We start from the raw sequence: 57,671 nt of genomic DNA, 5'->3' as shown, positions 1-57,671 counted from the left end.
AAATTGCAGAGCAACAGCAGGGATTTATCGAGCCTGTCAGCCATTGTTTAGCAGTTGCTGAAAAAGACACACGTTATGCTCCCTTAGCTTTATATGAAAATTAAGAAAAAGGTTACCTCAGCAACCTGCCTTATTGAAGTAAAGCTACCCGTTAGCACAATAACAATTAACTAATCCAAGTCATTTTGGCTTCTTTGGATTTCCAATTATCATCTTTATAATGAACTGTGACTTCTACTCCAACCGCCCCTACACCTGAACGATACTTAGAACCCTCAAAAAATATATTATTATTAAATTTAAAATCAACTTTCGCTATTCTAAGAAGTACACCATCCAAAGCCATTGTATCTGGATTGTATAATCCCATTTCTTTCAGTTGTTCAAAAGTAGCATCCATAACTTCAACCTTATATTTTTCCTTGAAGTAGTTTAAAATTTCTTTTTTACCAGTTTCATTTACTTCATCGAAATTACTCATATCAATAGCTATAAATTCCATATCACTGCTTAACGCTTCATCCTGTTCCATTATAGAGTCTAATGCAACACTATATATTTCTCCTAAATATTCCTTTGGCTCTATACCAGTATTGCAAGCAGATAGCAATAACGAAACGATAAACAGGATTGTAAATTGTTTAAACTTCAAATTTAATTCCCCCTTCACTTATAAAGACGATGTTATATTTATTTATGTTACAAATGAATTTGTTTTTGAACTATCCTACCCGTTACTTCCATAAGAAAAAAGGCTTACTCTTTATTCAAGTAAAGCTACCCGTTAGCCATCCATGAAGCGCAAAAATCAGCGCTTCACCACAGAGAATGAAAATGTTCGGAACCGTCAATACTGGTTCTTAGTCCAGTCAATCCAAGCTATAGTTCAATTATTTGTGGCTCTCTCCATTTTTTTAACGAATGAGAAGGGTCTTCTTCGGTATTGTCTTTTTTCGAAGTTACAGGAGTTCATTTTCATGGTAGTTGATGAACATACTCGCAAGATTATAAATTAAATCTATCTGAAATTATTTCAGCTACTTCTATAGCACTTAATTTAGTATTATTTATTTTTATGTAATTTTCTTTTTTATTTCACCCTCGCAAGAGTTCAATCTGTGTTTTCTCATTGTCTCCTTTAGTTCCTTTTCTGACCAATCAATGTTTCTTTTTGTTGGTTTGTGTTCAAGTCGGTGTGGACTTTATTTCGTTCCAGTCTCTCGTCAATATTAGATTCTAATTCAACAAAATAAATACTTGCACCTTTGGATTTAAAAATTTCACAGAGACTGTCTACATAGTCCCAATCCTCTTGTTGGTCAAATGCCCATCCATAGGTAAATATCAAGCCTTCCTTTTCACTCTCAGCTACTGCCTTAAATATTTCCGTCCTAAATAGATTTGATATTCTCCACATTTCTGGACTAAATCCGAAAAATGGTTCAAGTAATTCAATCGTCATATGGTTGTGAAACAGTTTCAAATCAGATATCTTTTCTAATTCCTGCCCTACTGTCATTTTACCAACTGCTTGAGGTCCAAATATAAATACAAATTTCATAAACTTCCTCCATAGATGATTTATAATACTCTGAATTTTTTCGCATTTTTCTTACATACAACTAATCTTCCCCGTTTGTTCAATAAGAAAAAGGCTGCCGTAGCACCCCCTTATCAAGCTATAGCTACCCTTTAACGAAAAAAGACGGAATATATTATAAACCCTAATATTATTACAAGAATAAGTATTCCAGTACCTTTCCATCCCAAACTACCTACTAAATCGACAAGACTGCCATTGTTGGCTCTGTTAAAAGAATCGTTCAAGTTGCCTGTTGGATTGTTTTTAAATTCTTGTTGTCTTAATCTTTCTCTTTGTTGCTCTGGGGTTTCCTTGTCGCTCATCAAATCCCTCCTTTAATACAAGTTACCACATATCCCTAATTGATACTTAAACTATTCTGCTTCGTTAGTACAATAAAAAACGATGCCTTATTTAAACATCGCACCAGTTAGTTGAACAAGGAGACATCCTTTATTTGAATATCTCGTCTATTTCATTTCTGTCGTAATCTAATATCCAATCGTTGTATTTGTCATAAACATTTCTAATTGTTTCGGGCGAGGTCGCCAATAAATCACACCCCTTGTCATTATAAACGTGAAATATAGTTTTCCTGTTGATGTTTATAAAATAGACTCTATTAAAAATACTTGGTCTTATACCCATATCCTGATTGCAGATTGCTTTTAACATAGGAACGTATTTGAAGTCAGACGTTTACATCGTTAGCTTGATGGGCATGTGACGCTACCCCTAATAGTCCCATTTTTATGATTATGTTATAAAAATAGGACTACTTTAAAATTTATGTCTATCGTTATAATATATAAATATGCACGATAACCCAACTGAATAAATGAATGAATGAGGTGTAGTATGTTAAACACAATGATTAAAAAACAAGAAATTTTGGATGCATTCCAATTCAGATTTGCCACAAAAGAATACGATGAATGTAAAAAGATTTCAGAGGAAAATTTCAATTTCATTTTAGAAACAGGAAGATTGTCTCCCAGTTCATATGGTTTTGAACCTTGGAAATTTTAAATTGTGCAAAGCCCTAGGTTAAGAGAACGATTAATGAAAATAGCTTCAGGAGCAGAACGTCAACTGCGAGGAGCAAGTCATTTTGTCATAATACTCGCTCGCACAGATATTCGATATGATTCGGAATATATTATCAATCATATGAAATCTGTTCAAAAAATGCCTGATGAGCTTGTCGAAATGTTAGTTGGATCATTCAAAAATTTCCAAGAAAACAAATTGAAACTCTTAGAAAATGAGCGTACTTTATTTGATTGGTCATCTAAACAAACATATATTGCATTAGCAAATATGATGGCGGCGGCTGCACAAATTGGCATTGACTCTACACCAATAGAAGGTTTCAACTTTGATGATGTGCATTCCCTTCTTGAAAGTGAAGGTTTACTAGAAAACAAGAAATTTAAACCTTCAGTAATGGCTGCTTTTGGGTATCGTAAGGAAGGCCCTAGAAGACCCAAAACAAGAAAAAATCTCAGTGAAATTGTTCAATGGGTGTAAATCAAACCCTTTAGATACAAAACCAATACCTATTCAATAAGTAATTTTGACGCTTTTAAATAAAGTCACGACGTTTATAAAACAGTGTAATTTTAAATAAAGATGGATTATATGTAATAAAATTTGATAAAAAATGGGGTTGTCTTCAAAAGCCAGTAGATACTGACTTTTGAAGACAACCCCTTCATTGATGCAATAGTTTTTTTGCAATTTGCCTAAATGATAATTTAGGTTTCCTATTATTAAACAATAATTTTTTAATTTAAGTATTTTGAATCGCTAATTGAGATGATACATTTTCTTTAAATAATAACACTAAATTGGCTCATCTCATTTCTGTGGCATTTAAATCATATAATTACATAACAGTTATACAATAAAACAACTTAATCCCCCCTGTTAGACTGAGAATCATAACATTAAGCATTAATATTTCTTTCAAACGAACGTGATTTCATTAAAGTATTTACTTTTTCTGAACCAAGAAGCATAGCGACTATATAAGCCGTAATAAAAAAGGGGTAAATACCCATTGTAGAATAAGATACAATCATTCCAAGAATCGGTGGCAAAAATGTACTCCCTGTATAGGCAAATGCCATTTGATAGCCCATAATGGACTGAGAATGTTCTTTTCCAAATCGGGCCGGTGTTTCATGTAACATACATGGAAAAATCGGTGCCAATCCTAAGCCAACCAAAATAAATCCTACAAGAGAAAAATTAGTCGACAAGGGCAGCAAAAGAAAAGCAGCTCCAATCAATGCTGTAATCTGTCCTGCACGAATGAGAATGCGATTACTCACTTTCAAGGTTATAAATCCTGTAATCAATCTACCTACTGTAATTCCTGCGTAATACAAGGAAACCCATTGAGCTGCCATTGCTACGGATAAGCCCTTAACATTTACAAGATAGCTACTTCCCCATAAACCCATTGTCGATTCCACGCCACAATAAAATAAGAAAGATATGAGTGCTAGTTTTACACCTTTAATTTGTAAAGGTCTCACATGATGAACTGTTGTTTCATCATGCAAAATACTTTTTGAGTCATTATGCTCTCTGTTTAAATCAACCTGTCTGTTTTTTGCCACTCGATTCCATAACGGAAGAGTAAAAAAGAGGAGCAAGACCAACATAAACTGAATAACGGCAATGGCTACATATCCATGTCGCCAAGAATTTTGACCTGTGATAAACTGGGACATAATAATAGGTCCAAGAGAAGCCCCAACTCCCCAGAAACAATGTAACCAGCTCATGTGATGTGCTTTATAGTGTGTAGCAACATAGTTGTTTAATCCTGCATCGACAGCTCCTGCACCTAAGCCTAGTGGTACGGCACATATAATAAGCCAAATGAGGGATGGCGAAAACGAAAACCCTAAAAGTGCAACAGCTGTCATAAAAACACTAATTAATGTGACATGTCCAGTTCCCATCCGCTTAATAACTGTTCCGCTAGCTAGACTTGAGATGATTGTACCACCTGCAATTACCATGAAAAGAAAGCCAGCAGTTTCAATCGGCTTACCATAATCTGATTGCATCACCGGCCATGCCACGCCTAACATTGAATCAGGTAATCCTAAGCTAATGAACGCCATATATATGATTACTAAAAATAAAGTAGCCATTAAAAGTAACTCCCCCTGTATTTTTCATTTGTTCACTGTATAGTTTAGGCTTTATGTTTTTTGCTCACTCTAATACATCAACTAACCGGATACCAGTTACCATACGGTCAAGTGCAAGTCGCTGCAATCCATGAAGATAGTCTCGTTTCCAGTCACTCACAATAAGCTCTGGAAGATGTTCTTTGGGAACATACTTAGTACTTTCTATCGCAATTCGATTTAGTGCGATCTGATCCATTTCCTCTTTAGAAAAAATAACTGTATGAGGATTAATAATGGCTACTAGGGAAGCCATTAAGCGACTAATAGCATGAATCTCATGCTTCTCACCAATAGTGCGGGTTTTCGTATTCTTACGCCCTTGGTACATAGCTTGATGAAAATTTTGGTTATCATATAGTGGCATGAAGGAAATTTCTCCAGTAAAGAACGTACTTCCACGTACAACGTCACCATTAATAAGAATTCCAGCTCCGGGACCATTCTTTCCAGAGTACAAATATACAAGCGACTGTTTATCCTCTCTCCCACTCCTCTTTTGAAATCCTAGAACCGCAGCATTCATATCATTCTCTACAACAATAGGTATGGAAAACAGATTCTCGAAGTATGTTTTCAATTCAAAATCATGGAAACTCTTATAATTAGGGATATGAAATATTCGTCCGTTATCGACAGCTCCGGGTACACCAATCGCCATCGAACTGATTTTCGGAAATTCTAATAGGATATCCTGAACTAGCTCTATCAACAAATGTAAGCCATCTTGGAATACGCTTGGCCGAGTTCCTTGTTCCTTCACTTCTCCCACACAATTAAAAACAGCGTAAACGGTCTCATTTTCCTCTAAAAAAACGGCTAGACCTAGCATATGCTCCGGATTAAATGCATATCGTTTTGCTCTTCTCCCACCACTGGAATCATCCAATCCGACTACATATACCTCTCCATCCCGTTCCATTTGAGCAACTACCTTACTGACAGTGGGAAAGCTAATTCCTAACCGCTTGCTAAGTTCAACTTTTGTAGCACTACCAAACTGTAACAGTGTTGTCCGTATTACACGAAGAATGACCTTTTTCATTGATTTTGGAGTAGCAAATCGTTTATCCATAATATTCACCAGCTTATTAAATTTGTTTTAAAAGTTTGTGTAGAATTCTTTAGTAAAATTGCTAAACATTGTCACGTATTAAAAGAGATAGTTAGATTATTATCCTTCGATTTGTTTAATAATTTTCGCAGGATTTCCACCTACCACAACATTATCAGGTACATCTTTTGTTACGACTGCACCTGATGCAATAACCACATTATTTCCAACACGAATACCTGGATTAATAACGGCTCTGCCACCAATCCAAACATTATTACCAATCGTAACGGGTTTCCCGAATTCTGGTCCTGCAATTCGTTCATCTGGATTTAATGGGTGAGCAGCGGTATAAATATGTACTCCCGGAGCAATAAAACAATTATCACCTATCCGAACTTCACAAACATCTAAGATCACACAATCAAAATTCGCATAAAAGTTTTCGCCAACATGTATATTGTACCCATAGTCGCATTTGAAACTTGGTTCAATGTATACATGATCCCCAGTTGAGCCAAAAAGACCTTTTAAAAGTTCAGTACGTTTGCTATCTTCTGTTTCCAGAGTTTGATTGTATAATCTGGTTAGCCTTCGAGCATTTATTCGTTCTCTGTGTAACTCATTGTCAGCAGCATTATACAATTCGCCGATCAACATTTTTTCTTTTTCTGTTTTTATGATAATCATCTCCATCTAAAATTTTTTATATAAAGTGTAGATGAATGAACAAACTTGTTCTTTCATAAAGTTGATCACCTATACAGACAAACTTATTAAACTTATTTAATAAGTGTCTATAGAATACCATATTTAGGTACTAAAAAAAGGAGAAATTGATATTTAAAGCGCTTACCCAAAATCAGTTGGCATTTCCAAGAATTGTTCATTCGACATATTTTTTTCACCTGTATAAATATCTATTATTCAACGATAAGAACATTCCAGCCCAGTTTTATATTTCAGCTATTGCATCTTAGCAAATAGGATCATTTTTTTTAATCTATATGATTAATATCAATCTTTAATACAAATCTATGTTAAAAATATTATCAAAATAAAATTTGCCTTGTGATTGAGGAATTTATATGGTTACCATTCAAAAATGTCTATTTATTCCGCATTAACCGGCAGTAAAATCCCTACCTCAAGGCTTAGTGGAAACAATCGGGTTCGTACTGTCGATTGATTGAAGCGATAGCGAGAACGGGACTAACAATCAGTGGGGGATGAGGCCCCCCACTGATTGAAGTTCACTTTATTATGTTTTACACTTTCTTTATTCTTTGGATAATTCATTATAAAAAACACAAACTAAAATCTAATGAAAATATGCGAATTGGAGGAGTTATTCATGCAAGGAAATCAAGTTGCATTGTTAATTGTTGATGTACAAATCGGCTCATTTCGGGAAATCGAACCTTTATATAAAGCCGAAGAATTATTAAAAAATATCCGTTTGCTCATTTCCAACGCTCGGAAAAAACATATTCCCATTGTTTACATGAAATTTAACGATAAACCCGGAAAACCTCTTGAACGCGGAACCTCAGGATGGGATATCCATCCTTTTATTGCTCCAACTGAAGAAGATACCATTCTTGAAAAGAATCATCCAGATTCATTCCATGAAACAAATCTTCAACAAGAATTAGCTATTAGGGGAGTAAAGCGAATCGTTATTACCGGAATTCAAACAGAGGTGTGTGTGGATGCGACATGCCGCCACGCATTCAGCCTTGGTTATGACGTAGTTCTTGTAAAAGATGGACACACTACTTACGATTCAGAAATCCTTATGGCATCCCAAATTATTAACCACCATAACAAAGTCCTTCATCAATGGTTTGCCAATGTAAAAGAGCTACATGAAATAGAATTTTAAAGAAATTTCACTTTGTCAGATCAACTTTTTATCGATTGTTAAAATAAAGTCTATCATTCGTTTCTACATACTTTTACACACAATAATTGTTTGTTTCCTTGTTTGGCATTTGGGTGCTTCTTTCTCTCGAGGAAACCTGCCAACGATAAATGGAGCTTACTTAAGAAAGAAGATATACTGTAGGGTAAGCAAAGAGGAGTCATGTAAAAGGAATTAAAATCTATTGTTTATTCTGTGAAATATTTGGTTCTACTAGTTGCTAATAGTTAAGTGGAAACATAAAAATAAGATTTATAGAATATTATAATATTCTATCGAGGTTGATATTGAAATACAGTTTTAGTGAAGTCCCAAATACCTATTATGGCCGCCAATATCAGAAATTAAAGCTGATTACATCGTTTTTTTCAAAAAGAAAGAGTTGAATGCTCCATTGATAAGCATTAACTCTTTCTTTTTACTATCCAGTTTTGAAAATCGGTTCATTGTGAATAAACGTTCAATTCATTGAGGAAGTAACTTCTTTAAATCTTTTCACTACATTTTCAACAGTAAATCCGTATTCCTCGAGCAATTTACTTGCTGGTGCCGATGCTCCAAATTGATTGATCGCAATTACTGCTCCATTATCTCCAACGTATTCTCTCCAACCAATAGATGAACCCATTTCAATCCCAATACGAGCTTTTGTATTTTTTGGTAAAATACTTTCTTTATATTCAATCGGCTGTTTTTCAAAACGGTCCCAACTTGGCATGCTGACAACCGATACAAAAATCCCTTCACTTTCAAGTTCTTTTTGAGCAGCAATTGCTAAAGTTACTTCTGATCCAGTAGCAATCAATAAACCGCTGACTTCGCCTTTTGCCTTTGATACTATATAAGCGCCTTTTTTCACACCTTCATAAACGGTTGGTTCATCAACGTTTAATGTTGGTAGGCCTTGACGTGTTAAAACGAGTGCTGTAGGTGTATCCGTACTTTCTAATGCTAATCGCCATGCCGCAACCGTTTCTTTTGCGTCTGCTGGACGAATAATAGAAAGTCCTGGCATTGCACGTAATGCTGCAAGTTGTTCGATTGGTTCATGTGTTGGTCCATCTTCCCCTACTGCAATACTATCATGTGTAAATACGTACGTAACAGGAAGTTTCATGAGTGCAGCTAGGCGAATGGCTGGACGTAAATAATCTGAGAAAACGAAAAATGTAGAACCAAATACTTTCACGCCACCATGAAGAGTCATTCCATTAAGGGCGGCTCCCATCGCAAATTCCCGAACACCGAACCAAATATTGCGACCTGCATACCCATCTATCATGTAATTTTTTTCAGATGATAGGAATGTCTTATTGGATCCTGCTAAATCTGCAGAACCACCAAGCAATTGTGGAATCATATTAGCAGCAGCATTCAGTGCTTTCCCTGATGAATCTCTTGTCGCGATTACATCCCCTTCTGTAAAGGTTGGTAAGGCTTCTTGCCAATTTTCAGGAAGCTCTCCTGCTAAAGCAGCCTCAAATTGCTTAGCTAGCTCTGGATAGTTGTTCTTATAACTTTCAAATAATTCATTCCAAATGTTTTCCTTTTCTTGACCTGTAGCAGTATACTGTTTAAAGTGCTCTTTAGCTTCTTCAGGGATAAAAAATGGCTCTTCCACATTCCAATTATAAGAAGCTTTCGTTAACTGAATTTCTTCCTTACCAAGCGGTGAACCATGAGAAGATGACTTACCTGACTTATTTGGAGAACCGTATCCAATTACCGTTTTAACCTCTATTAAAGTTGGGCGATTCAAATCAGACTTGGCTAATTGTAACGCTTCTTGAATGGCATCGACATCATTTCCATTTTCAACGCGAATCACTTGCCAGCCATAAGCTTTAAATCGATCTTCTACACTCTCTGAAAATGATAAATTCAAATCGCCATCTAGAGAGATATCATTAGAATCATACATTACGACAAGGCGTCCTAGGTTTAAATGACCTGCAAGTGATGCAGCTTCAGCAGAAACGCCTTCCATTAAATCTCCATCGCCACAAATACTATAAGTAAAGTGGTCAACGATATTATGCCCTTCTTGATTGTATGTTTCTGCGAGATGTCTTTCTGCCATCGCCATTCCCACTGCCATAGCAACCCCTTGTCCTAAAGGACCAGTCGTTGCTTCAACTCCAGGTGTATGATCAAATTCAGGATGTCCTGGCGTTCTACTTCCCCATTGACGGAAATTCTTTAAATCTTCCATTGTCACATCGTAACCAAATACATGCAATAGGCTATATAAAAGCATAGAGCCATGCCCAGCAGATAATACAAATCGGTCCCTATTAAACCATTTAGGATTTACAGGATTATGATTCATTTCTTTTGCCCAAAGTGTATAGGCCATTGGAGCTGCCCCCATCGGCATACCCGGGTGGCCAGAGTTTGCTTTTTCGACACCATCAATGGATAATGTTCGAATTGTATTAATGGCTAATTGATCAACTTGTGTTTCATTTAGCAATGTCTTCATCTCTTACACTCCTAATCTAGTAAAATATTTAGTATTAATTCGCTTTCATGCTTTACACTTTTATTGATATTACAATTCTATCTCTGATGTGTAGCGAATGCGGCTTACTCCTTATTTTCAGAAACAATTAAACGAAATGGTCTGGCTCACTTTTTATCCTCAAATGACTTCCATACTTGTTCATACACTTTTTTTAAAGGAACATCATGAAGTTGGGCGATGTTTTTACATTCATCATACTCTGGTGCTCTTTGTACAACTTGTCCATCGTATATTCCCTCTTTGATCGTCACTATTCCCCATTCAGTTGTTACTTCACTAAACATTCTTTCTAACCGGTGAACCGTTAATGGATAATAGCGTACACCAAGTGTTGTCGTTTCTTTAAATAGGATTTCTTTCATTTTGTTTATCTTGCTAGATGAACAGAGTAATTGAAGTAATATACCCGGTCGATTTTTTTTCATAAAAATTGGGGTATAGAATACATCATTTGCACCAGATTCGAAAAGTAAATCCATCACATATCCAAGCCATTCTCCTGGAATATCATCAAGATTCACTTCCATTTTGATCATTTGATCATCAAGATGTTCATGATTTGGAGGATGTTTGGCAACCATCATTCATACTCCTCTCGCTTAAATATTAGTTGGGTTTATTCCCCAATAATTACACGAAGCACATTAGGATGATTTGGGAAGCTCTTCGTCCCAGCTCCATACCCTATTGATTTAACCCTCATAGAAGGTATTGTACAAAATTCCTCTGCGAGTACCGATACAATAGCTGCCCCTGTTGGAGTCGTAAGCTCAGCTCTAATATTCGATTGTTCAATTGGTACTTCTTTTAAAATTTCTAATGTAGCAGGTGCTGGGACTGGATAAATACCATGATCGATATGAATTCTCCCTGCACCAACAGGAACGGACGATGACTTGATGATGGATATGTCTAGCTGATGAAGTAAAATAGCTGCACCAACAATGTCAATTATCGAATCAACGGCCCCAACTTCATGAAAATGGACACGATCTAAAGGAATTCCATGGATACGTCCTTCTGCCACGCCAATTTTCTTAAAAATTTTCAAAGCTGTTTCCTTTACTTGGTCAGTAAATCCAGCAGCTTCAATTAACTGCACAATATCTTGATAACCACGATGATGAGAATGCGCATGATCGTGGTCGTGGTCATGTTCGTGACTATGCTCATGATTATGGTCGTGACTGTGCTCATGATCGTGGTCGTGTTTATGATCGTGACTATGCTCATGATTATGGCCGTGGTCATGTGCATGTTTAGGAGCCTGATCGTGTTGGTGGCTATGAGTGTGCTTGTCCGTTAATAAAACATCAAACTTCGTACTAGTAATTCCGTTTTTTATTACCTTTTCCCACTTCAATTGGTATTCTTCTTCAATCTGAAGCTTTCTTAGCTCTTCTTCTAGAATCATTGGATCTGCTCCGGCATCGATAAGTGCTCCGATAACCATATCTCCACTAATACCAGATATACAATCAAAATAAAGTGTCTTCATTTTTCTCTGCCTCTCTTTGTGCAAGTTGATGTATTAAAACAGCGTTGTATCCTCCACCAAACCCGTTATCGATATTGACGACACTTATCCCTGAAGCGCATGAATTTAACATGGTAAGTAAAGCCGATAAGCCATTAAAATTCGCACCATACCCCACGCTCGTTGGGACAGCAATAACCGGATGGGAAACAAGTCCACCTACTACACTTGGGAGAGCCCCTTCCATTCCAGCAACTACAACTGAGACTGTAGCATGTTGAATTTCATCTAGATTATTCAATAACCGATGAATTCCAGCAACACCTACATCATAAATTCGATGTACCTTGCTTCCTAGTACTTCTGCTGTTACGGCTGCTTCTTCAGCTACACGTAAGTCAGATGTTCCTGCGCAAATAACAGCAATGTACCCTTGTAAGTTTCTATCCGCCACTTTTTGATCTTTCCAATAAAGAATTTGTGCCGTTTCATTATAAATAAAGTCAGGACATGCTTTCAGCACAATTTCAGCCTTTTCTTTTGAAATTCGAGTAATTAAGACTTGATTGTTTTTGTTTCTTAGTGCCTCGGAAATAGAAATAATCTGTTCAGCCGTTTTACCTTCTCCGAAGATAATTTCCGCGAAACCTTGTCTTTTCTTCCGATGATGATCAACTTTTGCAAAACCTAAATTCTCATATGTAGCTAACTGTTCTTTTGCTTCTGCTACACTTAAAGTTCCGTTTTGGACTTGTTCCAAAATATTCTCTAGCATATCTTCACTCCCCAATATTTCTTGCTCTTTTTCGTGGTAGGAAAAATTAAAAATACTTCGACAAGTCTTTTACCATCATTTCATATTTCTCATACATATGTTTATAAAACTCATTCGTTTGTTTATTCGGCTTAATCACTTCACCCATTGGTATATTCTTTTTAATATCCGCAAAAGATTCAACCTTTTCAATGGCAACCAACGCTGTCCAAGCAGCTCCCCACGCGGCACTATGATGACTCTCTGGCACTAAAACTTCTTTTCCAAAAACATCAGCCATCATTTGAAGCCATAAAGGAGACCTTGCTAAGCCACCATTCACATAAATTTTTTCAGGTTCACCAGCTATCTTCTCTAAAGCTTTCCCAATTTGATAAAGATTTAAAGTAATTCCTTCAAGAACTGCACGAATAAAGTGTTCTCTTTTGTGTGAAAGGGTCATTCCATAAAAATTCCCTTTTGCATTCTGATTCCATAATGGTGCTCTTTCACCATTAACATAAGGAAGAAAGATCATTCCTTCTGCTCCTGGAGCTACCTGTTCCGCTTCTGCAAGAAATTTCTCAAAGCTGTCTTCGTAATTCATTAAGTCCTTTAACCACTGTAAAGCAATCCCACCGTTATTCGTCGGACCTCCGACAATGGAATAATCCTCCGTAAAAGAATAACAAAATGTTTCACGATTTTCACTTATTTTAAATCCATTTGTTATTTGTCTGATTGCTCCACTTGTACCAACAGAAACGGCTACTTCTCCTGGAAGTATTGCCCCAATTCCCAAGTTGGCTAATTGGCCATCAGCAGCCCCTACAACAAAAGGCATTTCAGGCATTATTCCCATTTCTTCAGCTATACTGTTTTTGATTCCCGTTAATCGTTCTGTCGGGGCGACAATTTCAGATAACTGCTCCTGATCGATTCCCGTTAGCTCTAATAATTCATAATCCCATTTAAGTGTAGTTGGGTTAAATAACCCTGTTGCCGATGCCATCGAGTAATCAATAACCCTTTGATTAAACCACCTATGTATCAGATACTCTTTAATCGACATAAAATATTTTGCTTCATTATAAGGTTTATATTCCGTTTCTTTCATCCATAATAATTTTATGAACGGTGTCATAGGATGAATCGGTGTCCCTGTTTTTGAGTAAATTTCGTCCCCTTGAGTTTCCATCACTTTTTCGCTTAGAGCTGCACCTCTTCCATCCGCCCAAATAAGCGCTGGTGAAAGTGGTTTACCATTAATATCTACACAAATAAGTGAATGCATGGCAGCAGAAAACCCGAGCGTAATCAGCTCGTTTTTCTTGATATTCGCTTTTTCAATAGCTTCTCTAATTGCACATACCGCTGATCGTTCTATTTCAACAGCATCCTGCTCTACCCAGCCTTGTTGTGGGTAATAAAATGTGTTCATTCTTTCTGCTTCTGCAACTAAATTCCCGTTTAAGTTAAAAACACATGCTTTAACACTTGTAGTTCCAATATCAAGGCCAATAACAAATTCTCTTGACATGATTCATCTTCCTTTATATAAGCATTAGTCATAGTGAAAAAACTATAGTGGTTCTTACTCTTAAACGAAAAGGCTTTGGATCTCTCCAAAGCCTTTTCGTTTGTATCCGATACATAATCATAGCAAGCTAAGTAATAAATTTACGTCGTAAGAACTTTGTTCATACTACCACTCTGATAGCCAATTAAATCTAACGTGATATATTTATAACCGTAATCTTGAAGCTCTTTGACAATAGCATCATGATTTTCTAAAACAGTCTTCATATCATTAGGTTCTACCTCAATCCTAGCAATTTCTTCGTGCGTGCGGACCCGAACTTGGCGTATATGAAGGCTTTTTAAGAATGCTTCTGCTTTTTCAACCTTTGTTAACTTTTCTTTTGTAATATATTCACCATAGGCAATCCTTGATGAAAGGCAGGCAAAAGAAGGTTTATCCCATGTTGGTAAATCATACTTACGTGAAAGTTCCCTAATTTCTTCTTTAAACAAATTAGCTTCTAGCAATGGACCACGTATTCCCTTTTCTTTAGCTGCACGCATACCAGGTCGATGTTCATTCATGTCATCAGCAATGACTCCATAAATCACATTGTGAAACCCCTTTTCTTCTAACACAGGAAGTAAGTGGTCAAATAAACTGCTTTTACAGAAGTAGCATCGATTCTTGTTATTCTCTGAATAACCAGGAATCGCCAATTCAGATGTCTCAATTACTTGATGCTTAACACCAATTTTCTCTGCTAGGACGATTGCTTCTTTCAGCTCACTAGATGGATACGTTTCAGAGTCAGCTGTTACGGCAAGTACATGATCTTTACCTAATGTATCTACTGCTGCCTTTAATAAAAACGTACTATCTACTCCCCCTGAGAAAGCTACCACAACTGATTCCATTTCTCGGAGAATCGACGTTAATTTATTGTATTTCTCTGTTAGCACAGTCTCATCTCCCTCCATCATTATGTCTCTTTAATTAGATATGAGCCAACCACAGTTTACCATATTTATCTGGCGATTACTTTATGTGCACAAAATTAGATGGTCATGCTTCCAAAACCACCGTCAACTCGAATAAGAGTCCCTGTAACAAAGCTTGAAGCCTTGTCAGAAGCAAGCCAAACTGTAGCGCCTTGTAGTTCTTCTGGTGTACCAAAACGGTTCATTGGTGTATGGTTCATGATTGATTCAACTCTTTCCGGGCTCAAAATCTTCCGGTTTTGTTCTGCCGGGAAGAAACCAGGAATAATCGCGTTTACACGGATACCATTTGGAGCGAATTCACGTGCTAAATATTGAGTTACACTATTAATTCCTGCTTTTGACACTGAATATGTAAATACTTTGGATAATGGAGTAGTAGATGAAACAGATGAAATATTAATGATACTACCTTTTCTTTCTTGCTCAATCATTTTCTTCGCAAAAATTTGGCACGATAGTACAATCCCTTTTAGGTTAATGTCCATAATTTGATCCCATTCGTCCATACCAAGTTCAAAAAACGGTGTCGCACTATTTGTACCCGGTGCATTAAGAAGAATGTCCCATCCACCAGACCATTTTTCAATTTCATTTGCTACTTGAACTAAAGAATCACGTGAACTTACATCTGCTTGAAAAGCTTTTGCAGTCCCTCCATCGCTTTCTATTTCTTGAACGACTTCGTTTGCTTTTTCCAAATTACGGCCGACAATCGCAACTTTTGCTCCTTGAGCAGCTAATCCCTTTGCCATTGAAGATCCCAATACACCATTTCCACCAATGGCAACTGCTGTTTTTCCTGTTAAATCGAATAATTGTGTCATGTTAATACTCCCCCAATTTTTAAAATAAGTTTCCTTTTTCATCAAATCCTAATTCATAAAGATCTGAAATTTGTTCCATATTTGGATGTTGCGCGATATATTCTAGTAAGGATTCAGATACTTCAATTTCACTTAGTTTTAATGTGTTTTTAATGCGGACCATTTTTACTGTTGTAAAATCCAATACATTACTTGTTTTAACGGCCGCTTGAATGGTTTCCCGATCGTTAGGTAATGTTGTTGCTATTTTAGTCGGAGACACAACAGTTGAAGTTAATCCATTTGCATATGTTCCTTCTTTATCCATCTTGTCTACTAAGCGTTGTGTTGTAAAATCTGCCGTTCCGACTCCATTGGCATTTCCCTCTGATTGAGGCGTTACATCAAGTACGACCATTTTGTTAACTTCTGGTCCTCCTGATGCATACGGGGTTGGATATCGACCTGTAATATTAGGGTCCATTCCATCACCACTAATGTTTTTTCCAATTTCATCTATAACAAGAACCTCCAATTGTTCAAAGAAAAGCTTCGGCAATAATTCTTTTGCTTTCTTTTGAAGTGCTGGTTCTTTTTCAATAATTTCTTCAGGTGTATGTACCTCGATTACAGCCACTCTATCAAAGGCATTTTCAACCGTAGCAACGCCGAAAAGTACTGGTGTTTTCTCCATAATGACCTTCGCCATTGCTGGTACATTTTCAGCCATATATTTAAAGCCCATTTGATGGCACGCTTCGGCTCCTTTTTGCTTACCTAAACCAATACTAAGCATTTTCATTATTCCGCTTTCAACTGGTCCTCGGAATGCAGTATGTGGTTTCACGCGATTGATAACGACAATTCCATCTGCTTGTGAAGCAAATTTGTCGATATAAACGGGTAAACCATTTGGTAATTCGTCTAGCTTCACTACTTCCATCGTAGATCGAATCTCACAACCTGCACTTTCTTCAGTAACTCCAAGATGTTCTAATACTGCGCGCTGCCCTTCTGCTGTAGCACCACCATGACTTCCCATACTCGGTACAATAAAAGGCTTAGCTCCTAAATCTTTTAAAAATTTCACTGTTGTTGCAGTCGTTTCCACGAGGCGATCCAATCCTCTGCTTCCTACTGCAATCGCAATCTCCATTCCAGGCTGAATCAGTTTTTCAATAGATTCTTGTTGCAATTCCTTCATCAACGCTTGTTCAAGATCATCTATCTGGGTGTCGTCAAACTTCACTTTTACCTTCGCCATTTTTGGCACTGGAATATCTTTCAATAATTCTTGTAGAATACCCATAAATAACTACACTCCTTTTTCTTTATGATTCTTCAAATTTCCGCCAAATATGAATATAGATGACGTGAAAATGGTACTTGATTGAGATTATTTGTAACCCCTTTCAAATTCAGAAGTATATTGATTATATCATTGTTATATAACTAAAATAAATTAAAATTTTATATTAATTTGTTTACCAAACAAATTAATTAACTGTATAATATCATTAAGGGTTTCTTTCGTCAATATTTATTGAGTAAAGATTCATGAATAATTAATTATTTTTTTAATAATAGGGATTTAAGTAAAAACGATACTCTTTGCTTATTAATCCATAAAAAACGAGGAGGTAAATATATGCTTACTGGAGATGCCGCATATATCAAAAATATAAACAGATGTATAATTATTAGCAAAATTATTGAGCACAGAATGATATCTAGGGCCGACTTAGCAAAGATTACAGGATTAAACAAAGCAACAATTTCAGTACAAGTATCTGATCTATTAGATGAAGGACTCATTATCGAAACGCTTCAAGAACACAAAAATCTAGGTAGACGGCCGATTATGCTTTCAATTAATCAGCAGGCAGGATTTGCTTTAGGTATTGATCTTGACAAGAATACGATTACGTTTACCCTTTCAGATTTATTGGGTTTTCCAGTTCATACCGATACATTTGAATTGCAATCATCTGATTACGATGTAATTCTTGGGCTGTTAATAAAGCATATCAAAGATTATAAAAATAGATGCACGAAAACCCTTTATGGACTTGTCGGAGTAGTCATCGGAATTCACGGTATTGTTAATAATGATGAGATGATTTATTTTGTGCCTCAGCATCAATGGCATAACAAAAATTTAAAAAACGACATAAAGAATGAATTAGGAATCGATGTATATATTGAAAATAATGCGAATTTGTGCTCATTTGCCGAAAGAGTATATAAGCATCATCAAAGTGAGAATCTGTTAAGTGTAAGTTTGTATTCGGGAATTGGTCTTGGAATCATGATCAATGGTGAATCTCTCAAAGGATATCATGGTTATGCTGGTGAGATTGGTCATATGATTGTTGTACCTGATGGAAGACCATGCAGTTGCGGAAATTCAGGATGCTGGGAACAATACGCTTCAGAATATAGCTTTTTTAAACAAATATCTGAAAGCCACCAGAAAACGAATGTTAAATATGAAGATATACAAAATTGGATTACAAAACAAGAACCAATTACTTGCCAACAAATGGATCAATTTATTAAGTATATCTCAATTGGCCTAAATAATATTATTAACCTGTATAACCCAGAAATATTAGTTATTAATTGTGAATTACTTCGTTTATATCCAAATGCAATCTCTGAAATTGAGTCCCAACTAAAGTCAACCGTTGGTCATTACCGTGAACTGTTAATATCAGAATTCGGAAAACAGGCATGCATCATGGGTGCATGTGCTTTAGTTATTAAGAATTTTTTCGACGTTTCAGATATTAGCCTAAATATAGGCGATGAAGAAAGTTCTTAACTGGAGCCCTAAATTGATACGCCGATATGAAATATAAAAAAGAACGTACCTCACTAACATTAGTAGCACAAACCGTGGCCTTGGTTTGTGCTACTAATGTTAGTGTGTTTTGAACACGCACCATAAGGGGCTAAGCGCTATCTTTTAAGACTGCCCCTTTCTTACATTATTTATCTAAATCGTTGTTAGAACGAAAAATTCTAAAATGGGACATAGATTTGATTCAAATCGGAATAATTAGTTCTCTTTTCTTACTTTGTATGATTCCCTTTCTATACTCAATAGGGGCAATACCTGTAAATGCTTTAAAAGTTTTATTAAAATAACTCTGATTTTCATAACCTAACTGTTCGCTGATTTCGATTATTGAATAATTTGTTTGGTCTAACAATTCTTTTGCACGTTTCATTTTCATATTTACAACATACTTAACGAAATTTTCCCCTACTTCTTTTTTAAACAAACGGCTAAAATAACTAGAATTAAGATGCAGGTAACTCGCTACTTCATCCAGGGTTATTTTCCGGTGAATATTTTCGGAAATATACTTGCATGCATTTGCAATTTCTATATTTGACATTGATTCATAACTAGCCATTTCACTCGTTTTATAGAAATATTCGATTAGCCAATTTTCCAATTCATAAATTCCATTAATTTGCGAGATTGTTTCATAAAGATTTTCATGTAATCCATACAATTTGAAATTTGTTAAAACTTGAATTTTCACTTTTATATCAAGTAATATCTTCAATATCCAATCTTTAACGGAATCTGGGGGAAATTGATGATCTATAATAAAACGAATCCATTTTTTTATGATTGCCAATTTCTGTTCCATTTCCATGCTATTGAGTAAAATAAGATCTTTAAATTCACTAGATGCTTCATTATACCAACTAAAAATATTTTCTTTTGAAATAGTTAATGCTTGAAAATTCTCTATGCTTTTTTGTTTCAGATAAAATTTTTGAACAGTTGACTCACTTAGTTCAATCATCTGTTCCTTCATGTCTAGAGGAGTAGCAGAAGCTTTACCTAGAACAAATGATATGGATATGCCAAACGTTTTCTGAAATATGAATTGTATTTTTTGAATGACTTTTTTAATCTTTTGATTCTCTTCTTCACATACACGGTTAATTGGAACCAATAAAAAAGACTCCTCTTTCTCGAAGTGACCGTACACACCCTTCAACGCTTCATTTCCCATGATTTCAGTTATGACATTATAAATAAGAAAGTTCACTAAAACCGTCGAACGAAACTGATTAAGTAATGATTGGTAACCATCTACTACACACAATATGATCATGTACTGTTGGTTTGCTTGAATGCCAAGTAATTCAGCTTCATTAGACCAATCTTTTTCACAATGTAATGGCTGGTAGATGGTTTTATTCATGAACTTTTCTAACATGATAGCTCTATTTCTTTCTATTGTATGAGCCATTTGTAATTGATTTCTCTGATGATTCAGTTCAATATCCAATGTATTCTTAAATTGACTTAATAATTGAATAACTTGATCAAGATCCAACCTATCCTTTAAAATATATTCCTGAACCTTTAATTTTAAAGCTGATTGCACAAACTCAAATTCATTATGACATGAAAGAATAGCTACTAATAAAGAAGAGTTTTTTTCCTTTAATCTTTTTGTGAGTTCAATGCCATCCAATTTAGGCATTCCAATATCTGTTATTAGAATATCTGGCATACTCGTCTCAGCTTCCTTTAACGCACTCATGCCATTAACATGAATACTTTGTAAAGCTAAACCAAGGCCCCTCCAATCAATCATTTCTGAAAGAAACTCTAAAACTGGATAATCGTCATCTACTAACATCACTTTATACATACTATTCGCTCCTCCTGAATAGGAATTACCATAGATACTTTGGTACCCTTATTCAGCTCACTTTGTACTTGCATGATAAAGTTTTCACCAAATGTTAATTTCATTCTTTCATAAACATTTGATAGACCAATACTTGAAAAACCATTTAATTCACTCTCTTTGTGCGAACTCAAATCTGTTTTATTTAGATTTTCTTTAAGCTTCGTAAGTTGTTCATTCTCCATTCCTATCCCATTATCTTCAATTACAATCATCAATGTACGATTGTGATATTTTGCTTTAATCTCAATGAGGCCTTCTTGTTCGTTCAACCCATGAATAATGGCATTTTCAATGATTGGCTGTAATACTAGGCGAGGTAATTTGATGTGATACGCATCACTTGAAACACTCATTTTCAAGCCAATCTCATGTCTTTGGCGCATATTCATTAATCGAACATAATCATGATTAATCTCAAGCTCTTCCAGAAAAGTGATCATCCCTTTGTGTTTATCAATCGTTATTCGTAATAGCTTTGACAAAGAACTGATCATTTCCGCACTTTCATGATCGCGCTTCATCATTACTTTCATCCGGATAGAATTTAAGACATTGAATAAGAAGTGGGGATTTATTTGTGCTTGTAACATCTCTAGCTCTGCTTGCCTTTTTCTTGATTGAATAAGTGTATTTTCTTCTATCATTTCCCTTACTTTATCTAACATAAGGTTGAAAGACGTTGAAAGAGTGGCTATCTCATCATTTCCTTTTAAAGATGAGCGTACAGTCAAATCACCACTTTGTACCTTTTTAGCGATATTCCTTAAATCTATTAACCGATTTAATATCTTCCTTAAAATAAGAGTAAGTAAAAACAAAAATAAAATAAATGCAGTTGTCTGAACGATAAATATTTCATTGAAAATTGCATTAATTCTAAACGTGGCTTTTTCATAGGGAATAAGGGATATTAATTTCCAATTAGTAATGGAAAGTTCACGTGTATTTATCAAATAATCTTTACCTTTAATACGAATGATATTTTCTGTTTGGAAGTACTCTTTTGTGTTCACCTTGTCCGATAACACTCTATCAAAATCGGTATTATTCCCAATTAGTAGATTTTCTTCATTCATTAGTAAAATGCTGTTATCCTTGTTTTCACTTTGCAATATATCGCTTATTCTATCTACAGTAGTCGTAACGATCGCATATCCATAGACCCCAGAGATACTATCTTGCAATACTCTTGCAACAGATAATGAGTGGGGACTTTTTATTTTTTCAGATGCAAACATAGTTGTCTGTGGAGCTATCCAAATAGAGCGATACCCTTTTAGAGTACGTAAATTTTCAAACCATGGTTCTCCACTTACATTTTTCGGGTTATATTCATTGGATGAGTAATTCGTATAAATTTTTCCGTTATTAAGTATAATCGTGATATAGACGCGTTGATCCCTCAATGTAAGAGTTTCCAATGTTTTATTCACTTTCTTATCATTTAAGAAGACTAGATACTGACTATCATGATCCGAATCTGCTGAATTCATCACAGTTTTTTTAAAAATGACGTTCAGTTCTGTGTCTAGTTGAATAAAGTTGAGCGTGTATAACATATCCTCGAAGATTTTCTTTAAATATTCGTCTGTTAGTTTCAATTCGTTCTTTGCGCTAATAATGGCTTGTTCTTCCACCGCATCTTTCGTTAAATAATTGTAAATAGAAAATGTGCCTATTACAGGCAATATTAAGCAAGTTATTGATAGTAACAGTACTTTATCACGAAATGAAAGAAATGATACAATTTGTAGAATTCGCGTCTTCATTTCCAACCTCCAGTAAAAAACCGTCCCCGGTCCTTGGCTACCAAAAAACTAGATGATCTAAACTAATTAGTCAAAGAGACAAATGGGAAAACGTAAATGTTTTGATCAGCTGCCAAAGAAAATAGGGAGTGAACTATGAAGACGCTTTCTCCTTCTTGAGGTAATCATCTTTTTCACAGGTAGCTAGGCGGTGGATCCAGACTCCGAAACTCATTGAAAATCCTTATACTTTATTATTCTAATAGAAAAGTGCAAATGCCCTTATCGTTTTTATTCCTTTGTTTTTCTGTTTCTATTTTACCATTTTTATAACTTCTAAGAAACTCTTTTCCGATAAAGTGAAGCTTCCACAAGTGGTTTTTTCCTTCGTCCCCACTTATGATTAGTTGAATCACTCGAGGTTATATTACAGTTGGTCTCCCTCATATCCTTGTGTTGAAGCAGGGACATCTTCCTGCTCATTAATTCCGTTCTAAAATAAAACCGCCTTAACTGCCTATTAAAATAGGTAGTTAAGGCGGTAGACTTCTCAACTATTATAGAATGAATCTAACACAATAGCTCTTTATCATTACAATATTGAGTATTTATTTTTTATTTTTGTCTAAAATATCTTGTACAATTTTTTTGGAATTTGCTACTGTTTCATCAAGATTTTGTTTATCCAGAATTAATTTTTCAAATTCTGCAGAAAGTGCTTGATCTATTTCATTTTGATATGGTACTGGCTTTCCTGCTTTAGCCGTAATAACCGTTTGAATTGAGTGAATTAATGATTCTTTATCTACTTTTTCTGGATTGTTTGCTTCTGCAAGGGTATCAGTAATTAGATCAACAATTTGCTCATTTGTCACTTTAGTCCAAGATGGGATATTAATGCCTTGCGCCACTTGACCTTCAGTTGTATACCATCTAATAAATTTGTATGCAGCTTCTTTATGTTTTGAGTTAGCCGATATCCCCAGAATGTCTCCATCTCCCACCGAATACGAACCTGTTTCCTCTAATTTATTTTGTGGAAATGGTGCTACCGCAATATTGAATTCAGCTGGAAAGCGTTCTGAACCGCCAAGTTCCGCTGTCATATAAGTACCTGTTATGATCATATCTACTGCTTGTGTAAAGAATTGATCACGATAATTCATTTTTTGAGAAATCATTGAAGAGTATGGCACAGCCGTTTTATCTTCCTTCTCCATTTTTAGGCGCATTGCTAATGATTCTTTATACAATGGGTTATCCATATTTGAAGTCCCATCCGTTTTCAAGAAACCAGCATCTTTTTCTTGAGACTGTAATCTTAAACTCATATAGTTTACCCAAGCCCCATCCCATGGACCATGAAAATAGGTAGCATAGTGACCTTTAGAAGACAACTTTTTAGCATATTCCATAAACTCATCCCAAGTCCAATTCTTCGGCACTTCAAGTCCAGCAGCAGCTAAACGATCTTTATTTAATAAGACATACCACGCAACAAATTTTCCAGGAAGTCCGTAATATTTCCCGCCAACGCTCGTATCAACTTTATATTCTTCTTCCATTTTATAGCCGTCTTTTTCAATATAACTGTCAATCGGTTCTAGCATGCCTAAATTGACGCGCTGTGCATAGTTAGGTGTATTCGTGAACATTATAACGTCCATTTCTTCTCCAGAAGCAGCAGCTAAATCAATTTTCTTCAGTGATTCTGCCCCATCCTGTTTTTCACTTAATTGAACAACATCCACTTTGATATCAGGATATTTTTCTTCAAAAGCACTGATTGTTCTCTTCCATGCGTACCCATCTTCAGTTCCATGCGTATAAAATTTAATTGTTTCAGGTTCTCCTTCTTTCCCACTTGGACTTGTGGATTCTTTTTGGCTGCATGCAGCCATTATCCCAATAACTAAAGTGAGGCTTAAAAAAAGTAATAAAAATCTTTTCATTGTTACTTCCCCCCTGAATTCGTTTCATTTCTATTTTTTTCTTTCTGTGAAACCAATTATCCCTTTACTCCACCCATTGCAATTCCTTCAATAACTTGTTTTTGCCCAATGATAAAGACAATTACAAGTGGAAGTATCGCTGAAACAGCAGCTGCCATAATCAAGGAATAGAATTCACCATTTAATGAAGTGAATTTCTGCATAGCTAACTGAATCGTATATAATCCATCCGTTCGTAAGAAAATGAGTGGATTTTGGTAATCATTCCATGTCCAAATAAAACGCAAAATCGCGTATGTCGCAATAGCTGGTCTTACAATTGGCAAGGCAATCGACCAAAAAATTCTAAAGTGGCCAGCACCGTCTATTTTCGCTGCATCAATATAGTCCGAATGGATCCCCATAAAGAACTGCCTTAACATAAATGTACCTAACACACTAAAGCTTCCTAAAAGAATCAAACCGAAATGACTATCGAATAAACCTAAATAACGATATAGAATGAATTGTGGAACTAAGATGGACTGTTGAGGCACCATAAAGGTGGTCAAAACAATTAAGAATAGGAACTTACCCGCAGGGAAATTCACTTTTGAAAATCCATAAGCTGCCATAGCCGATACGGTTACGGAAATCACTGTTGTAATCACAGTAACTTTTATTGAGTTCCAATAATATAGCGCGAAAGGATATTGCCCTAACCAAACTTCTTTAAAGTTTTCGAGACCATTCCATCTAGTAGGAATCCACTCAACTGGAAATTTAAAAACATCTGCTTCAATCTTAAAGGACGTGGATAGCATCCAAATGAAAGGTAATAAAAAGGCAATACTGACTACAAAAGTGATAATAGTAATGATTAACTTTCGTAGAGTGAATTTTTTCTCCATGTGTCTTCCCCCCTCAGCAACATTTCAATGATTTGTTCTTAAATTAAAGTGACCATATGCTTATGGATTACTACTTAGTAGTTCACCCATTTTTTCTGCCCAACCCACTGCAATAAAGTGATGATTAGGACAAAAATGAATAGGATAACAGCGATTGCAGAAGCATACCCAATTTTCAAATTCACGAATGCACTTTCATATAAATGCCATACAAGCATGGTTGTTGAATTAATAGGACCACCCTTGGTTAATACAGCAATTAAGTCAAACACTTTAAATGTACCAATAATTCCTGTAATCAAAAGGAAGAATGTTGTTGGCGATAGAGCAGGCAGCATGATGTTCTTAAATTTATCCCAGGCTGTCGCCCCATCCATATCAGCTGCTTCATAAAGTTCTTTAGAAATCGACTGTAAACCAGCTAAAAAGAGGATCATATTAAACCCAATAGCTGCCCAAATTTGAATCAACATCACGGAAATTAGTGCGAAATTGGGATCTGCTATCCATGTAGGTGGGTTCTCGATACCAATTGAGAATAAAAATTGATTAATCGGTCCATCTGTTGGATTAAATAACACTTGCCAAACTACTGCAATGGCAACAATACTCGAAATATACGGCATAAAAAAGGCTACTTTGAAATAACTTTTCATATACACATGTTTATCAATGACAATTGCTATAAGTAAAGAGAAAATCATTGTTAAAGGAACCGTTAATAAGAAAAGCAAATTATTGGCCACCGATTTAAGAAACCCTTCATTTTCAAACAGTGCTTTGAAATTATCGAGACCTACCCACTTTATTTGCGTAATCCCCATAATAAAGTTCCAATCTGCAAAGCTTAATATAAAAGTTGCAATAATTGGTAGGAGAGTTAATATCCCAACCCCTAGTAACATCGGAGATACAAACAATAGTCCTGCTAGATTTTCTTTCTTTTCAATTCCACTTTTCTTTTTAATTTTTACATCTTTAACATTCTCTACAACATTTCCAATCACACTTTTCGCTTCAACACTCATATTACCCGCCCTCCCGAGAGAATTATTTGCTAACACTTAGTTATGGATGGCCATTTGAGATTTTCCTTGATTTTGTATTTTTTTTGTTCGGTCTTCTATTTTCCTAATTAAATGCATAGAGAAAAACGTAAGCACGCACCCTAAACCGCTTGCAAAAAAGAGAAAACCTGCCATTGGTAGTAAGAAGCTTAGCAACATTAAAGAGGCAACCGATATCATCATGATAAAAGTATAATGAGGGTAGGTGATTCCTATTAGAAAAGCTAATTTAATAGTAGTAAACACCTTTCCATCTATCTGAAGATATACCGGAATCACGTACAACAATGTAATCCCGAATACGAAACCACTTCCTAGAAGAGCTCCTTTTGTAATCATTCCCAAAGTACCTGATAATTGGTTTGTAAATAGCCAGTCTGTGAAAAAAATGATTGATATGATGAATAATATGATACCCAATCGATTCGCTTTAAGAAATTCCTTTTTATATATGTTCAAAAAAAGATTGAAAACCCTTACATTTTTTCCTTCATGAATCCATTCTTTGAGTATGGAAAACATGGCGACTGTAGCAGGGAATATACCAGCTACTACTAGTCCTAAGATCGTGAAAACAACCCATAGTAGATTAAGATAAAGTAATCTAATTATCCAATCACATACAACATATACATTGTTCATTAATCTAGAAGATCCTATCGTTTACACCCCCTTATGTTTGTTGGCTATACTAATTATTGTATGAGAATTTTTAATAGAATCATATAGATTTTTTTTACCTAATTGAAATTATTTTGACATTTCTAAACTTTTATATCTTAGTAATGGTAATTCTAAAAAAAGAATCAGGAGCCGAAAAAGACATTTGTCTAAATGCGGTTCCTGATTCCTCGACTTTATACGGTTATTTTATTTCTGTTTTTTTTACCTTTCATTTAAAACCAATCCGCATAACCAATTTTCCTCAAGTGTTCAGCAGACGTTTGCAGGCAATCAAATGGATCACGGCCATAAGTATTGTCTTGTTCTACTAAGAAATACTGTGCACCACTTTCAAGACCAGCTTCAATAATAGCATTCATATCAAGATTACCTTCACCGAGTTCTGCAAATTCAATTGTATTCGTGAAAATATCCATGAATTTAGACATGTCTTTAAAGTCAACTTCAGCTAAATTCATCTGACCAATCCGATAATCTTTCAAGTGTAATAGCGAAATACGTCCTGCGTATTGTTTAATAAAATCAACAGGGTTGACGCCAGCTCTTTGAATCCAATGAACGTCTAACTCAAAGCCAAGCTTAGTCGTGTTATTCTTTATCAAATCTAATAGATATTCGCCATCATATTTTTGGAATTCCAGATGGTGAGTATGATAATATAATTCAATTCCATGATCAGCTAATCTCTCTGCCATGACTTCTGCTTTATTAATAAAATCCATGATTTTATCTTTATCGCCCATTACAGTTAACGGCAACATACCAATACGTAAGAAATTACAATCTAATGTTTTGCAATCACTCACAATTTTTTCGAAATCATCTGTCAATGTTTCACCTGGAGCGCCAGGTAACATTGGTTCTAGGGCAGCAGACATCGCAGCGATTTTGATATCAAAGTCTAAACTCGCTCTCTTTAACTCAGAAACATTTTCTGCAGTCATTGGAATTTGTGATACTTCAACAGCATGATAGCCAAGTTCATTTATTTTTCTCATCGTTTCATAAGCACCAAACTCTTCCACTTTACCTTTAAGCATCATCATTTGAACGCCAATTTTACCTTTTTTCATTTTGTTATGCCTCCATTTTTATTTCTTTTTTTAATTCTGATGATTGTCGAATCGCATCAATCATTTTAATGGATGTTAGTGCATCCTTAGCGTGAACATAATCCTGAGAGTTGTTTTCAATGCATGTGTAGAACTGATTCATTAATTTTGTATGGCTTGCCCCGTAATAAAATTTTGTACCTGGCAATTTTTTGTCTTCTATGATTTCTTCTTTTCTACCATTTTCATTTAATCTTGTTAGAATACTATCTTTAATTGTGAATTTTTCTTCCTCAAAGACTACTTGAAGTTCAACACTAGAATTCCCTGAATTAGCAACCGTTGCAAAAAATAAACCTGAAGCTCCATTTTTGAACTTTATATTGGCAGTAGCTGTGTCTTCCACTTCAATGTCATAATCCAATAAATTGTCGACAGAGCCCCTGATGGATTCAATTTCACCGCCGATCAGTTGCATTAAATCTAAAGTATGAAGTGCCTGGTTAATCATGACTCCTCCACCGGCATACTCCATTTTCCCCCGCCACGGTTTAGAATCATAATAATCTTTCGGTCTAAACCAAGATACGATTCCTTTAATACCGATAATTTTGCCATATTGTCCGCTAGTAACAAGTTCTTGGAGTTTTTCAAAAGATTCATTAAATCGATTTTGAAGACAGACACCAAGTTTAACTTCCTCGTGTTCCTGTTCAAGTTTTACTAGTTCATATCCCTCTTCTGTGTTCAATGATAAAGGTTTTTCTTGAAATACATGAACTCCCTTTTCAACACAAGCTTTCGTTGCAGGGTAGTGAAGATGATGTGGCAAACAATTATGCACACAATCCAGCGTTTCTTTTTCGAGCAATTCATGATAATCAGTATAAAAGTTCACACCAGTTACGGTATCCTTTAATGTTTCATCAATATCACATACCGCCACTAATTCAACATTGGGATTAGATTTAATAGCTGGGATATGGATTTTGGAGATATCTCCAAGTCCAATAACTGCTACTTTGAGCATACGCCCAACTCCTTTTAAAACAAACTCACGACCAATCTAGCCATGAGTTCATTTGATTTTATTTAATTACTGTTTAACAGGACTCTTTTCTTCTTCTGCAATCTTTTTGTTTAATTCAGCAAAGTATAAGTCTTCATCAACTGGAAGCTCAACTTCTTTACCTAACCAGCTTGATAGATGAATAGCATTAGCAAGTGCAACACCATGGATTCCATCGCTACCAGGTGCGATTAAAGGTGTACCCTCTACGATATTTGCAGCGAAGTTTTCCAAAACAGAGATATGTTGAGCGCCCCATACACTTTCAAATTCAAGTACTTCTTCAGTGTAAATATCTGATAGACCTTTACCTGTGAAAATGGCCATTACATCTGCCCAGCTCATAGTAGCACTCATTTCAGATTCAGGTGTGTTAAGTCGTTTGATTGTAATTTTCTTACTATCATCCACAACGATTTTTCCTTTATCCCCCAAAATTTCAAAACGGTCAGTACCCAAAATATCATGTGTGCAAGTAATAAACACTCCAGTTGCACCATTCCCATAGTCAAGTATTGTCGTTACTTCATCTTCAACTGCAATATTTCTTTGGAAGCCGTATTTTACGTTGGAATAGACTTTTTTAGGCATACCGCAAATCCATTGAAGCAAGTCAAGTTGATGTGGTGCTTGGTTTACAAGAACACCGCCGCCTTCTCCGCCCCATGTTGCTCTCCATGCGCTTTGTTCATAATAACCTTGTGGTCTCCACCATGTTGTAATCATCCAGTTTGTGCGACGGATAGTACCAATTTCTCCATTATCAATAAGCTCTTTCAATTTTTGATAAAGTGGATTTGTTCTTTGGTTGAAGAAAATACCAAATGTTAACTCTGGTTTTGATGCTGCAAATTCATTTAATTCTTTTACTTGTTTCGTGTAAACACCAGCTGGTTTTTCTACTAATGCATGAATATCTCTTTGTAATGCTGCGATTCCGATTTCTGGGTGCAAGTAATGTGGAACAGTTGTAACGACTGCGTCAACATTACCGCTCTCAAGCATGTCAATATAGTTATCATAGAAAGGTACGTCTGGATACTTCTCTGCACACATTTCCTTTTTAGCTGGATCAATGTCACAAATAGCTCCAATCACCATATTTTTTACTTTTCCTTCTGAAATAAATCCAGCATACGTTCCACCTTGCGCACCAATTCCGATAATTCCTAATCTAACCGTTTTCATAATGATTTCTCCTCGCTCTTTATATTTTTAAGAATTTCTAGTAATGAATCATATTGAAGTTTGTATCCACCTGCACCATCAAGTCCTTTGTTATCCTTAATCACATCTGTAGCTTCCTCAAGCTCTAGATCCTTTAATGAATCAAAGAGAACGAGATGAGGCTCAAGTGTTAAAAAGCCTTTATAACCACTTTGGATAAACTGTGCAAGTAGCTCAGGAATTTTCCCTTCGCCAGTACCACACACAACGTTTTCACTATCTGTTGTTATAGCATCCTTAATGTGAATATAAACAATCTCATCTTTTAGCATATCGTAGCAAGCCTGCGTGTCTTCACCACATTGTACAAAGTTAGCAAAGTCGAAAATCCCTTTAAAATATGGAGAATCAACCGCTTTCAATATCTCGTGACAACGTCTTCCAATGTCACCGTAGATATCTTTTTCGTTTTCATGTACTAAAATAACATTATATTTTTCTGCAATAGCAGCAAACTCCGTTAATTTCGCGATTACTTCATTACTATATTGATCTGCATTTTCACCTTTTGGGATATAAAAGCTGAATATGCGGATATATTTACAATCTAATAAGTTACTAATTTGGCAAAGCTCGTCCAACATCACCTTTTGTTTAGCAAAACCATCTTCATCATTGATAAATACCTTGCCAATGGGTGATCCTATTGAAGAAACATGGATGTCTGCTTTTTGAAGACGTGGTAGTACAGTTTCTTTTATCTCTTCTACCTTGAAATCTCCAATATTTTTACCATCAATCCCACGTAATGATATATAATGCATGCCTAGATTTGCGACAACTTCAAGCTGAGTATCAAAATCAGACGAAATTTCATCTGAAAAGCCCGAAATCATTAAGTCTTTCACCATGTTCATTTATACGTGTCCTCCTTCATGCTGAAATGCTACCACTCTTTTTAAAAATTAATTTTGGGAATAGTTTGCTTGAATTTGCTTATTTTTACGATAATGTGATGGCGTAATGCCCACTTTATCTTTAAAAAACCGACTAAAATGTGATACACTCTCAAAACCTGAAGCACGAGACACCTCTGTTAGAGTTTGGTTTGGTTCCATTTCTAACAAATACTTCACTTGATTTAGACGACATCCCATCACATATTCCATCACCGTAAAACCTGTGACTTCCTTAAAAACATGCGAAGCATAATACTTACTTAAATTCAACTCCGACGCCATTCTATCTAAACTAATTTTTTCGGCATAATGAGCATCAATCCATGACGCAATGGCCTCGGCATGATGTTCCTTTTCCGTTTTTTTGCTTGTCACCTGAGCTAAATCTTTTTGGCTCATTTTATAAATTTTTAACAATAATTGAACTAACTCAATCTTGACTTCCGCTTCAACTAACTCGCTTTTTTGACCTGTTTGTTGTCTCAGTTTATCACTGTACGAAAGTAGGCTTACTATCCGTTCGATCTTGCCATCAACAAATTCCCCCGATTCATCATACCCAGTACGAAGCAAGAAATTGTTCAGTTTTTGAAACGGATCCAATAAATTTGGCAGCCCAAGAACAGATAATAACTCCTGCAACCAAGTCGGAGAAAAATGAATAACACTCCTCGTATACGTACTTACTAAACGAGGGTTCGGTTTATGCAAAGTTAAACCATCCAAGAGAATAATGTCACCCGGCTGCAATTCATAAATCCGATTGTTAATTAAATACTTACATTCCCCTGCATGAAAAAAATATATTTCATATTCGTGGTGAGAATGAAAAGTAAATGAAGGAGTTAGCATTCCTTGCATTCTATAGTGAGCGTGTATCCATTCATCCATCTTTCTCACACCTTTACGAAAACGCTATCAATTAAGTTTGTCTAACTGAAGCTACTTTTATTTTAATGCAATCAATCAGAAAAAACATTCTCCAAAACTGCTTAGATTTTATTTATTTTTGACTGATATTGCTTTTTGAAATGAAACCACAGTAAAATACTAGAAAAAAAACAGCGACAAACCTTGCATGAATTGCGCTAGGTTTGTCGCTGTTAGTATTTCACAAAACTTTTTTCTGATGTGGATATTCTAAAAGTGACACTTCACACAAAATACAGCGTAGTTAATGGGTATTTCATATTGTGGAAGTTATTAACTTCTCAATTTATTCCAACACCATAATATTTGAATTCGATCTATTTTGAATCAATGATATAAGTATAATCTTTTACAAGAATAATAATAACCCTTTATTACTAACGTTTTCAAGTGAAATTACGTTTTCTATTTCAACTTACATTTAGCATTGCTGGCAAAATGACTTCCTATTAATGTAGTATGATTGATTTCCTTCAATATCATGCATAAATAAATTTCATTTCATGCCCTTGTACCTAGAATAATTGTTGAAAATCGAGGTGTTTTATACAATTCGCGTTCGATTATTCAGTTTATTTTTCTTCCTTTACCGTCTGGGAAACAGATCGGTGTGCCAAATTGACTGTCCACACCGATGCGACATTTTAGTCCATAAATATGTTCAATGTTTTCCCTCGTTATCATTTTTTCTGGAGCTCCTTGACAATAAACTTTTTGATTTTTTATCGCTACGAGATGATCCGCATAACGACAAGCTAAATTAATATCGTGCAAAACCATAACGATAGTTCTATTCTCTTCTCTATTTAAATCATACAACAAGTCTAAAATTTCAATTTGGTGTGTTAAGTCTAAATATGTAGTAGGCTCATCTAATAATATGGTATCAGTATTTTGAGCAAGATTAAGGGCAATCCAAGCCCTTTGACGTTGACCACCTGATAATTCATAAACGTTTCTATCTTTCAATTCAGTCATGTTTGTTACTGTTAAAGCATGATTAAGAGCTGTTTCATATTCCATTGTCCATTGTTTAAAAGTGCTTTGATAAGGGTATCTACCTTGTTTTACTAACTGCTCCACTGTTACGCCTTCTGGTGCGATTGGTGATTGTGGTAAAATGGCTAATTTTTTAGCCACTTCTTTTGATTTCATTTTAAGAATGTTTCGGTCATCAAGAAATACGCTACCCGTTTGTGGTTTTAATAAACGGGCAATTGCGTGTAACAAAGTCGATTTCCCACACCCATTTCGACCTATGAATACAGTAATTTTCCCCTTAGGGATAGCTAAATTTAATGAATCAATTACTGTCGAATCTCCGTATGATAATGTAATATCTTTGACATTAATTTTTATTTCGCACATTGTATAAGATCCTCGCTTTTGTCTGCTTTTTTTTAATCGGACAATTACCACAATAACCGATGCCTTCAACATCTTCTTCTAATCTATAGTACAAACAACATGTTTTCCGACATGGATTTAATCTAAGTTCTTCTCCAATTTTCAAATAATGTTTAATCGGGTTTTCTGTTAAATTAAACAAATCTCCACTTGCATTTTTCAAGAAATTAAAGTCACTGTATAATCGTTCTATTTTCCCCGGAACTACTTCTTTCGCAAGGGTTTTTCGGTACAATGAGTTAATTCGAATGGCTACATTTTCCCACAAAATTGCTGCTGATACGCGGGATGTCTTTTTCAGCATCTTTAAACTGGCGTAATATGAGACGAAAAAAGAGTGCTAAGCACAGTTTCACGCCATTGTTCCCTCTCTGCGCTCTTAAGTTCCTGCCATTTACACATACTTGCTTGAATACATAATTTACGTTCTTTATTTAAAGAGCATGCATTTATAGGGAATTTAAGGGCACAGTCGAATTCTACCATGCTATATAAAGTAGATGACACGACAAGATAAGCATATCTTTTTGATAGCATTGAAGCTGTAACTGATAAATTCGGTGCCTTTATCTCTATCATTTGTTTTTGTAAATACGATAAACATTTTTCTTCAATTAGCAAATCTGTTATTGGAAACTCTTTAGACTTATCATGTTCTAGATGAATATCGAAAGATTTCAGTTCATTCATAACAATACTTCTCATTCATATCATCCTTACAATGAATTTCTTTTTTTTATTAGTAGATAAATAAAGAATGGTGCACCGATACCAGACGTAAAAACACCTGCAGGAATATCTAATGGTTGAAAGGCTATGCGTGCGATCCAGTCAGCTAGTAAGACTAGTATTGCACCAATACCAGCTGTCGTAATGAATAAAAGTGATGTATGATTCCGAACAATTCTTCTTGATATATGCGGTGTCAACAAACCTATAAAACCAATTCCTACAGCTACAGCTACAGACAATCCACAAAGCAATGAACTGAAGAACAAAAACAAAATTCTAAATCGCTTTAAATTCAACCCTAACTGCATAGCAACTGCATCACCGTAACTGTACAACTCAAATTTCCGCTTCGACCACATAATAATGATAAATAAGACAATAAATGACACAAAACTTGATATTGTCTCCAACCAACTGACGCCATATAAACTTCCTATCAGCCATAAGTACGCGCGTTCAGATGAAAACGAAGCAGACATTACGAGAATATACATAATGAGTGCATTCGCTAGTGATGCTAACCCGATGCCGATTAACACAATTCGATTTGCAGTAATCGATGGATGTAATGAAAAAAGATAAATAATGAAAAACGTAATAATCGCACCAATAACAGCAAAGACTGGTGTCCACTGAACCCCCATTGAATCACTTAAGTAAGTTAAAAATAAAACTGCAGCTACAGAAGCACCACTTGTTACACCAATAACATCCGGTGAAGCAAGTGGGTTTCGAATGATCCCTTGCACTATTAAACCAGCGACAGCAAGTGATGCGCCAACAACCATTCCCGACAAAACACGCGGCAGTCTCAATTCCCCAAGTGCAAAATCATTCTCAATTGGAGCTAGATTAAATAAATAATTAATCACATCATGAATCGGTATCATGTCGATACCAACAATTAATCCTAACAAAACAACTAACAATAAACTAACCAATACCGCTATCGTTTTATAAACCTCTTTCTTTATCATAAAAAAAGATAATTTCTCATTTTCCGACCGAATGATCCATCGATTAGCCACGTGCACGCCCTCCTTTAAAAGCAATATAAATGAAGAACGGCGCTCCGATAAATGCGGTTATAACACCTAAAGGAATTTCCGCAGGCGGATTAATCAGTCTTGTACTAATATCAGCGACCAGCATGAAGATACTTCCTAGTAAAATAGAATAAGACGTCATCCAAGCATAACTATTCCCGACAAGTGTTTTGGCTAAATGCGGAATGATTAAACCAACAAAGGCAACGTTACCAATTACCGCTAATGATCCACCAGCAAGTACAACCATTAATACAAGTAACGACACTTTCATTACAATCACGTTTTGCCCTAATCCTTTCGCAACTTTTTCTCCAGACGCGTAAATGTTCATAGACCGTCCTAAAAAACACATCACAATGAGGGAAATTAGTAAAAAAGGCAAAACAGCTAAAATCATGTCTAAAGTCCGGCCACTAATCGTACCTGCCATCCAAAACAGAACATCATTCATCCCTTTTTGATTCATTAATAAAATAATTTGTGTAAATGAAACAAATATTGCATTAACGGCTATTCCAGCTAAAATAATCTTCACAGAAGTTGTCCCTGAATAACTCAATGAGCCAAGAATATAAACGAATATAGCTGCTATTAGCGCTCCCAAAAATGCGAAATAAACAATAATATTTAAATCAGATACTTTAAAAATAACAACAAAAACGACAATAAAGAAAATTGTACCTGAATTAATCCCTAGTACACTAGGTGAACCCAATGAATTACGCGTTAGCAATTGACTTATCAGACCAGAAACCGAAAGCGAAGCTCCAGTTACGACAGCAATTACCATCCGCGGAAACCTTTCTTTCCAAATAATAATATGTGTTAAATCTTGTGCATGAAACGACGTTATCATGCTATAAAGATCAGCCAGCGTATAATGTGTCTTACCGAACATCAAACTGGATAACATCGAAACGAATAATAAAACCATTAACAAAAATAAGCCAAACATTTTCCCTTTATTTTGCTTTACGTGTTGTAGCATTTAATCACCATTCATCTTTATGACTTCATCCATCATTAAAGAAAACCCGCTTCAATGATGAACAAATATTGTTCATTTCTCAGCAGGTTCCCTATTATCTTGGTCCTTCACTTACTTTTTCAGTTTATAAATATCATATAAGCTATCGAGCATTAAATTCGCAGATTTATAACCAGCACCTGCACTCCAATACACTTCATCAACTTGATAAACTTTATCGTTTTTCACAGCATCAAGCTCTTTCCAAAGCGGATGATTTGTCCACTCTTCATAGTTTTTCTCAACTAGTTCTGAATCTTTAGATGCATTGAAATTGAAGATCGTATCAGCGTTCAAATCAGGAATACGTTCTTTTGAAGTAATCTTCTCTCCCCAGTCTTCACCTTCAGAGCCGGCAGGGCGTTCAAGTCTATCAAACCCTAATTCTTTCAAAATGGATCCTGCATAACTATTATAGTAAACACGCATATGATCAGAGCGGAAGTTTGTAATAGTTGCTTTAATTGGTAACTCCTCACCCATTTGTGATTTAAAATCTTCTACTCGAGTATCCCACTCTGCTAATAATTCAACCGCTTTATCTTGTTTATTTAATGCATCAGCCATTATATTCAACGTATCTTTCCATTCATAAACTGTATCGTCCATAATGGTTGGAGCAATTTTAGATAATTGCGGATAAATTTTCTCATGACGATACTTAGATGCGATAATTAAATCTGGCTTCAATTTAGAAATCTCTTCTAAATTAGGCTGCAACTCTTGTCCAAGAATAGTTGTACCTTCTAAATCAGATCTTAAATATTCATAAATTGGTTGTTGATCCCAAGACTCAACGACACCAACAGGTTTTACTCCTAGCGCGACAGCTGTATCATTAGCTCCTTGATATAGCGTTACGATTTTTTTAGGCGTACCTATTATCGTTGTCTCTCCTGCTGCGTGTTTAACAATACGCTCCTCTTTTGATGGTGTTTCTCTTTCTTTACTTGCCGTTGTTGTTGCCTTATTGCCACAGCCTACTATAAATAACAGTAGTGCCATAGCACAAAAAATAATCGGAATTATCTTATTACTGCGAAACATGTGAACACCCCTTTTGTTTTTATAAACGATAATGATAATCATTATCAATAATATATAATAACATTGATTCAGAAATTGTGAAGAGTCATTTTAAAATCTTCTTAATTTTTCAACTCTTTCTTTCTCTCTCGCTGCTTTTATTAACTTTTTGTAATTTAAATAATTGAATTTATATATTCCATCTTGATCTGCAATGACATAATCACCTGATTCAAAAACGACGTTACCTACACTTACTACCGTGTTCACTTCTCCCTCCAACTTTAAAACTCTTGTTGTTCTTGAGGAGACCAACTCATAAAATACAGGTACATGGCTCGTTCTCAAATATTCAATATCTGTTACTGCACCACCAACAATAATGGCAGTTAAGCCGATTTCTTCTGCTTTTCTAGTTCTAAATTCCCCCCAACAAGCATGTGTTTTATTCCCTGAAGTATCAATAACTAAAATATCTCCTTCGGTAGCATGTTGAAGAGCGATATTTAACGGGTAACCATCTCCATTTGATAATTTTACCGTTATCACTTTCCCAAACACTTTAGTTACAGGAATTGTACATTTATAATTTTCTAGAAAACCAAAATCGGTAAAATGGCCCAACGTAGAGGTGCTAAGCGTTTTAAATATCTCCATCTCATCAATGGAATACTTTTCCAAACAGTCGTTAACAGTTAACATACAATCCTCCATTAATAATTTACGTGAAATGGATTATGTCCTACACCCTTACCAGATGGCATCGCCCCTGGTACACCATCCGCTTCAAGTAATGGACGAATAATTAACTTCACTGGCCACTCTTTATTTCCAAATAGCTGATAATGTAGTATTTCTCTATCTCTTTCAGGAATATCGATTACTTGTAAGGATTCTCTTAATTTCATTTCTGTAATCTGCCAAAATATTTTTTCTGGAATATCATACATTTCCGATAACGATTCCATTATTACAGCCAAATTCACTTGTGTTCCAAGAGATTGGATGTAGTAAACTAATTTTTCAATCGATTCATTGTATAAACTATTAGAATAACCGGGTCTTATATGGTAGCCAGGATCATTAATTTGATGTTTATCTAAATACTTTTTAAGGAACCGGCTATTGTATGGTGACATGGATACCATAGTAGATTACACAGGAGTATATGAAGAAAGAAGTGAAATACAATTTAGTCAGCGTAGAACGAAAAACTTCAAGCTGTGTTTAGAAAGAGGGACTGATTTGGATTAATATAGAAAAACGGAGAATTACAGATTATTTGAATAGTTGTAAAGTGGGAAAACTATAGATCTAACATGAAAGAACTAAAAAATGGTTAAATGGTCAGTCAAATTCTATTACACGATCTAAAACATACATCAGCTACTTTATTAACCAACCAAGGAGTTCATGCGAAGATAATATCTGAAAAATTGGGACATTCTAGTATAAGTATTACCATGGATACTTACGGACATGCCTTGCAATCCGTAGATCAATAAGCTGCTGACAAATTGGATAATCTATTCAAATTTAATCAATCATAATTTGTTGACAAACTGTTGACGGAATTGGTCAACAAGTATCCAATAGGGGCAGGTTCAAACAATAAACAAACGGACGAAACCCTTGATACATAAGGTTTCGTCCGTTTTTCTTATTTCTGTTCCTAATTACTCGCCCATCCAGTTTGTATGGAACACGCCTTCTTTGTCCACACGTTGATACGTATGCGCACCAAAGTAATCACGTTGAGCTTGCAATAGATTAGCTGGTAAAGTTTCTGTACGATAGCTATCATAATAAGCAATTGCGCTCGCGAATGATGGAACTGGGATTCCACTCTCAATAGCCAATGTAAGAACTTCACGCAATGCAGATTGGTAACCTTCAGCAATCTCTTTAAAGTATGGATCTAATAACAAGTTTGCCAATTTAGGATCTTGGTCATATGCTTCTTTAATTTTTTGTAGGAATTGTGCACGGATGATACAACCACCACGGAAGATCATTGCGATATCACCGTAGCTTAGATTCCAATCGTATTCTTCAGATGCTGCGCGCATTTGTGCAAAGCCTTGAGCATATGAAACAATTTTGCTTAAATAAAGAGCTTTACGTACTGCTTCTATTAACTCTTCTTTTTTACCTTTAAATGCTTCAACTTTAGGTCCTGTTAACAATTGACTTGCTTTTACACGCTCATCTTTCATTGCGGAGATAAAGCGAGCGAATACTGATTCTGTAATAATCGGAAGTGGAACACCTAAATCTAAAGCGTTTTGACTTGTCCATTTACCTGTTCCTTTTTGTCCAGCCGTATCAAGGATCATATCAACAAGTGGTTTACCTGTTTCTTCGTCAACTTTTGTAAAGATGTCAGCAGTAATTTCGATTAAATAGCTGTCTAACTCACCTTTATTCCATTCTGCAAATACATCATGAAGTTCTGTCGCACTTAAACCAAGTACGTTTTTAAGAATAAAGTATGCTTCACAAATTAATTGCATATCTCCATATTCAATTCCATTATGAACCATTTTTACATAATGGCCAGCACCGTTCGGTCCGATATATGTAACACAAGCATCGCCTTCAACTTTTGCTGAAATGGCAGTTAAAATTGGTTCCACAAGCTCATATGCTTCTTTTTGTCCACCAGGCATAATTGAAGGCCCTTTTAATGCTCCTTCTTCTCCACCAGAAACGCCTGTACCGATGAAGTGAATACCTGTAGGTGCAAGTTCTTTATTACGTCTAATTGTATCTTGGAAGAAAGTATTTCCACCATCCATAAGGATGTCCCCTTTTTCAAGATATGGTTTTAACGAATCAATCGTTGCGTCTGTCGCTGCACCAGCTTTAACCATTAAAAGAATTTTACGTGGTTTTTCTAATGAGTTAACAAATTCTTCAACAGTTTTTGCGCCAACGAAATTTTTCCCTTCTGCTTCGTTCTTTAAAAACTCTTCCGTTTTATCATATGAACGATTGAAAACAGAAACAGAATATCCACGACTTTCAATATTTAATGCAAGGTTTTTCCCCATTACTGCTAAACCGATTACTCCAATTTGTTGTTTTGACATATCCAATTCCTTTCTTGACACATTAGTTTTTTTGTTAAAGCATAATATGAGTTCTCTTATACCATTTTACATAAAAATGGTCGAATAAGACAGAATTATCTAATATAAAGTTTAGATAAAGTTTAACATTCCTACATTTTAAATAGAGATAGAATAGATTATTTCATGATTATACCTTGTAGTTAAAATCTGAAATCACATTCCAACGTTTGCGTAGTTCATGCGCAATAGCTTTTGGTTTTTGATCTCTAGTAAAAATCCTTTTTTTGTTTCCTTATACACGAATAATCCCTTGGCTAGTAGCAAAATTCCGGACTTATTTGCCGACAAAATTATTAAATTCGTCAAATACTTCATAATGCGTTTTATAAAATTCCACTTGGTATTCTTCAGTAAACATGAATGGCTCTACATCATGTAGTCCAAACACTCCTTTACATTCATATCATCGAAGTTAGTGTTTACTCAATTGATTATAATTAATTTGGTTAAACCCAAAAAAATACTAAAATTGCTTTTCAATTTATTTAAGGGTACGTCAGTAAAAACAAATAAAATCTTCTTTTCAACATTCATTTATTACTTAGAAATAAGTGTATACGTAACTTTTTTCTAAAATTCACCCATTTCTATCGTACTAATCGCTTAAATTTGAATAAAGTATTATTAATTTGTTTATTAAACAAATTAACTATAATGTATAGATAATTTAACATTTTTCTGATTGTTCGTCAATTAACTCATTGAGAATTTTTGTGAAAAATCATTTTATTTTTTTACTGCGTTATTCTAAGTTGATTATTCTTTACAAAATAGTCGATTATATCCGTTGATTGATCATTAAAGGGAATTCTATTTTTTGCAAAGACCCTTTTGGATCGTCTATAAAATTGCTCGCATACTAAGATTGCCCGAGCGTAATGGAGACACTAAAATCCCTTGAAAAAACCGGGCAAATGCCCGGTTTTTTCAAGGTGTTAACTTTAACCTCATTTTATCTCTCCAAAAAATATTTCTCAGCGTTGTTATATCCGATATTCTTAACCATTTGCTCAAGGTACGCCATATCGTTCGGAGCTTTACCTTCTTCTACCCAATTGCCTAGGATATTACATAAAATCCGGCGGAAATAATCATGTCGCTCATAAGAAAGGAAGCTACGTGAGTCTGTCAGCATGCCGACAAAATGGCTAAGTACGCCAACATTAGCTAAATCTTTCATTTGTCTTTCCATGCCATCGATGTGGTCGTTAAACCACCATCCAGACCCAAATTGAATTTTCCCTGGAACACCTTCTTCGTAGAAGTTCCCCATCATTCCAGCGAGCACAGCATTATCTTTTGGATTTAAATTATAAAGAATGGTTCTAGGCAACGCATCTTGCTGTTCTAGTGCGTCAAGGAAATGTGATAACCCTTCTGCTACATTTGCCTCACCTACTGAGTCAAAGCCTGTATCTGGGCCAATCAGTTCCTTCATTTTTGTGTTGTTATTACGAATTGCTCCCATGTGCAGCTGCATCACCCATTGTTTTTCAGCATACATTTTTCCTAGTTCTTTTAAAAGGAATGAACGATATGCGACGATTTCATCCTCTGAAAGTTGTTCGCCACTAAGTCGTTTATTGAAAATCATTTCTGCTTCTGATTTCGTTGTTTCCTTATAAAACATCTTTGGAATATCATGATCAGATGCGCGGCCACCGTTCTCATGGAAGAATGCAACTCGTTGTTTAAGTCCATTCAATAAACCATCCAGAGAACTAGATTCAAAACTTGAAACTTGTGCCAATTTTTCAAGCCAACTTTCAAATGTTGGACGTTCTATAAAAAGTGCTCCATCTGGACGGAATGTTGGAGCGATGATAGCTGTAAATGTTGAATCATCTTTTAGTAATTGATGATATTCAAGATTTGACACTGGATCATCTGTAGTTCCGATAAATTTAACATTTGATTTTTCAATAAATCCTCTTGCTCTGTATTCTGGCTGTTGCAATTTCTCATTACATTCTTCCCAAATCTCACTTGCTGTTTCTGGACTAAGGCTTTTTTCAATACCGAAATATGATTTTAATTCCATATGTGTCCAATGATAAAGTGGATTGCCAATTAAATGAGGTACGGTTTGTGCCCATGCTGCAAATTTTTCATAATCCGATGCGTCACCAGTAATGAATCTTTCACCTATCCCGTTCATACGCATGGTTCGCCATTTATAATGGTCTCCAGCAAGCCATAATTGTGTAATATTTTCAAAAGGCTTATTTTCCCACACTTCTTGTGGATTTAAATGGCAGTGAAAGTCAAAAATCGGTAGTTGATAGGCTGCATTTTCATATAAACTTACTGCAGTAGCTGAATCTAGTAAAAAGTCTTTGTCTAAAAAATTCTTCAAAGTTTTCTCCTCCAAATTTTGTGATAAAACTTATATTACACTTTCCTGTAAACCTTTTCAAAAACAGTGATAATACTACTCAAAATCCCCACTCAATTAATTTGTTTGTTAAACAAATTAATTACAAATCTAATTTATCACTTTTATTTTATTTCGTCAATTCCCTTTATTGAAGATATTCTTAAAATAGATAGGAATAATGTTGGCAAAACTGTTATAATGAAAACGCATACATGAAAACAGCTCGCGAACGGGGGAATAAATGCATGGTTACGGGTGATGCATCATATATAAAAAAAATTAATCGATCATTAATTATTAAAAAAATCATAGAGGAAGGTATGATTTCCAGAGCAGATCTTTCGAAAGCAACAGACTTAACAAGAGCAACCATTTCAGCTCAAGCTGTTTCTTTATTAGAAGAAGGTCTCATTGTTGAAAAACAACTGGAGCATTACGCTGTCGGACGAAAGCCAATTATGCTTTCTATTAACGGGGAAGCAGGCTACGCGTTAGGTATTGACCTTGATTATGGCCACATTTCTTTTACTCTATCAAACTTGCATGGCCATCCTATTTCTACAAAAGTTATCGAATTAAATACTACTGAATACACGTCGATTTTTCGCCTTTTAATCAACGAGATCAAATCATTCATTACAAGTTTTTCAAACAGCCTCTATGGGATTGTGGGAATTGTTATCGGCATCCATGGACTCGTTACGAAAGATGAAGTCATTCAATATGTTCCATCCTTACAGTGGCGTGACATCCCTTTAAAAAAGGATCTACAAAAGGAAATAGACATTAATATTTACCTTGAAAACAATGCAAACCTATGCTCGTTTGCCGAACGGGTCTATGTCCATCATGAAACAGACAACTTGTTATGTGCAAGCCTCTCTTCAGGAATTGGTCTTGGTATGATGATGAACAGTGAGTTTTTCCGTGGTCATGATGGATTCGCAGGTGAGATTGGCCATATGATTGTCGTACCTGGAGGTAAACCTTGTAAATGTGGAAATCTAGGTTGTTGGGAGCAATACGCGTCTGAAACGAGTTTCTTCAAACAATTGTCTGAAGAACGACAAATCAAGAATCTGAGTTATAATCATATTCAAAGATGGATTGATGAAGGCGATAAGATTGTGCTTGAGAGAATCGAAGAATTTATTTACTATTTATCAATTGGTTTAAACAATATGATTAATCTGTATAATCCTGATGTATTAGTGTTATATAGTGAACTGCTTCGTATGTTACCAGAGTCCGTCAATAAACTTAAAGAAAATCTTACGTCTTCTATCAGTCATTACCGTGAATTGTCGATATCCTCAATTGGAAAAAAAGCTTGCGCTATGGGAGCATGTGCACTAGCTATCAAGCATTTCCTTGATGTCCCAATGCTTAATTTAACCTATGATGAAAAAGAAATACAAAAATCAAAAGTAATTATATAGACATGAATCCCCACTTTCCTGATTACATCGAAAGAGGGTCCACAAAAATATGACCACGTACTCTATACAAGTTTTTAGAGATCCTACATTTCATATAAACGATATGTAGTAGTTGCGTGGTCTATCCTTTACATATAAGCGCATCCTCATTTTTCATAAGCTGACATGAATTGAGATGTGCGATTCTGCAATCATTATGTTCCCTATCTCCTCTTTAGCTTGTTATATTCTCTAACTTTTATCCAGATTCTTCTGGAATCCCCATTCTTTTTCACACTTTAAACTCCTTTACTTAAAAGCTATGTTATATAATGTTGTTGATTTTTATATACTCACTTAAATACAATAAACTCCCCTTTTAGTAAGTATTACTAAAAGGGGAGTTTATTATGAACAAGCAGTATACTTTTAATTCGAATCATACTCTTTTCATTCAATTAGTATACCTAAGCTAAATCTGGTTTGTTGTTACTATTTCTTTCTTTTAATTCATCGACGATTTTTCTATACATAGCATCTGTCAATTTGTAAAACAACACCAGAATAATAAGTGCAATGATGTTGAGACTAGCAGGTACGATGAACATCAGTCCTTTAAGGCCTAACAGTGTTTCTGAAGTCTGCTGTACGTTAGGTACATAAGCAATTAATCCTAATGCAACCCCTGGAATGAAACCAGCAAGTGCTTGTGCCAATTTTCTGAAGAAACTGTATGATGAATAGACCACACCTTCTGTCCGTTCACCTGAATTCCATTCGTGATAATCAACGGCATCAGCAACCATCACCCATGGAAGACCCATTGCAAAAGCAAGCCCAAAGCTTCCGATTGAAAATGCAATTAAGAATGTTGTCGTATCAGTTGGCAACACAAAGTTTACAATATCAGCTGAGATACCAATTATTAGGCCCAGAGCAAACGTTTTCTTTTTACCAATTCTTTTTACAAGTGCAGGAATAAACATCGAACCAAGGATAGCAAGTCCAATACTTAAAAAGGTAAGGATGGCCATTAGACCTTGATTGTTTAAGTTATATTGCAAGTAGTATAGCTGAACGGCTGTACGAAGGTTACTACCCGCAATCATGAACAGTGACACAAAACAAAGTACAATTAATGGTTTATTGGATAACAAAGATTTAAACAAAACAGAAAGTGGAATTTTTTCTTTTTTCGGCTGTCTTACAATGTTTTCGTTTGTATTATGGTAACAAATATAATGGAAAACAACCCCAAACAAAGCCATGATTGAAACGGCAACAATATAACCTGTCTTATGATCAGAAAAGTGAAGAACAATCGGAATAACAGAAACTCCTGCAATCAGCAAAGCCGTTTGACTTCCAATCGCTCTAAATGATCCAAGTGACGCGCGTTCTACTGGATTTTGAGTCATCGCGGCAGATAAAGATCCATAAGGAATGTTTACAATAGAGTACGCAAGTCCAAATGCCATATATGTCCCAAATGCCCATACGATTTTTCCATTATCAGAAAAATTCGGTGCTAAAAATGAAACGACTGTTAAAATGGCAAGAGGAATGGAGCCCCAAAGAATAAACGGCCGAAACTTTCCGCGTTTTGAAATATTCGTTCGTGAATCAACAAAAGCCCCTACACTCGCATCAGCGAAAGCATCGAAAATTTTTGAAATTAAAAATACTAAACCTGCCCAATAGGATGAAATTCCTAAGACATCCGTATAAAACTTCAACAGATAAATTTGTCCCATATCAAACATGAGACCGTTTCCAACATCCCCCAAACCGTAGGACATTTTCTCTTTTAAACTCAGTTTTTTGGAACTAGTAGCTGTTGTTTTTGATGCTAATACTGGTGCTCCCATAAAAAACCACCCCTTTTTCAATTAAAAGTACTCTCGTTTGTAATCCTTTTCAAAAGGAAGTAAATAAAAAAGTGTTACCCAATTTCGAATTAAACTGTAATCAATTAGTTAGTTTAGTAAACTAACTAATTATTTATAAATGTAGAATATCACCTTCGACATTATTCGTCAATAATATATTGTAAGCGCTAATGTGAAGTAATATTCTTTTTTGGGTTTATATTTGGAATCTTTAGATCGAATTTCACAGCTAATTGCTATTTTATGCCTAGATAACAAAAGGAGGTAATTTATGAGAAGTAAATTTTTTGAGTAGCGATAGCTCTTGCTTCTTAAAAACTAAGGACTTTTAATATTGCCACATTCTTATGTCTTCTTCGTCCTTCCCCCTCATCTAATGGACAATATAAAAAGCAAAAATAAAATGATGACGTCCCACAAGTAAAATGGATGGCCCCATTGTTACTGTGTTGAAGTAATTCAGTCCAAATGGATTATGGGACATCTTCATTTATTTAAAATTACAACTTTTTATTTTTCCCCCACTTTTTAGCTTGTTATCTAATACAGTTCATCTTTTATTTACTTGTAAAAGAAACCATTCCTGTATTGTATCTTCAGCATTTCTAGCAAATATTTTAGAAATAACACATATAGTGTAAAAAAGCCTAAATGAGGTGAAGCCCCATGAATTCATTAAAGTTCATTTCAAATGAGATCAAATCTACTCAACATGCTTTTCTTAGACTATCTAAAACCAAACGGCTTGTGTTAGGCTCTCTTTTCGCCAGTCTAGCCGCACTCTTTCAATCAGCTGGAGGTCTTTTCCCTGGAATTGGCTATTTCATTAGCCCATTAGCTACTGCTCCGATTCTTTTTTGCTCCATGCTTTCTATTCCACTTGGTTGTATTTCCTATATGCTGACTACTGTATTACTACTCACTCTTCAGCCAAGCGAACTCATTATTTTCCCCTTTACAACAGGTTTGTTAGGGATTGGCACTGGGGCTGCTTTTTTCATTTTTAATAATAGGATAAGTATCATGGTTAGTGGTGCCACGCTATTAACGGTTGGAATTAGCATTTTATTATACGGTTTCAAATTCCCGGTACTAGGTCCTACTGTTACCCATAATTTCTCTTTCCTTACGCTTGGTTTTATCTTTTTATTTTCAAACTTCTATAATTGGACTTGGGTTGAAATTAGCCTAGCCATTTTTAAAAGAGTAAAAGCAATTATATCTTCGTAACTTTCCAAATTACACCTGTGTTAGGAATAAGAAGTTTAGTACTTCCAGGTGGTTTAAAGATTCCAAAGTCGGTAATAAACATTTCATTGTGTTTTCCAAACGTAACATCTATTGGCCTTTCCAAGCCACCACCTCCTGTTGCAATTGCACTAAGCCCAGTCTTATTGATAGCAAACGGCGAGATTTCTCCTGTTTCAGGGTGAATTCGAGAAACACGGTGACCGACTCTTGGTGCAGGTTTTCCGCCTGTCGTATCTGGCGCCTCACTTCCAAACTCAGCAATAAATGCCTCTCCAATGGGACCGTAAGAAGGATCATAGTTAAAATCAAACCCCATAATAGCCGAATGCGGAGCAAATGTAGCGACAGGTTTGGGTGGCTGCATAGGGTGCTGTCCAAGCAAAAAGGTTGGTTGCGGCTGTCCTTCTGGTTTAAAAATGGGATTTGTCACAGGTTGCCCCCCTGTATAATCGGGCCATCCATACCACATTCCTTGTCTGATCCATTGAAACTCATCCGGTGATTGATCGACAGGGCGACTTCCTCGGACATCAATTCCATGATTTCCGCAAAATAGGCGGTTTTGTCGATCAAACTTTATTCGAAATGGATTCCTTAGTCCCCAGGCAACTAATTCAAGTTGGGTACCATCTGGATTGGCTCTCATAATACTGCCACTCGCCTTCACTATCCCTTTTACATATTCCCCTCGATAAGATGGGACACCAAAAGGAGAATATGCCCCTGTCCACGCTTGTTCACTTGAAAAATCAGATAACACATTTTTTGTTTCAAAGTTTTGTCCGACTAATGGAATGTAAGCACCTGGATAATCATGAAAGTACGGATATTGTTTCACCCACCTGCTATTATCTTCTCCAACAACACCGGAGTTAGTCGCTGTTCCTTGCCCGTAATACATCTTGCCATCAGGGCCGAATACCACACGGTTGTTATGATGATCCCCTAGGCTAGGTAATCCTGCAATAATATCCTTCTTCGTTCCATCTGACTGTATGATTGTAATAAACCCTCGGTGAGCGACATAGATGTTTCCCTTGTAATACGTAATCCCTGTAAGTGGAGGTTTAAATCCCTCAGCAATTACCCTGATTCCGGTTGAGGTGAGCATTAACACTTTACCATTCCCTGAACCTATTCCAGCATCTGCGATGAGCATTTCCCCTTGATCTGTAAATGTTAAATTAATGGGTGTCATAAGTTTTTCAGCAAATACTTCAATCTTATAGCCTGATGGTACCAGTATATCTTCCGGTTTTGTAATTCGAACTATTTTATCAGGACGTTCCACGGTATCCCCCCTAAAAAAATCTCTATTTCTATATATTCAAAGGAGAGTAGTCCTCATTCAATCGTATCGAAAAGAAATCACGTATTAGATTTGTAAAGCAAAGTCAATTATTACAAGCTCATTTGAAGATCTTAATACCTCTTTCAACATGTTTTCAAATTCAATTACCATGATTCACTCGTCTTCCATTGACTCCAAAGCTAGTTGCCAACTGGACAAAATCCGGGTTTTGAAATGTTACTCCATAACTTTTTCCAAACATTTTATTCATCGTCTCCTGTTCCAATTTCAAAATCGAATCATTTAAAACAATAATAATGAAAGAAAGTCCTAGGCGCTTGGCTGTCTCTATTTCCGAAAAATTCATTAATGCTCCTCCATCCCCAGTTAAACAAATAACGATGGCATCTGGACAAGCTAATTTTGCACCTATCGAACCTGGTATGGCAATTCCCATCGAAGCTAACCCATTTGATATAATAAGCCTATTCGGATGTTTAGGCTGGAAAGTGCGAGCAACCGATACTTTATGGGCGCCCACATCAGAAATCACAATAGTATTCTCTGAAGAGAGCTTTTCGATTATATGAAGGATATTTTCTATACTTAAAGGTAAGGAATTAAGATCTTTCGGTATCTCTTCAATTTGATAAGATTGCTTGCTTTTTTCTTGAAGATTTCCGAAAGGTACCCATGATTTAGATGGGATATCGAGTTGATTCAAGGTCCTGATGGTTTGCTTGATGTTACCGACTAATTCTACTTGCACCGGATAATACTCATCCATTTCGGCGGGTGTTGCATTCAGATGTAATATCGGCAGTTTCTTTTCATTCCATTCTTTAGGTAACTTTTCCACGAAATCAAATCCAATGACAATAAGTAGGTCCGCTTCCTTGATGCCAGCTAAAACTTCAGCTTTTTCATTAAACCCAAACGTGAAGTAATTAAGTGGGTGATGTTGAGGTAAAACCCCTTTTGCCATAAAGCTATGAATCAACGGTGCTTGAAGAGCTTCAATAAAGGTATGAAGTTCAGCTACGGCTTCTTGTCTAATCACCCCGTTACCTATAATAACGAGAGGTTTCTTATATTATTGAATAAGTGATATTGCAGCATGTATCGAATCTATTGCAGGGATACATGCTGGAAGGGGAGTAGCCGGTAAGGGTCTACTTGAAATCATTTGTCCTGCTAAGTTCTCCGGTAATTCTATTGCTACTGGTCCTGGTTTCTCCATCCTTTCGACTCTAAAGGCTTTTCAGATCATTTCAGGAATTCTTTGTGAATCTTTTATTTGAATACTCCATTTTGTTACAGGTTCAAATACTTTTGCCATATCCAAATACTGATGGGATTCTTTATGTTGTCTTTCAAAAGCAGTCTGTCCCGTTATAACCACTACTGGTGAATGATCTAGTTTCGCACTTGCTATACCTGTCAACAAATTAGTAGCACCGGGTCCAAGCGTTGATAAACATACTCCCACCTTACTCGATAACCTTCCATTTCTAAACATTGGACAAGTACATCCGTTACTTTCATATTATCCTCCTTAAGCACTATCTTCTTAAAATAAATTTGCTTAATAAAATTTCTTATAAATTACTTTTAGGTTTAACCAAATCATTAAGAGAAGTAAATATTTTTCTAGTCTCAATGTAATACTTTTTTTACTTAAAGAAACAGATTGTAGTCTTATTCTCGGTGGTATGTATTTAAAAACCCGATTCCACATTCATTGGAATCGGGTTTTTATCATGAAAAAACTTAAGGTAATACCGAACTTCCCATCAAATAACAGTCTACTTCACGTGCAACTTCACGGCCTTCGTTAATCGCCCATACAATGAGACTTTGCCCCCTTCTAGCATCACCAGCCGCGAAGATTCCTTCGATATTTGTTTTGTAATCGCCATAGGCAGCGGCGATTTTTTGATTCGTTGTTGCTACATCAAACTGAGCTAATAACGGCTGTTCTGTTCCTTCAAACCCGATTGCGATAAAGACCAATTGTGAGGGCCAGATTTTTTCGGATCCTGGAATTTCTTTATAGTAGTATTTTCCATATTCATCCTTTATTTTTTTCATTTGAATGGTATGCAGCTCTTTTACATGTTCTTTTTCATCCGTGACAATTTTCTTCGTCTGGATAGAATATTCACGGGGATCATCACCAAATTTTGCTTCAGCTTCTTCATACGCATATTCGAGTGTAAAGACGTTCGGATAGGCTGGCCACATATTTTCGGACGTACGAGATGTTGGTAATTTTGGGTGCTTGCCAAATTGCACGACACTACGACAATTTTGGCGGATTGCAGTAGCGACACAGTCAGCTCCTGTATCTCCACCTCCGATTACGATTACATCCTTGCCTTTTGTATCAATGAACTGGCCGTCCTCAAAATTGGAATCTAGTAAACTTTTCGTAGTGGTTGTTAAGTAATCCATTGCGAAATGAATTCCTTTCACTTCCCTGCCCTCAAGCATTAGATCACGCTGTTTTTGAGCCCCCGTACAAAGGATAACGGCATCAAATTGGTTTTGAAGTTCTTCGGTTGAGATATCTTTGCCAACTTCCGTATTTGTGACAAAGTCGATGCCTTCTTTAGTTAGTAATTGGATGCGGCGCACGACAATGTCTTTTTCAAGCTTCATGTTTGGAATACCGTATATTAATAATCCTCCTGCACGGTCTGACCGTTCATAGACGGTTACATTGTGGCCTGCTTGATTCAGTTGATCCGCACTTGCTAAACCAGCAGGGCCTGAGCCGATAATAGCGATTTTCTTCCCTGTCCGTTTTTCTGGAATACGCGGTGTTATCCAGCCATTTGCAAATCCCTTTTCAACAATGGTTCGCTCAATACTTTTAATTGTGACCGCTGGATCAGAAATGGCTACTGTACAAGACCCTTCACAAGGAGCTGGACAAACACGACCTGTGAATTCTGGGAAATTATTCGTTTTAAGCAACCGATCTAACGCTTCCTTCCATCGCTCACGATAAACTAAATCATTCCACTCTGGGATTAAATTGTGAATTGGACACCCGGTTGTCATCCCTTGTATTTCTGAACCCATATGGCAGAAAGGAGTGGCACAGTCCATGCACCGCGCCCTTTGCTGACTTAACAGCTTATCAGAGAAAGGGGATGAATACTCTTTCCAGTCGCTTACACGCGCAAGTGGATCTCTATCCTGTGGATTTTGACGAGTATATTCCATAAATCCTGTTGCTTTTCCCATGTTCCTCTCTCCTTTCTTATTTCATCATTGTTTCAAATGTTTGAATAGATTTTCTTTTTTCTCGTCCAGTGTTTGCCTGAAATGCAGCCATTACCGCTTGTTCGTCTGTTAAACCAGTTTGCTTTTGTTCTTGAATACTTACCAACATCCGCTTATAGTCTTTTGGAATGACTTTTACGAATTTCTCGGCGACCTCATCCCAATTCTCAAGAATATTACATGCTTTCATACTACCTGTGTAAATATAATGACTAAGAATCATTTCCCACAATATAGCAACATCGTGTCGATCATCTATTGCACAAAGTTCAACCATCTCTTGATTGCATAGTGCCGTAAACTCATCACGATCATCAGCAAGAACGTAAGCGATTCCTCCTGACATACCTGCCGCAAAGTTTTTCCCAACATTCCCTAAAATAACAGCACATCCACCAGTCATATATTCACAGCCGTGGTCGCCAATTCCCTCCACTACGACATTTACACCACTATTACGAACCGCAAAACGTTCTCCAACGCGACCGTTGATATAGGCTTCACCGCTAGTTGCACCAATTAAGGCAACATTTCCGGCAATTACATTCTCTGACGCTACAAGCTGAGCTTCATAAGGTGCCTTCACAATCAGTTTTCCACCAGATAGTCCTTTTCCGAGATAGTCATTCGCATCACCAGTTAAATGAAGACTCAATCCATTCGGAATAAAGGCACCGAAACTTTGCCCGGCTGATCCTGTAAAACGAAGCGTGATTGTATCTTCATGTAATCCTTCTTCTCCATATCGTTTTGAAACTTCACTACCAACGATGGTTCCAACAACACGGTTGACATTTGTAATCGGAAGCGTGATATCCACCGGTATCTGATCTTCTAAAGCTGGGAGAACGCTTGGCAAAATGACTTGAATATCTAGTGATTCATTAATCTTATGGTTTTGGGGTGTTTGAAACGTACGAATTCCTTCAGGCTGATATAACAGCGTGGATAAGTCCAATTGTTTTGCTTTCCAATGATTTTTTGCTCGCTCACTTACTTGTAAGACATCTGTACGACCAACCATTTCCTCAACCGTTTCAAATCCAAGTTCTGCCATAAGTTCACGAACCTCCTCGGCAATAAAACGCATAAAGTTTACAATATGATTTGGATTCCCGGTAAATCTTGCACGAAGCTCTGGGTTTTGTGTCGCGACCCCGACAGGACAAGTATCCAAATGACAAGCACGCATCATGACACAACCTAGAACAACAAGTGGAGCTGTCGCAAAACCAAATTCTTCTGCCCCTAATATCGCGGCCATGACGACATCTTTTCCGGTCATGAGCTTTCCGTCTGTTTCTAAAATGACTCTCTCGCGTAAGCCATTCAGCATTAATGTTTGATGTGCTTCTGCAAGTCCAAGTTCCCAGGGTAATCCGGTATGTTTAATGCTAGTTTTAGGTGATGCTCCAGTTCCGCCTTCGTACCCACTGATAACGATAACATCTGCAGCGCCCTTGGCTACACCAGCTGCAATGGTTCCAACGCCTGCTTTTGATACTAGCTTCACGCTGATTCTTGCGTCACGATTGGCGTTTTTCAAATCGTGGATCAACTGTGCTAAATCTTCAATGGAGTAAATATCATGATGTGGCGGCGGAGAAATGAGTCCAACACCTGGTGTAGAACCCCGGACTTCCGCAACCCATGGATACACTTTATTACCAGGAAGCTGTCCTCCTTCACCTGGTTTCGCTCCTTGTGCCATTTTAATTTGCAATTCATCTGCATTGACCAAATAATGGCTTTTCACACCAAAGCGACCTGAGGCAATTTGCTTAATGCTACTTCGACGATTGTCGCCATTTTCGTCTATGATATAACGATTTGGATGTTCTCCGCCTTCACCACTGTTGCTTTTCCCACCTAACCGATTCATCGCAATTGCTAATGTTTCGTGCGCTTCTTTACTTAAAGAACCAAAGGACATCGCACCGGTTTTAAATCGACGGACGATCGAGTCAACAGATTCCACATCCTCAATTGCTACGGCTTGGCGAGACGGATCAAATGAAAATAAATTGCGTAAGAATCCAATCCTTTCCTCATTTGCCATATATGAATATTGTTTATACAATTCATAATCACCTTTGCGGGTAGCCCATTGCAGGGTATGAATTGTCTTTGGATTAAAGGCATGATGTTCACCGTTTTTTCTCCATTGAAAATCGCTTCCTGACTCTAACGTATCATCCTTCGAATCAACGAATGCCTTCTTGTGACGAATCCTAGCCTCTTCCGCTATCGTTGCTAAGTCAATCCCGCCAATTTGTGAAGCCGTTCCACTAAAGTAACGGTCGATAACGCTTGAACCAATGCCTACCGCTTCGAAAATTTGTGCACCACGATAGCTCTGTACCGTCGAAATACCCATTTTTGACATAACTTTAACGACACCATCGGTAATACATTTGCCGTACCTTTTAACTGCTTCTTGATAGCAGACAGATAAGCTTCCATCTAAGATTGCTTCTTTATAAGTGGCATAAGTAAGATATGGGTTGATCCCATCCGCACCATATCCAATAAGTGCAGCAAAATGGTGAACTTCTCTTACATCTCCGGCTTCAACGATTATGCTTACTTTCGTGCGATTTCCTTTTTGGACAAGATACTGATGCAGGGCGCTTACTGCTAATAAAGAAGGAATAGCTGTTTTTTCTTTGCTCATATGTCGGTCTGATAAAATCAGGAAACTTGCTCCTTGATCAATCGCTTGTTCTGCTTCTAGGAACATTCGCTCGAGTTCATTTTCCAAATATTCTGTAAATAAAATATGAATTTGGGTACTCTTAAAGTGATGATTCGCTTTTAATTGCTTCAGTTGACTATTCGTTATAATAGGCGTTTCAAGCTGAATCCTACGGCAATTTCCTTCATTTGGATGAAGTAAATCCCCTTCTCCTCCCAACAATGTCATCGTTGAAGTAACAAATTGCTCACGAATCGAATCAATCGGCGGATTGGTCACTTGGGCAAACGATTGCTTAAAATAATTAAAAAGGGATTGCGGAAAATCCGATAAAACGGCTAGTGGACTATCATTCCCCATGGAACTCAGCGGATCTTTTCCCTCTCTGACCATTGGCAGTAAATATTTTTTGACTTCCTCATACGTATAACCAAACGCTTTTTGACGCGAAAGCAAATCCGCGACTTCATCTTCTTCTCTTTCCATATTATCTAATTGAACAAGATGTTCATCCAACCATTCTTGATACGGATAAGCCCCTGCCATTTCCGATTTTACTTCCTCATCGGAAACTATGCGTCCTTGTTCTAGGTCAAGTAAAAGCATTTTCCCTGGGCTCAAACGTTCCTTATACAATACATTTTCTGGTTCAACGTTGATGACACCAACTTCCGATGAGAAAATAATATAATCATCTTTTGTCACATAATAACGTGCCGGGCGTAAACCATTTCTATCTAAAACAGCCCCAATTTGTTTCCCATCCGTAAAAGAAATGGCTGTCGGTCCATCCCATGGTTCCATCAAACAGCTATGATATTCATAAAATGCTCTCTTTTCTTTCGACAAATGCGGGTTATTTGTCCAAGGTTCGGGAATTAGCATCATCGCTGCATGAGCAGGTTTCCTACCTGCTAGCACAAAGAATTCCAAAGCATTATCTAATATTGATGAATCACTACCATTTATATCAATAATCGGGAGCACTTTCGATAAATCTTCTCCAAATGCTTCAGAAACAAGCTTTTGTTCACGAGCTTTCATCCAGTTAATATTCCCCCGTAGCGTGTTAATTTCTCCATTATGGATAAGGTATCTATTCGGATGCGCCCTTTCCCAGCTCGGAAAAGTATTCGTACTAAATCGGGAATGTACGAGAGCGAAAGCAGAAACAAAAGAGTCGTTCTGTAAGTCTAGGTAAAAAGCATCCACTTGTTTGGGTGTTAGCAATCCTTTGTAAACAATCGTTCTACTTGAAAGGCTAGCAAAGTAAATACGATACTCATGTTCTTTCGCCCATTGTTCGGCTTGTTTTCTAATTATAAATAATTTGCGTTCAAATGCTAAATCATCTTGGATATCTCTATTTGCTCCGATAAAAACCTGGCGAATCGTTGGGCATGTTTCCATACCAACTTTCCCGATTATTCCGACATCAACAGGCACAGTTCTCCAACCAAGAACCGTTTGTCCCTCTCGTTTTATTAATTCGTTTATTTGCGCCTCAATCTTTATTTGCTCCGTCTGATCATTTGAAAAAAAGATCATTCCTACCCCATAACGCCCTTTTTCAGGCAAATGAAAGTTTAAGCAAACTTGCCGGAAAAATTCATCTGGAATTTGCACCATTAATCCAGCGCCATCCCCTGTCTGCGGATCACTTCCCTGTCCACCACGATGATCTAATTGACAAAGCATCTGCAGTCCCTTTTTCACGATATCATGGGTTGCATTTCCTTTTATATGAGCGTATAAGCCAATTCCGCATGCGTCATGTTCAAATTCAGGACGGTAGAGACCTTGCGCTTTTGGTAGTTGATTATAAGTCATAATTATCTTCCTCGTTTCTTTTATACCGGCACCTTTGTTTTTTATTGTAATTTCCCTAATCAATATAAACAATATATCATTTAGATGTAAACTATATCGATTTTATATAATTAATAAAAATGCAGTGTTCCATGCATCCTAATATCTACTTTCATCTATTTTTACATAATTAAAATTAGTAAAAAATTTATTCTTAATTTTAAACAAATTTACTGTTTAAGAAGAACATTAGATGCCTTCTAATTTCTAAAAAATTTTAAATTCACGCAATATTCTATGTATCCAAATCGATTTAAATAATATATCATTTAGATATAAACAATCTCGAAAAGGAATAAAGGAGGGAAAGCAATGGAACTGCGTCAATTAATCTATTTCATCGAAGTTGCTGAACGGGAGCATGTAACAGCCGCTGCAGATCATCTACATGTAGCGCAATCTGCAATTAGTTTACAAATTTCTAAACTTGAAGCAGAACTTGGTGTGAGTTTATTTGAGCGCGTCGGTAGAAATGTTAAACTCACTCAAATCGGAAAAATTTTTTTAATTCATGCTAAAACAGCCATTAAGGCCGTTGATTACGCGAAAGAGAAGGTTGACGAGTACTTAGATCCGGAAAACGGGACGATAAAAATCGGCTATCCAACAAGCTTAGCAAATCATACGCTACCAACGGTTATTTCCGCTTTTAAAGCAAAATATCAGAATGTTTCCTATCACCTTCGTCAAGGATCTTATGCATTGTTAATAGATTCTGTAAAAAATGGAGATATCGGGTTAGCTTTACTTGGGCCTGTCCCTACAAATGAGCCAGATATTAAAGCTGATATTTTATTTTCTGAAAGTTTTTCCGCTTTAGTACCTGACAGTCATCCTTTAGCAGAGAAAAAGAGCTTATCCCTTAGCGAATTGCGAAATGATGACTTCGTATTATTCCCCAAAGGGTATGTTCTTCAAAAAATAGCGGTAGAAGCTTGCCTACAAGCAGGTTTTGCGCCAAACATTATTGCGGAGGGAGAAGATATGGATGCGATAAAAGGCCTCGTTTCCGCAGGTATAGGCATGAGCATTTTACCAGATGGGACACTTTATGAAACAACACCTCGCTTCACTGTGAAAATACCGATTGATACACCTCAAGTGCAAAGAACCGTAG

At 36.2% G+C, this 57,671-nt stretch carries 47 protein-coding genes and 4 pseudogenes (2 of these 51 cut by a window edge); 8 read left to right on the top strand and 43 right to left on the bottom strand.

Annotation, left to right across the window (positions count from 1 at the left end):
* Positions 1-104 carry the 3' portion of a hypothetical protein gene (locus AC625_RS26685; protein ID WP_049683682.1) on the top strand. 58 nt of this gene lie to the left of the window's left edge, so the window shows 104 of its 162 coding nt (coding positions 59-162); the start codon falls outside the window, past its left edge; its stop codon occupies positions 102-104.
* Between the two features lie 62 nt (positions 105-166).
* Here the strand turns inward: AC625_RS26685 and AC625_RS10720 are convergent, their stop codons facing one another.
* The 4 genes and pseudogenes from AC625_RS10720 to AC625_RS25740 form a co-directional block, all read right to left on the bottom strand.
* Entirely contained in the window at positions 167-652 is a 486-nt protein-coding gene (locus AC625_RS10720; protein ID WP_049681288.1) for a hypothetical protein, read from the bottom strand.
* Between the two features lie 353 nt (positions 653-1,005).
* Positions 1,006-1,561 (bottom strand): annotated as a pseudogene (locus AC625_RS10715) (DEAD/DEAH box helicase family protein).
* Between the two features lie 131 nt (positions 1,562-1,692).
* Positions 1,693-1,905, bottom strand: coding sequence for a DUF6366 family protein (locus tag AC625_RS10710; RefSeq protein WP_049681287.1), 213 nt, complete (start codon positions 1,903-1,905; stop codon positions 1,693-1,695).
* Positions 1,906-2,035: 130 nt separating this feature from the next.
* Positions 2,036-2,278 (bottom strand): annotated as a pseudogene (locus tag AC625_RS25740) (DUF3885 domain-containing protein); the annotation flags it as partial.
* Positions 2,279-2,440: 162 nt separating this feature from the next.
* Here AC625_RS25740 and AC625_RS10705 point away from each other — a divergent pair.
* A pseudogene (locus tag AC625_RS10705) lies at positions 2,441-3,112 on the top strand (NAD(P)H-dependent oxidoreductase).
* 419 nt (positions 3,113-3,531) lie between these two features.
* On the opposite strand, the gene AC625_RS10700 reads toward AC625_RS10705, so the two are convergent.
* The 3 genes from AC625_RS10700 to AC625_RS10690 form a co-directional block, all read right to left on the bottom strand.
* Positions 3,532-4,752, bottom strand: a complete 1,221-nt coding sequence (locus tag AC625_RS10700) for an MFS transporter (RefSeq protein WP_049681286.1) — start codon at positions 4,750-4,752, stop codon at positions 3,532-3,534.
* Positions 4,753-4,816: 64 nt separating this feature from the next.
* Positions 4,817-5,866 carry an ROK family transcriptional regulator gene (locus AC625_RS10695; RefSeq protein WP_049681285.1) on the bottom strand — a complete coding sequence of 350 codons (1,050 nt, stop codon included), beginning with the start codon at positions 5,864-5,866 and terminating at the stop codon, positions 4,817-4,819.
* Between the two features lie 99 nt (positions 5,867-5,965).
* Positions 5,966-6,526, bottom strand: a complete 561-nt coding sequence (locus AC625_RS10690) for a maltose acetyltransferase domain-containing protein (RefSeq protein WP_049683681.1) — start codon at positions 6,524-6,526, stop codon at positions 5,966-5,968.
* 673 nt (positions 6,527-7,199) lie between these two features.
* On the opposite strand from AC625_RS10690, the gene AC625_RS10685 reads away from it, so the two are divergent.
* Complete coding sequence (locus tag AC625_RS10685; protein WP_049681284.1) at positions 7,200-7,730, top strand: cysteine hydrolase family protein; 531 nt, start codon at positions 7,200-7,202, stop codon at positions 7,728-7,730.
* A gap of 499 nt (positions 7,731-8,229) precedes the next feature.
* Here the strand turns inward: AC625_RS10685 and tkt are convergent, their stop codons facing one another.
* The 8 genes from tkt to AC625_RS10645 form a co-directional block, all read right to left on the bottom strand.
* On the bottom strand, positions 8,230-10,251 hold the full coding sequence (gene tkt / locus AC625_RS10680; RefSeq protein ID WP_049681283.1) for a transketolase: 2,022 nt from the start codon (positions 10,249-10,251) through the stop codon (positions 8,230-8,232).
* Positions 10,252-10,397: 146 nt separating this feature from the next.
* On the bottom strand, positions 10,398-10,874 hold the full coding sequence (larC2, locus tag AC625_RS28175) for a nickel pincer cofactor biosynthesis protein LarC2 (protein WP_049681282.1): 477 nt from the start codon (positions 10,872-10,874) through the stop codon (positions 10,398-10,400).
* Positions 10,875-10,909: 35 nt separating this feature from the next.
* Positions 10,910-11,791 (bottom strand): nickel pincer cofactor biosynthesis protein LarC, encoded by an 882-nt coding sequence (gene larC / locus AC625_RS28170; RefSeq protein ID WP_049681281.1) that lies wholly within the window; start codon positions 11,789-11,791, stop codon positions 10,910-10,912.
* Entirely contained in the window at positions 11,772-12,545 is a 774-nt protein-coding gene (gene larB / locus AC625_RS10665) for a nickel pincer cofactor biosynthesis protein LarB (RefSeq protein WP_049681280.1), read from the bottom strand. The genes larC and larB overlap by 20 nt, the downstream gene beginning before the upstream one ends.
* A gap of 46 nt (positions 12,546-12,591) precedes the next feature.
* Positions 12,592-14,064, bottom strand: coding sequence for a gluconokinase (locus AC625_RS10660; protein WP_049681279.1), 1,473 nt, complete (start codon positions 14,062-14,064; stop codon positions 12,592-12,594).
* 140 nt (positions 14,065-14,204) lie between these two features.
* Complete coding sequence (gene larE, locus AC625_RS10655; protein WP_049683680.1) at positions 14,205-15,008, bottom strand: ATP-dependent sacrificial sulfur transferase LarE; 804 nt, start codon at positions 15,006-15,008, stop codon at positions 14,205-14,207.
* A gap of 95 nt (positions 15,009-15,103) precedes the next feature.
* Entirely contained in the window at positions 15,104-15,874 is a 771-nt protein-coding gene (locus AC625_RS10650) for an SDR family oxidoreductase (protein ID WP_049681278.1), read from the bottom strand.
* 19 nt (positions 15,875-15,893) lie between these two features.
* Positions 15,894-17,162 carry a nickel pincer cofactor-dependent isomerase, group 22 gene (locus tag AC625_RS10645; RefSeq protein ID WP_049681277.1) on the bottom strand — a complete coding sequence of 423 codons (1,269 nt, stop codon included), beginning with the start codon at positions 17,160-17,162 and terminating at the stop codon, positions 15,894-15,896.
* 339 nt (positions 17,163-17,501) lie between these two features.
* On the opposite strand from AC625_RS10645, the gene AC625_RS10640 reads away from it, so the two are divergent.
* Positions 17,502-18,677, top strand: coding sequence for an ROK family transcriptional regulator (locus AC625_RS10640; protein ID WP_049681276.1), 1,176 nt, complete (start codon positions 17,502-17,504; stop codon positions 18,675-18,677).
* A 223-nt stretch (positions 18,678-18,900) separates the two neighbouring features.
* On the opposite strand, the gene AC625_RS10635 is transcribed toward AC625_RS10640, so the two are convergent.
* From AC625_RS10635 to AC625_RS10545, 19 genes are all read right to left on the bottom strand, one after another.
* Positions 18,901-20,538, bottom strand: a complete 1,638-nt coding sequence (locus tag AC625_RS10635) for a response regulator transcription factor (protein WP_049681275.1) — start codon at positions 20,536-20,538, stop codon at positions 18,901-18,903.
* On the bottom strand, positions 20,526-22,349 hold the full coding sequence (locus tag AC625_RS10630; RefSeq protein ID WP_049681274.1) for a sensor histidine kinase: 1,824 nt from the start codon (positions 22,347-22,349) through the stop codon (positions 20,526-20,528). Before AC625_RS10630 ends, AC625_RS10635 begins: the two co-directional genes overlap by 13 nt.
* Positions 22,350-22,936: 587 nt before the next feature.
* On the bottom strand, positions 22,937-24,280 hold the full coding sequence (locus tag AC625_RS10625) for an ABC transporter substrate-binding protein (protein ID WP_049681273.1): 1,344 nt from the start codon (positions 24,278-24,280) through the stop codon (positions 22,937-22,939).
* Between the two features lie 56 nt (positions 24,281-24,336).
* Positions 24,337-25,170: a carbohydrate ABC transporter permease gene (locus AC625_RS10620; RefSeq protein WP_049681272.1), complete on the bottom strand. Its 834-nt coding sequence runs from the start codon at positions 25,168-25,170 to the stop codon at positions 24,337-24,339.
* Between the two features lie 74 nt (positions 25,171-25,244).
* Positions 25,245-26,198, bottom strand: coding sequence for a carbohydrate ABC transporter permease (locus AC625_RS10615; protein WP_049681271.1), 954 nt, complete (start codon positions 26,196-26,198; stop codon positions 25,245-25,247).
* A gap of 36 nt (positions 26,199-26,234) precedes the next feature.
* Positions 26,235-26,879, bottom strand: a complete 645-nt coding sequence (locus AC625_RS10610; RefSeq protein WP_049681270.1) for a YesL family protein — start codon at positions 26,877-26,879, stop codon at positions 26,235-26,237.
* Between the two features lie 254 nt (positions 26,880-27,133).
* Entirely contained in the window at positions 27,134-27,994 is an 861-nt protein-coding gene (locus AC625_RS10605; RefSeq protein ID WP_049681269.1) for a sugar phosphate isomerase/epimerase family protein, read from the bottom strand.
* 4 nt (positions 27,995-27,998) lie between these two features.
* Positions 27,999-29,003, bottom strand: coding sequence for a Gfo/Idh/MocA family protein (locus AC625_RS10600; RefSeq protein WP_049681268.1), 1,005 nt, complete (start codon positions 29,001-29,003; stop codon positions 27,999-28,001).
* A 66-nt stretch (positions 29,004-29,069) separates the two neighbouring features.
* Positions 29,070-30,230 (bottom strand): Gfo/Idh/MocA family protein, encoded by a 1,161-nt coding sequence (locus tag AC625_RS10595; RefSeq protein WP_156187499.1) that lies wholly within the window; start codon positions 30,228-30,230, stop codon positions 29,070-29,072.
* Positions 30,227-31,126, bottom strand: coding sequence for a sugar phosphate isomerase/epimerase family protein (locus tag AC625_RS10590; protein ID WP_245644980.1), 900 nt, complete (start codon positions 31,124-31,126; stop codon positions 30,227-30,229). The genes AC625_RS10595 and AC625_RS10590 overlap by 4 nt, the downstream gene beginning before the upstream one ends.
* 48 nt (positions 31,127-31,174) lie before the next feature.
* The gene (locus tag AC625_RS10585) at positions 31,175-32,059 is read right to left on the bottom strand and encodes an AraC family transcriptional regulator (protein WP_049681266.1); all 885 of its coding nucleotides are present in this window, start codon (positions 32,057-32,059) and stop codon (positions 31,175-31,177) included.
* Between the two features lie 606 nt (positions 32,060-32,665).
* Positions 32,666-33,466, bottom strand: a complete 801-nt coding sequence (locus AC625_RS10580; protein WP_049681265.1) for an ABC transporter ATP-binding protein — start codon at positions 33,464-33,466, stop codon at positions 32,666-32,668.
* The gene (locus AC625_RS10575; RefSeq protein ID WP_049681264.1) at positions 33,447-33,809 is read right to left on the bottom strand and encodes a (2Fe-2S)-binding protein; all 363 of its coding nucleotides are present in this window, start codon (positions 33,807-33,809) and stop codon (positions 33,447-33,449) included. The genes AC625_RS10580 and AC625_RS10575 overlap by 20 nt, the downstream gene beginning before the upstream one ends.
* A 2-nt stretch (positions 33,810-33,811) precedes the next feature.
* Positions 33,812-34,210: a hypothetical protein gene (locus AC625_RS10570; protein ID WP_049681263.1), complete on the bottom strand. Its 399-nt coding sequence runs from the start codon at positions 34,208-34,210 to the stop codon at positions 33,812-33,814.
* Between the two features lie 11 nt (positions 34,211-34,221).
* Complete coding sequence (locus AC625_RS10565) at positions 34,222-35,265, bottom strand: FecCD family ABC transporter permease (RefSeq protein ID WP_049681262.1); 1,044 nt, start codon at positions 35,263-35,265, stop codon at positions 34,222-34,224.
* Entirely contained in the window at positions 35,258-36,274 is a 1,017-nt protein-coding gene (locus AC625_RS10560; RefSeq protein ID WP_049681261.1) for a FecCD family ABC transporter permease, read from the bottom strand. The genes AC625_RS10565 and AC625_RS10560 overlap by 8 nt, the downstream gene beginning before the upstream one ends.
* A 111-nt stretch (positions 36,275-36,385) precedes the next feature.
* The gene (locus AC625_RS10555) at positions 36,386-37,360 is read right to left on the bottom strand and encodes an ABC transporter substrate-binding protein (RefSeq protein ID WP_049681260.1); all 975 of its coding nucleotides are present in this window, start codon (positions 37,358-37,360) and stop codon (positions 36,386-36,388) included.
* A gap of 90 nt (positions 37,361-37,450) precedes the next feature.
* Complete coding sequence (locus tag AC625_RS10550) at positions 37,451-38,041, bottom strand: RraA family protein (protein ID WP_049681259.1); 591 nt, start codon at positions 38,039-38,041, stop codon at positions 37,451-37,453.
* 11 nt (positions 38,042-38,052) lie between these two features.
* Positions 38,053-38,487: a hypothetical protein gene (locus tag AC625_RS10545; RefSeq protein ID WP_049681258.1), complete on the bottom strand. Its 435-nt coding sequence runs from the start codon at positions 38,485-38,487 to the stop codon at positions 38,053-38,055.
* Positions 38,488-38,694: 207 nt separating this feature from the next.
* Here AC625_RS10545 and AC625_RS25735 point away from each other — a divergent pair.
* Positions 38,695-38,844, top strand: a pseudogene (locus tag AC625_RS25735) (tyrosine-type recombinase/integrase); the annotation flags it as partial.
* A 171-nt stretch (positions 38,845-39,015) separates the two neighbouring features.
* Here AC625_RS25735 and gndA read toward each other — a convergent pair.
* The gene (gene gndA, locus AC625_RS10540; protein ID WP_049681257.1) at positions 39,016-40,431 is read right to left on the bottom strand and encodes an NADP-dependent phosphogluconate dehydrogenase; all 1,416 of its coding nucleotides are present in this window, start codon (positions 40,429-40,431) and stop codon (positions 39,016-39,018) included.
* A gap of 994 nt (positions 40,432-41,425) precedes the next feature.
* Positions 41,426-42,829 (bottom strand): glucuronate isomerase, encoded by a 1,404-nt coding sequence (uxaC, locus tag AC625_RS10535; RefSeq protein WP_049681256.1) that lies wholly within the window; start codon positions 42,827-42,829, stop codon positions 41,426-41,428.
* Between the two features lie 266 nt (positions 42,830-43,095).
* Between uxaC and AC625_RS10530 the strand changes: the two genes are divergently transcribed.
* Positions 43,096-44,289 carry an ROK family transcriptional regulator gene (locus AC625_RS10530; RefSeq protein WP_049681255.1) on the top strand — a complete coding sequence of 398 codons (1,194 nt, stop codon included), beginning with the start codon at positions 43,096-43,098 and terminating at the stop codon, positions 44,287-44,289.
* A gap of 446 nt (positions 44,290-44,735) precedes the next feature.
* On the opposite strand, the gene AC625_RS10525 is transcribed toward AC625_RS10530, so the two are convergent.
* Positions 44,736-46,136, bottom strand: a complete 1,401-nt coding sequence (locus AC625_RS10525; protein ID WP_049681254.1) for a glycoside-pentoside-hexuronide (GPH):cation symporter — start codon at positions 46,134-46,136, stop codon at positions 44,736-44,738.
* Between the two features lie 687 nt (positions 46,137-46,823).
* On the opposite strand from AC625_RS10525, the gene AC625_RS10520 reads away from it, so the two are divergent.
* Positions 46,824-47,387, top strand: coding sequence for a hypothetical protein (locus AC625_RS10520; RefSeq protein WP_049681253.1), 564 nt, complete (start codon positions 46,824-46,826; stop codon positions 47,385-47,387).
* Here the strand turns inward: AC625_RS10520 and AC625_RS10515 are convergent.
* The 6 genes from AC625_RS10515 to gltB form a co-directional block, all read right to left on the bottom strand.
* Positions 47,374-48,699, bottom strand: a complete 1,326-nt coding sequence (locus AC625_RS10515) for a PQQ-dependent sugar dehydrogenase (RefSeq protein WP_245644979.1) — start codon at positions 48,697-48,699, stop codon at positions 47,374-47,376. The genes AC625_RS10520 and AC625_RS10515 overlap by 14 nt on opposite strands.
* 160 nt (positions 48,700-48,859) lie before the next feature.
* Entirely contained in the window at positions 48,860-49,759 is a 900-nt protein-coding gene (locus AC625_RS27705; protein ID WP_245644978.1) for a thiamine pyrophosphate-dependent enzyme, read from the bottom strand.
* Between the two features lie 33 nt (positions 49,760-49,792).
* Complete coding sequence (locus AC625_RS27700) at positions 49,793-49,939, bottom strand: hypothetical protein (protein WP_245644977.1); 147 nt, start codon at positions 49,937-49,939, stop codon at positions 49,793-49,795.
* A gap of 21 nt (positions 49,940-49,960) precedes the next feature.
* Entirely contained in the window at positions 49,961-50,218 is a 258-nt protein-coding gene (locus AC625_RS27695) for a thiamine pyrophosphate-binding protein (protein ID WP_245644976.1), read from the bottom strand.
* Between the two features lie 251 nt (positions 50,219-50,469).
* Positions 50,470-51,951, bottom strand: a complete 1,482-nt coding sequence (gltD, locus tag AC625_RS10505) for a glutamate synthase small subunit (protein ID WP_049681252.1) — start codon at positions 51,949-51,951, stop codon at positions 50,470-50,472.
* A gap of 16 nt (positions 51,952-51,967) precedes the next feature.
* On the bottom strand, positions 51,968-56,515 hold the full coding sequence (gene gltB / locus AC625_RS10500) for a glutamate synthase large subunit (protein ID WP_049681251.1): 4,548 nt from the start codon (positions 56,513-56,515) through the stop codon (positions 51,968-51,970).
* Between the two features lie 351 nt (positions 56,516-56,866).
* On the opposite strand from gltB, the gene gltC reads away from it, so the two are divergent.
* On the top strand, positions 56,867-57,671 hold the 5' portion of the coding sequence (gltC, locus tag AC625_RS10495) for a glutamate biosynthesis transcriptional regulator GltC (protein WP_049681250.1). Its footprint extends 98 nt past the window's final position; 805 of the gene's 903 nt are visible here — the first part of the coding sequence; its start codon is at positions 56,867-56,869; the stop codon falls past the right edge of the window.

The sequence above is a fragment of the Peribacillus loiseleuriae genome (assembly GCF_001183985.1).
Classification (GTDB): domain Bacteria; phylum Bacillota; class Bacilli; order Bacillales; family DSM-1321; genus Peribacillus; species Peribacillus loiseleuriae.
The sequence above is the reverse complement of the archived record's forward strand: the minus strand, read 5'-3'. Positions and strand labels throughout refer to the sequence as shown.

Coding starts and splice junctions, on each gene's coding strand:
- AC625_RS27695 (WP_245644976.1), bottom strand. CDS start 50,218: ATGTTTAGAAATGGAAGGTTATCGAGTAAGGTGGGAGTATGTTTATCA.
- gndA (WP_049681257.1), bottom strand. CDS start 40,431: ATGTCAAAACAACAAATTGGAGTAATCGGTTTAGCAGTAATGGGGAAA.
- AC625_RS10640 (WP_049681276.1), top strand. CDS start 17,502: ATGCTTACTGGAGATGCCGCATATATCAAAAATATAAACAGATGTATA.
- AC625_RS10635 (WP_049681275.1), bottom strand. CDS start 20,538: ATGTATAAAGTGATGTTAGTAGATGACGATTATCCAGTTTTAGAGTTT.
- AC625_RS10545 (WP_049681258.1), bottom strand. CDS start 38,487: ATGGTATCCATGTCACCATACAATAGCCGGTTCCTTAAAAAGTATTTA.
- AC625_RS10700 (WP_049681286.1), bottom strand. CDS start 4,752: ATGGCTACTTTATTTTTAGTAATCATATATATGGCGTTCATTAGCTTA.
- AC625_RS10630 (WP_049681274.1), bottom strand. CDS start 22,349: ATGAAGACGCGAATTCTACAAATTGTATCATTTCTTTCATTTCGTGAT.
- AC625_RS10625 (WP_049681273.1), bottom strand. CDS start 24,280: ATGAAAAGATTTTTATTACTTTTTTTAAGCCTCACTTTAGTTATTGGG.
- gltB (WP_049681251.1), bottom strand. CDS start 56,515: ATGACTTATAATCAACTACCAAAAGCGCAAGGTCTCTACCGTCCTGAA.
- AC625_RS10605 (WP_049681269.1), bottom strand. CDS start 27,994: ATGAAAAAAGGTAAAATTGGCGTTCAAATGATGATGCTTAAAGGTAAA.
- AC625_RS10560 (WP_049681261.1), bottom strand. CDS start 36,274: ATGCTACAACACGTAAAGCAAAATAAAGGGAAAATGTTTGGCTTATTT.
- AC625_RS10615 (WP_049681271.1), bottom strand. CDS start 26,198: ATGAGTGTTGAAGCGAAAAGTGTGATTGGAAATGTTGTAGAGAATGTT.
- AC625_RS10550 (WP_049681259.1), bottom strand. CDS start 38,041: ATGTTAACTGTTAACGACTGTTTGGAAAAGTATTCCATTGATGAGATG.
- AC625_RS10585 (WP_049681266.1), bottom strand. CDS start 32,059: ATGGATGAATGGATACACGCTCACTATAGAATGCAAGGAATGCTAACT.
- AC625_RS10580 (WP_049681265.1), bottom strand. CDS start 33,466: ATGTGCGAAATAAAAATTAATGTCAAAGATATTACATTATCATACGGA.
- AC625_RS27700 (WP_245644977.1), bottom strand. CDS start 49,939: ATGGAGAAACCAGGACCAGTAGCAATAGAATTACCGGAGAACTTAGCA.
- larB (WP_049681280.1), bottom strand. CDS start 12,545: ATGCTAGAGAATATTTTGGAACAAGTCCAAAACGGAACTTTAAGTGTA.
- AC625_RS10555 (WP_049681260.1), bottom strand. CDS start 37,360: ATGTTTCGCAGTAATAAGATAATTCCGATTATTTTTTGTGCTATGGCA.
- AC625_RS10650 (WP_049681278.1), bottom strand. CDS start 15,874: ATGACACAATTATTCGATTTAACAGGAAAAACAGCAGTTGCCATTGGT.
- AC625_RS10610 (WP_049681270.1), bottom strand. CDS start 26,879: ATGAACAATGTATATGTTGTATGTGATTGGATAATTAGATTACTTTAT.
- AC625_RS10695 (WP_049681285.1), bottom strand. CDS start 5,866: ATGGATAAACGATTTGCTACTCCAAAATCAATGAAAAAGGTCATTCTT.
- AC625_RS10525 (WP_049681254.1), bottom strand. CDS start 46,136: ATGGGAGCACCAGTATTAGCATCAAAAACAACAGCTACTAGTTCCAAA.
- AC625_RS10595 (WP_156187499.1), bottom strand. CDS start 30,230: ATGAAAACGGTTAGATTAGGAATTATCGGAATTGGTGCGCAAGGTGGA.
- AC625_RS10685 (WP_049681284.1), top strand. CDS start 7,200: ATGCAAGGAAATCAAGTTGCATTGTTAATTGTTGATGTACAAATCGGC.
- AC625_RS10645 (WP_049681277.1), bottom strand. CDS start 17,162: ATGGGTATTCTACAAGAATTATTGAAAGATATTCCAGTGCCAAAAATG.
- gltD (WP_049681252.1), bottom strand. CDS start 51,951: ATGGGAAAAGCAACAGGATTTATGGAATATACTCGTCAAAATCCACAG.
- AC625_RS10660 (WP_049681279.1), bottom strand. CDS start 14,064: ATGTCAAGAGAATTTGTTATTGGCCTTGATATTGGAACTACAAGTGTT.
- larC (WP_049681281.1), bottom strand. CDS start 11,791: ATGAAGACACTTTATTTTGATTGTATATCTGGTATTAGTGGAGATATG.
- AC625_RS10575 (WP_049681264.1), bottom strand. CDS start 33,809: ATGCTGAAAAAGACATCCCGCGTATCAGCAGCAATTTTGTGGGAAAAT.
- AC625_RS10710 (WP_049681287.1), bottom strand. CDS start 1,905: ATGAGCGACAAGGAAACCCCAGAGCAACAAAGAGAAAGATTAAGACAA.
- AC625_RS10600 (WP_049681268.1), bottom strand. CDS start 29,003: ATGCTCAAAGTAGCAGTTATTGGACTTGGAGATATCTCCAAAATCCAT.
- AC625_RS10570 (WP_049681263.1), bottom strand. CDS start 34,210: ATGAGAAGTATTGTTATGAATGAACTGAAATCTTTCGATATTCATCTA.
- tkt (WP_049681283.1), bottom strand. CDS start 10,251: ATGAAGACATTGCTAAATGAAACACAAGTTGATCAATTAGCCATTAAT.
- larC2 (WP_049681282.1), bottom strand. CDS start 10,874: ATGGTTGCCAAACATCCTCCAAATCATGAACATCTTGATGATCAAATG.
- AC625_RS10590 (WP_245644980.1), bottom strand. CDS start 31,126: ATGAACATGGTGAAAGACTTAATGATTTCGGGCTTTTCAGATGAAATT.
- AC625_RS10530 (WP_049681255.1), top strand. CDS start 43,096: ATGGTTACGGGTGATGCATCATATATAAAAAAAATTAATCGATCATTA.
- AC625_RS10520 (WP_049681253.1), top strand. CDS start 46,824: ATGAATTCATTAAAGTTCATTTCAAATGAGATCAAATCTACTCAACAT.
- AC625_RS10620 (WP_049681272.1), bottom strand. CDS start 25,170: ATGGAGAAAAAATTCACTCTACGAAAGTTAATCATTACTATTATCACT.